General features: G+C 47.8%; 46 protein-coding genes (2 of these 46 cut by a window edge). 25 read left to right on the top strand and 21 right to left on the bottom strand.

Annotated elements, in window-relative coordinates:
- The 13 genes from hypF to BGP75_RS15295 form a co-directional block, all read right to left on the bottom strand.
- On the bottom strand, positions 1-1,445 hold the 5' portion of the coding sequence (gene hypF, locus BGP75_RS15355) for a carbamoyltransferase HypF (protein ID WP_198939375.1). Its footprint begins 1,048 nt before the window's first position; only the first 1,445 of its 2,493 coding nucleotides appear in the window; it begins with the start codon at positions 1,443-1,445; the stop codon falls past the left edge of the window.
- 16 nt (positions 1,446-1,461) lie between these two features.
- Entirely contained in the window at positions 1,462-2,184 is a 723-nt protein-coding gene (locus BGP75_RS15350) for a hypothetical protein (protein ID WP_076719708.1), read from the bottom strand.
- Complete coding sequence (locus BGP75_RS15345; RefSeq protein WP_076719707.1) at positions 2,165-3,715, bottom strand: sigma-54 dependent transcriptional regulator; 1,551 nt, start codon at positions 3,713-3,715, stop codon at positions 2,165-2,167. Before BGP75_RS15345 ends, BGP75_RS15350 begins: the two co-directional genes overlap by 20 nt.
- A gap of 1 nt (position 3,716) precedes the next feature.
- Positions 3,717-4,694 (bottom strand): hydrogenase nickel incorporation protein HypB, encoded by a 978-nt coding sequence (gene hypB / locus BGP75_RS15340; protein WP_076719706.1) that lies wholly within the window; start codon positions 4,692-4,694, stop codon positions 3,717-3,719.
- Positions 4,695-4,814: 120 nt separating this feature from the next.
- Positions 4,815-5,156: a hydrogenase maturation nickel metallochaperone HypA gene (hypA, locus tag BGP75_RS15335; protein ID WP_076719705.1), complete on the bottom strand. Its 342-nt coding sequence runs from the start codon at positions 5,154-5,156 to the stop codon at positions 4,815-4,817.
- Positions 5,149-6,441, bottom strand: a complete 1,293-nt coding sequence (locus BGP75_RS15330; RefSeq protein WP_076719704.1) for a nickel-dependent hydrogenase large subunit — start codon at positions 6,439-6,441, stop codon at positions 5,149-5,151. Before BGP75_RS15330 ends, hypA begins: the two co-directional genes overlap by 8 nt.
- Entirely contained in the window at positions 6,438-7,169 is a 732-nt protein-coding gene (hybE, locus tag BGP75_RS15325) for a [NiFe]-hydrogenase assembly chaperone HybE (RefSeq protein ID WP_076719703.1), read from the bottom strand. The genes BGP75_RS15330 and hybE overlap by 4 nt, the downstream gene beginning before the upstream one ends.
- The gene (locus BGP75_RS15320) at positions 7,169-7,399 is read right to left on the bottom strand and encodes a HypC/HybG/HupF family hydrogenase formation chaperone (RefSeq protein WP_076719702.1); all 231 of its coding nucleotides are present in this window, start codon (positions 7,397-7,399) and stop codon (positions 7,169-7,171) included. The genes hybE and BGP75_RS15320 overlap by 1 nt, the downstream gene beginning before the upstream one ends.
- Positions 7,399-7,956 carry a HyaD/HybD family hydrogenase maturation endopeptidase gene (locus tag BGP75_RS15315; protein WP_076719701.1) on the bottom strand — a complete coding sequence of 186 codons (558 nt, stop codon included), beginning with the start codon at positions 7,954-7,956 and terminating at the stop codon, positions 7,399-7,401. Before BGP75_RS15315 ends, BGP75_RS15320 begins: the two co-directional genes overlap by 1 nt.
- A 149-nt stretch (positions 7,957-8,105) precedes the next feature.
- A complete protein-coding gene (locus BGP75_RS15310) occupies positions 8,106-9,806 on the bottom strand; it encodes a nickel-dependent hydrogenase large subunit (RefSeq protein ID WP_076719700.1) in 1,701 nt (566 codons plus the stop codon).
- Between the two features lie 49 nt (positions 9,807-9,855).
- Positions 9,856-11,082: a Ni/Fe-hydrogenase cytochrome b subunit gene (gene hybB / locus BGP75_RS15305; protein WP_076719699.1), complete on the bottom strand. Its 1,227-nt coding sequence runs from the start codon at positions 11,080-11,082 to the stop codon at positions 9,856-9,858.
- Positions 11,079-12,152, bottom strand: a complete 1,074-nt coding sequence (gene hybA, locus BGP75_RS15300) for a hydrogenase 2 operon protein HybA (protein ID WP_076719698.1) — start codon at positions 12,150-12,152, stop codon at positions 11,079-11,081. Before hybA ends, hybB begins: the two co-directional genes overlap by 4 nt.
- Positions 12,153-12,169: 17 nt before the next feature.
- Positions 12,170-13,360, bottom strand: coding sequence for a hydrogenase small subunit (locus tag BGP75_RS15295; protein WP_076719697.1), 1,191 nt, complete (start codon positions 13,358-13,360; stop codon positions 12,170-12,172).
- A gap of 513 nt (positions 13,361-13,873) precedes the next feature.
- On the opposite strand from BGP75_RS15295, the gene BGP75_RS15290 reads away from it, so the two are divergent.
- The gene (locus tag BGP75_RS15290; protein WP_076719696.1) at positions 13,874-14,755 is read left to right on the top strand and encodes an MBL fold metallo-hydrolase; all 882 of its coding nucleotides are present in this window, start codon (positions 13,874-13,876) and stop codon (positions 14,753-14,755) included.
- A 162-nt stretch (positions 14,756-14,917) separates the two neighbouring features.
- On the top strand, positions 14,918-16,666 hold the full coding sequence (locus tag BGP75_RS15285) for a SulP family inorganic anion transporter (protein WP_076719801.1): 1,749 nt from the start codon (positions 14,918-14,920) through the stop codon (positions 16,664-16,666).
- A 687-nt stretch (positions 16,667-17,353) separates the two neighbouring features.
- Here the strand turns inward: BGP75_RS15285 and BGP75_RS15280 are convergent.
- Together BGP75_RS15280 and BGP75_RS15275 are read right to left on the bottom strand one after the other, a co-directional pair.
- Entirely contained in the window at positions 17,354-17,470 is a 117-nt protein-coding gene (locus BGP75_RS15280) for a hypothetical protein (RefSeq protein WP_369832131.1), read from the bottom strand.
- Positions 17,471-17,582: 112 nt separating this feature from the next.
- Positions 17,583-20,096 carry a CoA transferase gene (locus tag BGP75_RS15275; protein ID WP_076719695.1) on the bottom strand — a complete coding sequence of 838 codons (2,514 nt, stop codon included), beginning with the start codon at positions 20,094-20,096 and terminating at the stop codon, positions 17,583-17,585.
- 464 nt (positions 20,097-20,560) lie between these two features.
- Here BGP75_RS15275 and BGP75_RS15270 point away from each other — a divergent pair, with 464 nt between their 5' ends.
- The 7 genes from BGP75_RS15270 (at position 20,561) to gcvA (ending at position 29,577) form a co-directional block, all read left to right on the top strand.
- Positions 20,561-21,055 carry a universal stress protein gene (locus BGP75_RS15270; RefSeq protein ID WP_076719694.1) on the top strand — a complete coding sequence of 165 codons (495 nt, stop codon included), beginning with the start codon at positions 20,561-20,563 and terminating at the stop codon, positions 21,053-21,055.
- A complete protein-coding gene (locus tag BGP75_RS15265; protein WP_198939374.1) occupies positions 21,052-22,680 on the top strand; it encodes a BCCT family transporter in 1,629 nt (542 codons plus the stop codon). Before BGP75_RS15270 ends, BGP75_RS15265 begins: the two co-directional genes overlap by 4 nt.
- Before the next feature lie 65 nt (positions 22,681-22,745).
- Positions 22,746-23,903, top strand: coding sequence for an iron-containing alcohol dehydrogenase (locus BGP75_RS15260; protein ID WP_076719693.1), 1,158 nt, complete (start codon positions 22,746-22,748; stop codon positions 23,901-23,903).
- Positions 23,904-24,022: 119 nt separating this feature from the next.
- Entirely contained in the window at positions 24,023-25,558 is a 1,536-nt protein-coding gene (locus BGP75_RS15255) for a CoA-acylating methylmalonate-semialdehyde dehydrogenase (RefSeq protein ID WP_233152940.1), read from the top strand.
- A 454-nt stretch (positions 25,559-26,012) separates the two neighbouring features.
- Positions 26,013-27,608: a BCCT family transporter gene (locus tag BGP75_RS15250; protein WP_076719692.1), complete on the top strand. Its 1,596-nt coding sequence runs from the start codon at positions 26,013-26,015 to the stop codon at positions 27,606-27,608.
- Positions 27,609-27,863: 255 nt separating this feature from the next.
- Complete coding sequence (locus BGP75_RS15245; RefSeq protein ID WP_076719798.1) at positions 27,864-28,646, top strand: IclR family transcriptional regulator; 783 nt, start codon at positions 27,864-27,866, stop codon at positions 28,644-28,646.
- 16 nt (positions 28,647-28,662) lie between these two features.
- The gene (gene gcvA, locus BGP75_RS15240) at positions 28,663-29,577 is read left to right on the top strand and encodes a transcriptional regulator GcvA (protein WP_076719691.1); all 915 of its coding nucleotides are present in this window, start codon (positions 28,663-28,665) and stop codon (positions 29,575-29,577) included.
- Positions 29,578-29,634: 57 nt separating this feature from the next.
- On the opposite strand, the gene soxR is transcribed toward gcvA, so the two are convergent.
- Complete coding sequence (gene soxR / locus BGP75_RS15235) at positions 29,635-30,141, bottom strand: redox-sensitive transcriptional activator SoxR (RefSeq protein ID WP_143821077.1); 507 nt, start codon at positions 30,139-30,141, stop codon at positions 29,635-29,637.
- A 222-nt stretch (positions 30,142-30,363) separates the two neighbouring features.
- Here soxR and BGP75_RS15230 point away from each other — a divergent pair, with 222 nt between their 5' ends.
- From BGP75_RS15230 to BGP75_RS15215, 4 genes are all read left to right on the top strand, one after another.
- Entirely contained in the window at positions 30,364-31,602 is a 1,239-nt protein-coding gene (locus BGP75_RS15230) for a multidrug effflux MFS transporter (protein ID WP_076719797.1), read from the top strand.
- A 424-nt stretch (positions 31,603-32,026) separates the two neighbouring features.
- Entirely contained in the window at positions 32,027-33,235 is a 1,209-nt protein-coding gene (gene iadA / locus BGP75_RS15225) for a beta-aspartyl-peptidase (protein WP_233152939.1), read from the top strand.
- A 115-nt stretch (positions 33,236-33,350) separates the two neighbouring features.
- The gene (locus BGP75_RS15220) at positions 33,351-34,277 is read left to right on the top strand and encodes an ABC transporter ATP-binding protein (RefSeq protein ID WP_076719689.1); all 927 of its coding nucleotides are present in this window, start codon (positions 33,351-33,353) and stop codon (positions 34,275-34,277) included.
- Positions 34,274-35,035 carry an ABC transporter permease gene (locus BGP75_RS15215; RefSeq protein ID WP_076719688.1) on the top strand — a complete coding sequence of 254 codons (762 nt, stop codon included), beginning with the start codon at positions 34,274-34,276 and terminating at the stop codon, positions 35,033-35,035. The genes BGP75_RS15220 and BGP75_RS15215 overlap by 4 nt, the downstream gene beginning before the upstream one ends.
- 143 nt (positions 35,036-35,178) lie before the next feature.
- On the opposite strand, the gene BGP75_RS15210 is transcribed toward BGP75_RS15215, so the two are convergent.
- Positions 35,179-36,072 (bottom strand): MBL fold metallo-hydrolase, encoded by an 894-nt coding sequence (locus BGP75_RS15210; RefSeq protein WP_076719687.1) that lies wholly within the window; start codon positions 36,070-36,072, stop codon positions 35,179-35,181.
- A 208-nt stretch (positions 36,073-36,280) separates the two neighbouring features.
- On the bottom strand, positions 36,281-37,432 hold the full coding sequence (locus tag BGP75_RS15205) for a methyl-accepting chemotaxis protein (protein WP_076719686.1): 1,152 nt from the start codon (positions 37,430-37,432) through the stop codon (positions 36,281-36,283).
- 404 nt (positions 37,433-37,836) lie between these two features.
- Here BGP75_RS15205 and BGP75_RS15200 point away from each other — a divergent pair, with 404 nt between their 5' ends.
- The 3 genes from BGP75_RS15200 to BGP75_RS15190 all read left to right on the top strand — a co-directional run bounded on the left by BGP75_RS15200 (position 37,837) and on the right by BGP75_RS15190 (position 41,801).
- On the top strand, positions 37,837-39,333 hold the full coding sequence (locus BGP75_RS15200) for a sensor domain-containing diguanylate cyclase (protein WP_076719685.1): 1,497 nt from the start codon (positions 37,837-37,839) through the stop codon (positions 39,331-39,333).
- A 268-nt stretch (positions 39,334-39,601) separates the two neighbouring features.
- Positions 39,602-41,002 carry a hypothetical protein gene (locus BGP75_RS15195; protein ID WP_076719684.1) on the top strand — a complete coding sequence of 467 codons (1,401 nt, stop codon included), beginning with the start codon at positions 39,602-39,604 and terminating at the stop codon, positions 41,000-41,002.
- Positions 41,003-41,171: 169 nt separating this feature from the next.
- Complete coding sequence (locus BGP75_RS15190) at positions 41,172-41,801, top strand: hypothetical protein (RefSeq protein ID WP_076719683.1); 630 nt, start codon at positions 41,172-41,174, stop codon at positions 41,799-41,801.
- 691 nt (positions 41,802-42,492) lie between these two features.
- Here BGP75_RS15190 and BGP75_RS15185 read toward each other — a convergent pair.
- The 3 genes from BGP75_RS15185 to BGP75_RS15175 all read right to left on the bottom strand — a co-directional run bounded on the left by BGP75_RS15185 (position 42,493) and on the right by BGP75_RS15175 (position 46,327).
- A complete protein-coding gene (locus BGP75_RS15185) occupies positions 42,493-43,938 on the bottom strand; it encodes a nickel-dependent hydrogenase large subunit (protein WP_076719682.1) in 1,446 nt (481 codons plus the stop codon).
- 62 nt (positions 43,939-44,000) lie between these two features.
- A complete protein-coding gene (locus BGP75_RS15180; protein WP_233152938.1) occupies positions 44,001-45,005 on the bottom strand; it encodes a HupU protein in 1,005 nt (334 codons plus the stop codon).
- A 2-nt stretch (positions 45,006-45,007) separates the two neighbouring features.
- Positions 45,008-46,327, bottom strand: a complete 1,320-nt coding sequence (locus BGP75_RS15175; RefSeq protein ID WP_076719681.1) for a sensor histidine kinase — start codon at positions 46,325-46,327, stop codon at positions 45,008-45,010.
- Positions 46,328-46,671: 344 nt separating this feature from the next.
- Here BGP75_RS15175 and BGP75_RS15170 point away from each other — a divergent pair, with 344 nt between their 5' ends.
- The 9 genes from BGP75_RS15170 to BGP75_RS27435 all read left to right on the top strand — a co-directional run.
- Positions 46,672-47,136: a hypothetical protein gene (locus BGP75_RS15170; RefSeq protein ID WP_076719680.1), complete on the top strand. Its 465-nt coding sequence runs from the start codon at positions 46,672-46,674 to the stop codon at positions 47,134-47,136.
- A gap of 78 nt (positions 47,137-47,214) precedes the next feature.
- A complete protein-coding gene (locus tag BGP75_RS15165) occupies positions 47,215-48,723 on the top strand; it encodes a hypothetical protein (protein WP_076719679.1) in 1,509 nt (502 codons plus the stop codon).
- A 19-nt stretch (positions 48,724-48,742) separates the two neighbouring features.
- Entirely contained in the window at positions 48,743-49,360 is a 618-nt protein-coding gene (locus BGP75_RS15160) for a hypothetical protein (RefSeq protein ID WP_233152937.1), read from the top strand.
- 207 nt (positions 49,361-49,567) lie between these two features.
- Positions 49,568-49,930 carry a roadblock/LC7 domain-containing protein gene (locus tag BGP75_RS15155; protein WP_076719677.1) on the top strand — a complete coding sequence of 121 codons (363 nt, stop codon included), beginning with the start codon at positions 49,568-49,570 and terminating at the stop codon, positions 49,928-49,930.
- 158 nt (positions 49,931-50,088) lie between these two features.
- Entirely contained in the window at positions 50,089-50,913 is an 825-nt protein-coding gene (locus tag BGP75_RS15150) for a PleD family two-component system response regulator (protein WP_076719676.1), read from the top strand.
- 220 nt (positions 50,914-51,133) lie between these two features.
- The gene (locus tag BGP75_RS15145; RefSeq protein ID WP_076719675.1) at positions 51,134-51,493 is read left to right on the top strand and encodes a response regulator; all 360 of its coding nucleotides are present in this window, start codon (positions 51,134-51,136) and stop codon (positions 51,491-51,493) included.
- A 309-nt stretch (positions 51,494-51,802) separates the two neighbouring features.
- Positions 51,803-52,288 (top strand): chemotaxis protein CheW, encoded by a 486-nt coding sequence (locus tag BGP75_RS15140; RefSeq protein WP_076719674.1) that lies wholly within the window; start codon positions 51,803-51,805, stop codon positions 52,286-52,288.
- A 107-nt stretch (positions 52,289-52,395) separates the two neighbouring features.
- A complete protein-coding gene (locus tag BGP75_RS15135; protein WP_076719673.1) occupies positions 52,396-54,306 on the top strand; it encodes a methyl-accepting chemotaxis protein in 1,911 nt (636 codons plus the stop codon).
- A gap of 36 nt (positions 54,307-54,342) precedes the next feature.
- Positions 54,343-57,671, top strand: partial view of a response regulator gene (locus tag BGP75_RS27435; protein WP_233152936.1) — the 5' portion only. It continues 1,786 nt past the right edge of the window; the window shows 3,329 of its 5,115 coding nt (coding positions 1-3,329); its start codon is at positions 54,343-54,345; its stop codon lies beyond the right edge, outside the window.

Genomic DNA, 57,671 nt, shown 5'->3' with positions numbered 1-57,671 from the left:
TACTGGGAAACATACGCCAGATCTCCCTTGGTGACACAGACACTGTTCTTGTAAAAACCACCAACAGCGATGGTTTGAGGACCAGACATCGGTAGCTTTACAACTTTAGGCGCCATCCCTCGTCCACGCCGAACAACGGTTCTGGATAATCCGCCATTGCTCATTTGCAGACAATTAACCACTGAATCATCGGTGCGCATATAAATATCGCGATCATGCATCAACAAACAATCAGCAATACCGGACAATTCCTTCAGGGCCTTCTGATTGTCAGACACTAATGGACGGCCACTGGCATTCGCGCTGGTCATGACCAATCGCAATGATTGCGGCCGATGAAGCCAATCCGTTCCAGCAGGGCACCCGGCCGCTTGATGAAATAACAGATAGTGAATGGGAGCATAGGGCAGTAGCACCCCGAGCTGCTCTAACCCCGGTGCAATATCATCCAGTGGGTTGTCTGATAGCTGGCCGTCTCCTGGTTGCTCTCGATCCTGACACGCTAATAAGACCACGGGTGCCGCAGGGCTTTGCAGACACTCAACAGCGCTGGGGTTGAGTTTGACAATGGCTTTCAATGATTGCAGATTAGCTGCCATCACAGCCAGAGGCTTGCTTGAGCGGCGTTTTCTCTTACGCAATTCGCCCACGGCTTGTCGATTATCGGCATCACAAACCAGGTGGTACCCGCCAAGCCCTTTTATAGCAACAATATCGCCATTACCAATGCGCTTCAGCGTTTCAGCAATAGGGTCATCACAGGCGATTTTTTGGCCCAGACTATCGCTCAGCCAAAGAACAGGCCCACACTCTGGACAGGCATTGGGTTGTGCGTGAAATCGCCGGTCTTCTGGTGACTGGTATTCCTGTTGGCAACGATGACAAAACTCAAATGCAGCCATCGTTGTATGAGCACGATCATAGGGAAGCTTGTTAATAATGCTGTAACGGGGACCACAATGAGTACAGTTAATAAAGGGGTAGCGATAACGCCGGTTATCGGGTGAAAACAACTCCTCCAGACAATGATCGCAGGTTGCAGCATCCGCTGGAACCTGCGTCGTCACGGGCCCCTTTTTTTCACTGTTATCGATATAAAAAGGGCTGTCAAAAACGGAACCAGGAGAAGAATCAATCGATGTATCTATTGCAGAACCGGACCTGCCTATCGAATCCAGTCGCATCTCAGCATCAAGGCTATCGCAGGAAATACTGTCAATGGCAGCCAGGGGGGGCAAATTATTTTTTAGCTGATCGGCAAAATACTCTGCTGAAATCTGATCGGAAGCAAACTCAACCACAACTCCAGCGCCATCATTGAACACTCGTCCCCTAAGCCGCAACGCGCCAGCAACCTGATAGACATGCGGACGAAATCCAACGCCCTGAACCTCCCCCTGAATACGCAGCCGATAGCAGGCCATCAGATTACGCCCCCTATTCACTGGAAATAGCCTGCCATTAGAAGTAGCCTGCTAACAGGTGGCTACCAAAACCGATAGCGCTGAGAGCAACCAACGATCGCACAAAAGCAATCACCCGCTCACCCAAACGGGCCAGCGACTGATAAGCCTTCCCCATCAGACCGCCAAAGATCAGCATTGACACAATGACCCCAAGACTGAACAACAACACATAGCCCAGAGCTTCAGTTACTGATCCGAATTTACTCAGAGGAATCAGCACCAGCAACGGAGCACTGCCTGCCGTACCGTGCAACATTCCTACCAGTAAGGCTGAATGAGCCTGTTGTTGAGCAGAGCCCTGCTGTAAGGATCGATTATGACGAGTGGACTGATCTTGCCAGTGACCATGTCTTATTATTGAATAGCCACTTCCGGAAACCACTTTGTGCCAATGGAAGTTGAATTTCAGTTTGCGTCTGATGATATCCCAAAGAGTCCAACCACCGATCAGGATCAGAACCACCCCCACCAGGGATTCAGCCAATTCACTCACCCCCTCCGGAATGGCAGCACTGAAGACAAAGACCATCAGCGCAATAGCAGTTATCGCCAGACCGTGCCCGACCGCCCAGTGCCGACAAAAAAGCAGACAGCTTTTAAAACCCGGCTTTCGAGACGCCAGACCCGACACCGCCATAATATGGTCAGCATCCAGGGCATGCACAAGCCCCAGCCCAAATGCCAGTGCCAGCATTCCATTAATAGTTGTGCTGTCCATCCGGCGCCTCCAAAGGTCGTTGAATCTGATAGCGAGCAAGCTTATTGGCCAGACCAACCCGGGATAATCCCAGAGCATTAGCGGCTTTACTCTTGTTCCACTGGTAGTCATCCAGCGCCTTCTGAATCATTTGTATCTCCAAAAACTCAACCTGCTCCTTCAGAGATCCTTTGGCATCGCCATAACAGCCATTTATTTGATCCGCCAGTGTTCCATCGATCATAAAACTTGACGACCCAGGCCCTGATTCCACTCCCCCAGAACATGCTGATTGCCGAGAGACAAGCGAGGAGGTTCGCGCTTCAGCAGACGAAAGCTCCGGCGATAACAGTTCAGAGTCCAGAGCATTTTTTGAGGAAAAGACCAGCAGGCGTTGAATTTCATTCTGCATTTCCCGAACGTTACCCGGCCAGTCGTAAGCCTGTAACAGCATGTGGGTTTTCTCGGTAAAAAAAGATCCCTTTTTTCCAAAAGCAGCGGCATATTGCTGCAGCAAACTTTGAGCGATAGGTAAGATATCCATCCGCCGCTGGCGCAGGGGCATTACCTTTATATCAACAGTGGTTAACCGATAATACAGGTCAGCTCTAAAGCGCTTCTGTCGAACCTCTGCCAGCAAATCACGATTGGTAGCGGCCACCACCCGGACATTTATTCGCTTACTCTGATTCGCCCCCAGAGGCCGAACTTCACCTTCCTGCAAAACGCGCAACAATTTGACCTGAAATGCCGGAGAGACCTCGCCTATTTCATCCAGAAAAATAGTTCCGCCATCGGCTTTTTCGAACAGTCCTATATGGTCACTGGCAGCCCCGGTAAAGGCCCCCTTTTTGTGGCCAAACAACTCGCTGGAAAGCAATTCATCATGAAGCGCACCACAGTTTTCAATCACAAAGGGCTTATCTGCCCGCGGGCTGTTGTAATGGATAGCCCGGGCCAAGAGCTCTTTACCGGTTCCGGACTCTCCGCTGATCATCACCGATATATCATAGGGAGCCACTTGCCGCAGACGTGCAATAACCTCGTTCATAGGGCTGCTCTCAGCTCGAACAATGTTATCCAGTTGATATTCCTGCTGAAGTTTCTTTTTCTGTCCAAGGAGCCGATGTTTTAATGTCGAAGAGCTGAAGTTAAGCTCATTAGCCAACAACTGGTTCTGCTGCTGAAGCCGATAAAGAGAAGCCGCGTTATTCACAACCATCAACAGCTGTTCCGGGTGCCAGGGTTTTGTCAGATAATGGTAAATACCGGCCTCATTAATGGCCCGGATAATATTGTCAGAATCGGTATAGCCTGAAATGATAATTCGGGGGATCTGAGGCCATGATTCCCGGGTTTCTGCCAGAAACTCCACGCCGGTTTTTCCCGGCATTCGCTGGTCACAGAGAATCACCTGTACCGAGTGCTCGTCGAGTATCAATTCAGCAGCGCTGGCACTGCTTGCGCAGAGTACCTGGTAGTCATCATCCAGCGTACGGGTAATGGTCTCCAGGGATCGCTCTTCGTCATCAACGACCAGCACCGTTTCCATATCAGAGAATTCCCTGCTGCAAGTCAGCTTCAATCTGTTGGATACGTTCCTTTAAGGGCTGTAACTGCTGCTCTAACTGGAACACCCGCTGCTTCTCAAGCCATTGATACCACTGCTCCATCCCCTCCCCGGAAGTTGCTGAACAACGAATCACGTCAATATTGGGATTGACCTTACGGGCGTTGTTAATACAGAGTTCGACATCAAAGTCCAGATGGGGTAACAAATCCACTTTGTTTAACAGCAACAGATCTGAGGCATGAAACATATCTGGATATTTCAGCGGCTTATCCTCCCCCTCCGTCACAGATAAAATCGCTACTTTGTGGGCTTCTCCCAGATCAAAACCGGCAGGGCAAACCAGATTACCCACATTCTCAATAAACAGAACGCCTTGTCCTTCAAAACTCAGTTGATCTAACGCATGACCGACCATATGGGCGTCCAGATGACAGCCTTTACCGGTATTCACCTGAATGGCCTGAACTCCGGTCTGTCGAATCCGTTCCGCATCATTAGTGGTCTCCTGATCACCTTCAATGACGGCCAATCCGATTCGATGCCTGATATCTCCCAGAGTTCGAGTCAGCAACGTCGTTTTTCCTGACCCGGGACTGGAGACCAGGTTAAGAGCCAGGATCGCCGCCTTGGTGAACCGGGAGCGATTAACCGCCGCGTATTCATCATTTTTCGACAGAATACTCTGCTCGATCTGCACCATCCGAGTCTGGCTTAGCCCTGGCGCATGACTTCGAGCCGGACCCTGACCAAAATGCAGACGACTTTCTCCAGACTGCGAACCGGTGTGGCTATGGGCATGACTCTGACCGGAATCATGAGAATGGACATGCCCTGGCTGAGAGGCAGGCTGAGTATCAGCAGCAATCTCATTTATTCCAGTCCCTTCTGCCTCCTCCCCGTTGATCTCTATCCCTTCTATACGGGTTTGGCCATGACTACATCCACAGCTGGTACACATAATAAAGCTCCTGCCTGTTTCGCTAGTTGCTGGACGGCTCTTTGTTCTTGAGTTTTCAGTTCTCTGGTTGATTGATCTTCACGCTAAAGAAATATCAGTACCTATTACCTCTTTATGCCATCAACTGACTTCCAGTTCCTTGATCAACATCTCATTTCCACCAGTAACCTGAATTTTATAATTACCACAGAGGGGACAGGGATCGTAAAACGCTTGATGCTCAATCGATCTGGCACAATCCATACACCATCCCACCCCCGCTGCTTCGGAAATTTCCAACACAGCTCCCTCGGCCAGAGTACCGGCTGCCACAGCCTCAAAACAGAAACGCATCGCTTCAACCTCGACATTGGATAAGCGTCCGATTTCCAGACAGACTCGGGTAACCCGGGTAAAACTCTGGCTACGACTGTTTTCTTCTATCAGCTGAATCATGCCTTCAGCCAATGACATTTCATGCATCAGAATCCTCGTTCATTTTTTCCTGACTAACCGTTTTCTCAGTATTTCTCCTGATGAAGTCGTTTGTTAGCCGCCCCTCATTCTCTGCCTCAACAAGATCAACAGCAAATGGCACACAAGGATCGAATGCCAGGGCACTGAGTTCAATCGCTGACTTAAGCGTTACAACCTTTGCGCCGGTCAGCCCAGTCACCAGCTGAGACAACGCCCCTTCAGGGTGAAAGTTCCACTCTGTCGGAGCACAAATTCTATAGTCCACCACAGAACCATTTTTGACTGCGGCTACATGTAAAAGTAGCCCTCGAACGCTATTAACCCAGCTCATTCGGTAGTGCTGACCAGCAGTAAGGCTATCTTTCTTGATACTTGTGCTATCCGTGCCATTAACAGCCCGGTCAGTTTCAGCCCCTGAACAAGGGGCAGAATAAACTCCGGCAATCCCCTGAGGCTCCATAATCCTCTGGCTATCAATAAGAGTGGCCAGATACAATAGCCGGGCGCTGTACCTCACCACTAACGGATGGTCATTGAATTCGATCATCTGCTGAATAAGCGGTTGTTGCTGCATGTAAGCCAAAGGCCCCGTTTCAATCGGTTTACCCTTCAACAACGGCTGCTGACAGAAAGACCTGTCGGCCCCGCCCGTCCCGGTCAAAATAGAATGCAACAACTGCTCACCTTGGGCCTCAACGACATTGGTTGGCATTAACCGGTAGCTGGCTTTGGTTTGTTTAGCGTACGCTACAGCCTTCACTTGACGCAGACAGACAGCAAGCATGGCCTGGCTTTGATTGAGCCAGCGATTAAACTGGTCACGATCAAAACACAGCAGCTCACAGACTGAGCAGCCGAGCATTAACTTAAAGAATGCTGCAAGAGTCTGTACCAGTTCATTACAGCGATTCCAGCTCATTTCTTCGGCCGCCAGTTGGCAACTGATATAACGCCGTATAAGAGAAAAGGGTTCGGCTCCCGAGCCCAGGGCTAAAAAATGGGGTAGATCGATAGCCATTCGCCACAATAATTGTTCGATTGTCTCCAGTACAACCCGTTGCCGGGCTAAAACTGTCTGCTGCTCAATACCCAGCGCCAACATCGCAGCCGTCTTCTGAGACTGCCGACAGACCACATACAGCTGCTCCAGCCGGGACACCGCATCTTCCGGAGAACAGGAGACCAGCAACCGCTGAGACCATTGGGGTCGCTGAATGTCAATTGTCAGATCAGTAATCTCCGGAGCACAATAGGTTCCAGAAATGACTATCTTGTTCTCAAGCTTTATCATTCTGGTTTTTTCAAAGAGGCTTCAACCGCCGCTAGAATCTCTCTGGCATCGGCTACTTGCCCCGGCAACGCCTCCGGGGTCTCCCGCCTGTTAGCTTTATCCGACAGGAACTCAGGCGCTGCCGCTGCCCTCAAAAAACCCCGCCGAGAAAGGCTTTTCTCCGGTGCTTGCTCCTGAGCTAATGCCAGCCTTTCAGTTAATGGCCTTTGTTGATTGGGTAACGGATCCTGAACAGCCACCGGCTGCTGATCACCGGAGATATAAACCAGCGGTATCGCCGTCAGTTGCTTCATAACCTCTACTGCACTGTTCACAGCCTGGGTATGACTAACAAACTCCCCCATTGGGGACGCCAGGGAGCAGCATAGGTAATAGCCTAGTTCAGGCTCAAACCTTGGGGTAAATTTAATTAACCCGGACGGGAAAGCAATAGCCAGATCGTTGCCTTTATTCAGTTTTAATTCCGGCCAGTCTTCACCCTGACGCCAGAGAATCAGCAAATTGATAAACCAGGGGGTTACCATCACCCCCACCCAATGCCCTTCCCATACTCGAAATCCGACCGCTTCAACCTGAATGGCGGGATTACTGATGGGCAGCCCTTTCATATCCTTCTCGTAGACTTGCTGGTAAAGATCTTCCAGCACCTTGGAGGGATTATCCTTAAATCCAGCGCTAAAGGCCGAATGAGTATCGGAATCCAGCTCAGAACCAAGTTGGTGACTCATTAGAATTGCTCCTCAAGGGCCGCTTGCTGTAAATACTCCAAGGCTTCTTCCGCCCTTTGTGGATCAATAATTTCCGCAGCGAAGTTACCGACCTGAATCAAAAGATAGTCCCCCACCGATACCTGCTCTGCCATTAAAATAAGGCTGACATCTCGTTCTTCCCCAAAGGATTCCACCCGTGCCATAGCACCATTAACAGCAATTACCCGGGAAGGGATACCTATACACATCAGTTCCGCCCCAGTGATCTGGTTATGTAAAGTTCAGCAGAGTCAGGCCTCAGTGCATAGTTAAGGCAATCAGCAGGCTCAGCTCTTTCTGTTGCTTTCAGCCCCATGATCTTAAGTTTCGATACGACCTTAACTACCAACTGATCACGCTTGGATTTCATCGCTTTGGTCAGTTCTACACCGGTGTCCATCGAATAGGGTACAACACCAAACAGCGTAAAGTGCCTGGGTAATTCCCCGGTCAGGGTCATCACCCCTAAAAGATCGGATATCCCCAGTTGATGGGGTGAGATGCGACTACGGAACAGTGCCGGAACGTCTTCCTCTTCAAGGGTAACCAGAGTGCCGGGAGCCGCTCCGGTATTAATCGCATCGATAAGAATGACATGCTCACGATTCGCCATGATTTCCATCAGCTCCATCCCCGCCGTCCCTCCATCCACCAGCTCAACACCGTCAGGCATATGGTATTGCTGCTGCAAAGCCTCTACGGTGCGGACACCAATGCCCTCATCGGTTAACAGGATGTTGCCGACACCCAATATCAATACGCTCATCGCTGCTCCTGGTTTGTTGCTGTTCGGGCTAAAAAAAAGCTCAATAACGGAAAAGGAAAATAAAAAGACCGATAAAGTAAAAAGACCGATGGCGGTTTGTCATCCGCGAATCCCCTGAGGAAGCTGCAATAAGACATCGGTCAACCGAACTACAGTGCTTTAACCTTTACGATCTCGTTATGCTCGGTATCCATTAAGTGGATGGCACAAGCAATACAGGGATCGAAGGAATGCACTGTACGCAACACCTCCAATGGGCGGTCAGGGTCAGCGATTGGGTTACCCATCAGTGATGCTTCGTACGGACCAGGAATATCATCCTGATTGCGAGGCCCCGCATTCCAGGTGCTGGGGACCACTGCTTGATAGTTTTTAATCTTGGCATTTTCAATAACAACCCAATGAGAGAGCACACCACGAGGTGCTTCATGGAACCCTACGCCGCGAATTTCACCGGTTGGAAAATCAGGCCGATTGAATGTATCTGTGTCGCCGCGGCCAATGTTGTCCACCAGCATCTGCCACTGCAGATCCATTTCATCCAGCAAGGAAGCAGCACGGACAGCCCGGGCAGCGTGTCGACCAATAGTGGAATGAAGAGCAGAAACATCAATGTTGGTCCCGGATACCGAGCTGACGGTATCAATCACAAAGTTCAGATGCTTCAGGGTGGCTTCATGGCCATTAGCCGCCAGACAAAGAACGCTGGCCAGCGGACCGACCTGAGCAGGTTTGCCGTTAAAGGTCGGTGATTTGATCCAGGAATACTGGCCTTCATCATTAAAATCATCGTAGTTGGGATCGGTTTCCCCATCCCAGGGATGCAGGGCTTCTTCTCCCTGATACCAGGAATGCTTGGAACTCTCTTTGACGCCATCAATAAAGTACTTATCATTGAAGCCGGTAATCGGTTTCAATGTACTCAGATCACCGTTGGAAATATAACCGCCAGGCAGCGAGAACTGAGTCCCCTGAGTATCCAACGGCATTTCAGGAACGCAAAGATAATCAGTAACACCGGAGCCATAGCCCGCCCAATCCAGATAAAACGAACCGATAATGGAGACATCAACCAGATAAGCGTTATTGACAAAATCCTTCATTTTGTCCATCAGCGTCTTAATGTACATCAGACGCTCCATGTTGGTTACAGCCTGGCTATCCAGATTAATGGAATTGGTCACCCCCCCGACCGTAAGGTTCTGCACGTGAGGCGATTTACCTCCGATAATAGTCACTATGCGATTCGCTTCCCGCTGTATTTCCAACGCCTGCAGATAATGAGCCGCCGCGATAAGATTGACTTCAGGGGGAAGTTTCATCGCCTTGTGTCCCCAGTAACCATTGGCAAAGATGCCCAGTTGGCCACTGGCTACAAAGCTCTTCAATTTCTGCTGAACCGCAGTCAGCTCATGAACACTGTTGAGCTTCCAGCTGGACAGACTCTCGGCCAGTTTTGCCGCTTCTTTAGGATCCGCATCCAACGCAGAGACAACATCGACCCAATCCAACGCAGACAGATGATAGAAGTGGACAATATGATCATGCAGGGCATGGGCCGAAACCATCAGATTACGGATATACTGGGCATTCAGAGGCACTTCCAGCTGCAATGCATTTTCCACAGCCCGAACGGAAGCCAAGGCATGGACAGTGGTGCAAACACCACAGATCCGTTGGGTAAAGGCCCAGGCATCACGGGGGTCGCGACCTTTAAGGATATTCTCAATTCCACGCCACATTTGACCGGAGGACCAGGCTTTGGATACCAGCCCGTTTTCAACTTCGACATCAATTCTCAGGTGCCCTTCAATACGGGTAACAGGGTCGACAATAATGCGCTTGGCCACTGTTTTTCTCCTATAAATTTATTCTTTTAGCTATTGGTGATCAGGCGCTTCAGCTGCCAACTTCGACCGAAGCCTGCTCAGCAGGCGGTTTGTTTACCGAGGGGTCTGTCTTAATAGCAGTCTGTTTTTTTACCTCAGCATGAGCTGGCAATATCGGCAGCCACTTGACGATGAGCAGGTATCCAAGAATTTCCATGGCAACAATGCCGATGGAAACCAGCAGCTCTTCGGCAGAGGGGAAATAGACATAGCTGCTCCCGGCATTCGGGGTCCAACCGATTAAAAACGCGTTAAACCGATAGAGTGCTCCCGCGAATAACATGGATACCGCAGCAATCAACAACATGCTGCCCCGGTTTCGATGCTTACCGGAAGACAGAATCACCAGAGGCACAACAAACAAGGCCGTTTCGATAAGGAACATAAAGGACTTAAAGCTGCCGTTGAAAACAGCAGGCAGAGCGCCACGGTACAGCAAATCTCCAAAGCGCAAGATCAGGACAACCCCGAGAAGAACCTGAATAATCCGACCCAGGCCTCTCAGAAGATGAGCTTCGGAATCACGCTTCAACCCCACCGTAACAAATGAAGCCTCAAATATAACGATGGAGAACCCCATCGTCATGGCGGTAAGAATAGCGAACAATGGCATCAGATAACTCGATTGCCATAGCACGTCCACTTTGAAGCCCATGGCTATCAACAACGACCCCAAAGAGCTCTGATGCATCGTTGGTAACAACACACCAATAGCAATAATGATAAACAGGACCTTATCCAGTCTCGCTTTAGCTTTTTCCAGTTGGTAGTGTTCCAGCAAGGCGGGCATGAACTCAATAAACAACACTATGCAGTAGGCGGTGACACAGAGCCCCACCTCCAGCATCACGGAATTGAGATTCATCTGCTCAGGCAGAAACATATTGTAGAAGTTCCAGTAACGCCCCATATCGATAAAGGCGGAAATGCCCCCCAGGGTGTAACCAAACAGGCTCGCTAACAGGGCTGGACGCACCAACGGATGGTATTTTCCTTTGTTGGCGATATAGACCACCAAAGCCAGTGCATAGCCACCACAGGCAAACCCGGTGCCGACAACCACGTCATAAACCACCCAGATTCCCCAGGGATAACCATCATTGAGGTTAGTCACTGACCCTAAACCCAGGGCAAAGCGCTTCGCCAGAATCAACAATGCGATAAATGAAAGAATTGCCAGCACCAGCGTGGGTAGCGTTATAAGTTTGCGATTTAACGGTTGATGATGCCCACTCATGACCTATCCTCCGTTTTACGGGTAGATGTTCTGTCAACGCAGCCAAGCTCTGCGCCACCGTGCTCATCCTCTTTTTTATGGTCATCATCCTGCCCATCTTCATTAAGATTGCGACGAGCCATATAGAGCAGTCCCCCCAGCACTGCTGCAGGAGCCAGAAAGTTACCGTATATGGAATGCTGTACCGTCTCAGAAACTGAGGCATAGGAACGCTCCGGAATATCGGGCATACCAAGGGTCTGGTAACTGTTTCCCGCCAGCAGCAGCACCTGAGTCCCACCCCCTTCTTTCTCCCCGTATATATTCGCTTGATATTCAGGGATCAGTCCTTCCTGACCATGGGGAGAGTCAATCGAACCCAACTTGTAGACATAGGGATCACCCGGCTTTAATGCCATCCTCCGCTTGGCTTCCGCCAGCAGATCACTGCGCTTACCGTAAATATTGGCCCCCGTCGGACAGACCTCGGCACAACCTGGCAACTGACCCTTATCGATTCGTTCAACCCCTTTTTGGTTGCAGAGCTGGCATTTCTGAATCTGCCCCATAGCCTCGTCATATTCGTATTTGGGAATATTGTATGGGCAGGCTGCTACACAGTAACGACAGCCAATGCAGGCATCAGGGTCATGGCTGACGATGCCGGTCTTGGGGTCCTTCTCCATCGCACTGACCGGACAGACCGAAACACAGCCTGCATCAACGCAATGCATACAGTTGCGCTTGATAAATTCAAAGCCAGGGTTTTCAGATACATCGGTTTCAGCAGTACTGTTTGTCGAAGCGCTGTTTTCCGGTCCCTTATAGGCCTTGATAATATTCAACGTATCCGCGGATAACTCCTGAGCCATATCCCAGGGCTCTGCTTCAGTTGCCTTTTCAGGAGGCATCCCATTAATGTCTTTACAGGTTACAACGCAGGCACGACAGCCAATGCAGCGTGTGGCGTCAAACAGCATACCCACCGCTTCATCAGAAACCTCCAGATTACCTCTGGCCTCAACGGTGCCACTACTGGTTGCAATAACAGCACCGCCGCCCGCCAACTTAAGAAAATCTCGTCTATCCATCTTGATTCTCCAACGGGCTATTGTGGTTCATTGACAGTGTCTTTACCGGGGACGGCCTGCCCATCAGGGTTATTTGCAGCCATTTGATCTTTCTCAGCCTCTTTTTCAGCCTTCCCCAGCTGCTTGACAGTCATTGCTGTGGCTCCCGCAGCAGCACCGATAACCGCTCCCAGTAACCCGGCAGAAACAGCACTGGCCCCCTCTCCTGTTTCAGCATTAATCGGAGGGAATATATCTGGCGGGCTGTGAGTCGTTACCTCGGATTTTTCGTGAAGAGCTTTGGTAAACCCGACCCCTTGTTCAGTACAGCCAAAGCAGGGAGCCCCAACCCCCACAGGCCAGGCACCACCACCGACATCGCCAAATTCCTGAGTGGAGCAGTTGGCGTAGGTCTCAGGGCCTTTGCAACCGAGCTTATAAAGGCAATATCCTTTGCGATGCCCTTCGTCACCAAACTCACTGGCAAAACGACCGGCATCAAAGTGTGGCCGACGTTCACAGTTTTCATGGATGATACGACCGTAAGCAAACCTGGGACGATTCTTCTCGTCCAGCTCGGGCAGGGTTCCAAAGGTCACGTACTGCAACACTGTTGCGAGAAAGTTATAAGGATTTGGTGGACAGCCGGGAATATTAATAATGGTCTTGTCAGGCAAGATCTCATGAACGGGCTGCGCTCCGGTCGGGTTCATTCCGGCAGAGGGCACTCCTCCCCAGGAAGCACAGGAGCCAATCGCAATTATCGCGGCCGCATGCTCTGCTGTTTCCTGAACATGCTGAAGCATCGTTTTACCGGCAATTTTGCAGTAAATCCCCCCATCCTTGGTCGGAATCGAACCTTCAACAACCATGACGTACTTGCCTTTATTCTCTTCCATAGCAGCATGTCGGGCTGCTTCTGCCTGGTGCCCCGCAGCGGCACAGAGTGCTTCACTGTAATCCAGGGAAATCATATCGAGAATCAGGGTTTCCAAGGTGGGATGAGTTGAGCGGAGTAAAGATTCAGTACAACCCGTGCATTCCTGTCCACTTAACCAAATAACCGATGGACGGCGACTCTGAGAAACCGCATGGGCCATCTGCATACCTGCAGTCGAAGATAACCCCAAGGTTGCAGCAACACCGGTGCAGAATTTAAGGAAATGTCGCCGAGATAATCCCAATCTCGCCGCCAGATCCTCAAGCTGCTGCTCTGTGCTCTTGCTCATTATATCCCCCTCACCCGTTGCCCGACCTGACCGAAAGGTAATATCGTGCCTGTTATGATTGTTTTATCAAAGGGAGTCTTAGCAATAACCAGACCAATAGAAAGAGGCTATTCTTATTATAAAAATAGTATTTAATTTCAATTGGTTAAATAAATAAAAATAAGAATCAATTCCTGTTTCGATAACTATGTTTACACCGATTTACACCAGCAAAAAGAAAGTTATCACTACTTCTTAAGCGCCTTTATCGATACTCAAACCAGAATGGGGGATTGCCATAAACAGCCACTCCAGGACTCACAGTTCCAAGAGAGTTATCAAACAGGAGAGATCTCACAAACAACATAAGAATAATCTAATTTATTTTATTCTTTTTTGATATATGCATATAACCAATTTGACAATCGCGGTATTGATGATTATATTTTAATCAGCATCAACCCTGCTTTAACAGCCAGCTACGCGGTTTGATACAAATAGCCACGACAGATAACGATTCACGAGGGTTTTGTCATGAACATTCCTGAGGTTAAAGCCTTCTTCGACGAGACCAGCAACACCATCAGCTATATCGTTTCTGATCCTGTTAACAAACACTGTGCGATTATCGACTCAGTGCTTGATTATGACCCTCCCTCGGGTCGGACCAGCACCCAGACAGCAGATAAAATGATCGAATGTATAAACGCCTGCTCGCTCAAGATTGACTGGATTCTGGAAACACACGTTCATGCAGACCACCTATCAGCAGCAGCTTATTTAAAAGAGCAGCTTGGAGGTCAGATCGCCATTTCTTCTCAGGTTCCCGTTGTTCAACAAGCGTTTGGCAAACTGTTTAATATTGCGGAAGAACTCGCTGACAATGAGGGACTGTTTGACCACCTGTTCGAAAACCAAGAACAATTTCAGGTTGGCAATATTAAAGCTCGCAGCCTCCATACCCCTGGACACACACCTGCCTGCATGACTTACCTGATCGGTGACTGTGCTTTTATTGGCGACACCCTTTTTATGCCTGATTATGGGACTGCCAGAGTCGATTTTCCCGGTGGCGATGCAGCAACTCTTTTCCACTCTATTCAAAAAATATACGCGCTACCGGATCAAACCCGTCTATTTATGTGCCATGACTACAAATCGCCGAACCGCGATCACTACCTCTGGGAAACAACAGTGGAGGAACAAAAGGCCAATAATATTCACCTTAACGCCAGAACAACCGAAGCCGAGTTTGTCGCCATACGGGAATCCCGGGATCAAGAACTGACAGCCCCCCGCCTGATCCTGCCTTCTGTCCAGGTAAATATACGCGCTGGGCAGCTACCAGCAGCGGAAGATAACGGTATTCAATATTTAAAAATTCCTCTGAACAGCCTTGGAACCAAGCAGTCTTGATCACTTCCGGCCTGATCCTCATTTATAGCCTGGCATGATTATCTTTCAGACAAGGGCCAAAGCTGCCTTTCTTCATGATAAACGCTATCAAGGCGCAGCCTGATGCCTATCGATTCTTCTACCCGGCAATGGCTTGCTCGACAATTAAACCGCAACAAATTAATGATCAGTAAAGCGATCAGCAATCATTGGCTGCTCAATTACCAGTCGAAAGATGGCCCGGCCGATTTAATGGCGGCGGTAATTGTCACCATTATGCTGATTCCTCAGAGTCTGGCTTATGCCCTGCTGGCAGGATTACCGCCTCAAGCAGGATTGTACGCAAGCATTTTGCCGCTGGGAGCCTATGCCTTATTCGGCTCCAGCCGCTTTCTTGCAGTGGGCCCCGTTGCTGTCGTCTCACTAATGACCGCTGCCGCCGTCAGCCAAATAGCCATCCCCGGCACCGCAGAGTACTGGGGAGCCAGTCTGGTATTAGCAGCCGCTTCTGGACTGATATTACTCCTGATGGCTATCCTCAGACTCGGCTGGATCGCCAATTACCTGTCTCACCCGGTGATATCTGGTTTTATCACCGCATCGGCTATCCTGATCGCTGTCAGCCAACTAAAACACCTACTTGGAATCCAGGCTCAGGGACATAATCTCATCGATCTGGGAACCGATATTTTCCAGAACCTTGAAACAACCAACACTTATACACTACTGCTTGGAACAGCCTCTTTGGGTGTTCTTTTTTGGACCCGCAAGGGGCTGAAGACTTTCTTGATGACACTGCAATCACCAGCACTCTTAACAGACCTACTCACTAAAGCAGGACCTGTTCTGGTAGTCGTGACAACAACACTCGCAGTCCTGTTCGCAGACCTGGAAACCAAAGGGGTTCAGATTGTCGGTCATATCCCCCAGGGCTTACCGGCGCTAACCCTGCCAAACCTTAACCTGCAACTCTGGAAAGAATTGCTACCAGCGGCAATACTGATCAGCCTAATTGGCTTTGTGGAGTCGATATCTGTGGCACAAACACTGGCCGCCAAACGCCGGCAACGTATCACACCTGACAAGGAGTTGCTGGGATTAGGCAGCGCCAACCTGGCTTCGGCTATATCAGGAGGCTTTCCGGTCACGGGTGGTTTTTCGCGCTCGGTAGTTAACTTCGATGCAGGAGCCCGCACCCCCTTGGCCGGAATACTCACCGCTGCTGCCATAGCCTTAGCCGCAATATTACTCACCCCCTGGTTTTACCACCTGCCAAAAGCCACCCTGGCCGCCACGATTATTGTCGCCGTGGTTGCACTGATTGATCTGTCAGCTTTAAAGCGGACCTGGAATTACTCCCGTGCAGACTTTACCGCCATGGCAGCAACCATCTTGACGGTGCTGCTAGTCGGCGTTGAAGCCGGCGTGATCACTGGCGTTCTGCTATCCATCCTCCTGTTTCTAAGACAAACCAGCAAACCTCATGTGGCAGAAGTCGGACTCGTTCCGGGCACAGAGCATTTCCGGAATGTAGATCGCCATCGGGTCGAAACCCTGGAAACCGTTATAAATGTAAGAGTGGACGAATCTCTGTACTTCGCAAACACCCGCTTTCTGGAAGACCTTATTTACGACAAAGTGCTGCAACAACCGCAAACAAAGGATGTTGTACTGGTCTGTGCAGCCATCAACCATATTGACGCCAGCGCCCTTGAAAGCCTGGAAGAACTGACCCGCAGACTCTTTGATGCAGGCGTACAGCTGCACCTCTCTGAGGTCAAAGGTCCGGTTATGGACCGACTCAAACAGTCCGCGTTTCTGGATAATCTGACAGGCAAGGTGTTTTTAAGCCAGTTTCAGGCTTGGCAGGCATTAAAGCTCAAAAGTGAAAACGATAGATTGCCGGACAACATCAACTCAACCGCGGGTTGATGAGTGATAATCGACACCGGAAATACAGCTGTAATCCGACTGGAAGGAGAGATTACATAGCATTCCCGGTGCCGCTAAAATCCGTTTAAAACGTTGTGGCATGGCCCGCTGACCCTAAATAACACTTAACTTTTTTAATATTCAGTCAAAACAGGCGATTATCCTATCTACACCTCGCCATTTTCTGCTGTATCCGGGTAAAGAGCTGCAAATTCACATGAAACAGAGAAAGCCAAAAGCTCTACCTTAGGGTGATCTGATATCAGAAAACAGGATTAATCTGATTCATTCCGTATCGGGTACCGGATTGGTTCGAAGGTAACGTAGGGAAGAACTAACTATATAGATAACCAGCGAACGTGAAATCTACGCCAGACTTGAGGTCTGGCTGGTAAGGACCAGAAGGTGACTTATAGTCGCTCTCTTTATTCAGTCTAAGATGGTTATAGCCGGGGGCAATGGATTTAGTGAGCCAAAGCTGGTTGAAATCCCTAAACAGACAGTGAGTGCAACTTTGTGAAACAAAGAAAAACAACGCATAAAAATAGTCCTCAGGTTTATTTTTGTCAGCTCGGGATTTGTATTGCAGCCCCCTCCCAGTTCGCCCCAGCACTTTTCTGCGACAACCGGCAGATATAAAAAAGCCGGCATTGATTTCAACTTATTCGAACAAAGCGGCAAGTACTCTCAGTCGGCTTTGAAACTCAGATCGATCCACATAGCAGCCCCGTAAATGACGTAACCCGGTCTGGGATCAAAGCGTTCTCGGTCATGTAAAACTCGACGGTTATCAAACACCACCATATCACCGGCATTAAGTTTGAGACGAACCAGGCAGCCTTAGCACCTTCAATATAATGCAGACGGAGTCAGAGTCCGCCTGCATCTATCCGCTTGGAATGAAATTAAACCTTAACTAGCTCGGCAAGAACTCCTTACCCCAGCCCTGCCCTGCAACTTTTCGCTCAATCATCGAGCTGATTTCCGCCTCGCTGTAACCCGCATCAGCCAGAATCACTCGGGTGGAATGACCAAATCGTTCCGTTGAATCGATGGCCCTGATGGTAGCCTCAGCGGGACGAATCGCATAGTGATCAATCAGCGTAACGCAGTGACTACTGGGGTGGTCCGGGTAGACTGAGAAGGCAAAGCTACCTTTATCTATCCCTACACTACCATCTGCTTGCCGACTATATCTATCCCGCAAGTCCTCTATAGATTGAGGCGCTGCTGCCGCTACTCCGGCGCTTTGCAACATCTCCGCCCAGTAATCGGCCGGCGCTGTTTTGAAGGCAGCAGTCAGGAAACCGGCTATGTCATCCGTCGCCAAAATGCCTTTTAGGCCTTCTATCTGATTGAGCGTGCTTAGTTCAGTAGCATTTGCATCCAAAAAGATCCAACCCTGCCCGGTTTGGTAAAAATGGGATAGTTCATGGTTGCCCAAAGCCTCCCGTCCCGAAGGTTCGTTAAAAGGGGCACGACCTTGATAGTCAAAGGCAAAGGGTATCTGAGCCAGGTTAGTCACCGCAGATAAGGAGGTCCGGGCTCGGGTCGCTTCACCGGTCTTTTGCTTGTGGTATAGGGATACCGCCATTCCCAGACCTGCGGCAAATCCGCAGTTAACGTCCAGCGTACCTAAATGAGCATGCTCTTCGGGCGTTTTCTGTCCGCCAAAGCGGCTCATGATTCCGCTGTTTGCCTGGATAATATCATCGTATCCGATGTAGTCGGTTTTTGGACCACCCAGCGGCCCGCCCAAACAATCCAGACGGCAGAACAATACTCCAGGATTAATGGCTTGCAGGCTTTCATGATCCAGACCTAAAGGTTTTATCTGCCGCTCAGGGGCATTAATTACCACCATATCAACGGATCGAACCAGTCGCTTGAAGACTTCTCTTCCTTCATCGGTTGTAATATCCACCAGAGCACTTTTCTTACCCATATTGGTTAAGAAGGTAAAAAGTGTGCCGATCAGAGGATCATAAAAAGGTGTCACCGGATCCAGTTTGATCACTTCGGCGCCAAACCGCCCAAGAAAAGCTGTCGAATGAGGACCGGCAATCACATTGGTCAGATCCAAAACTCGCAGCCCATCTAACCACCCGTTACCAGTGATCGGATGAATATCTGCACCAACCGGGCGCGTGACTTTGTCCTGCTCAGCCACCTCAGTCAGCTCTGCCAGCGCCTGATCGTAGCTCACCTCTTTTCTGGGACGAGGTGACAGCATCGATTCTGTCAATCCTTCTAACCAGGCAATGGGCCCTGGCTGCTTCATGATGCCAAACTCAGGATCTTTTACCTCAACAATCAATCCAGCGGCATTGGTATGCTCATCATTGACCCACTCCTGGGTTGTTCGATGGGGTGCCCCGGGTATCTGGCCTTCACCAAATGCGACACCCCACTCGGTCGACGTCTTCGCCAGGAATGCTTTTTTCATTTTTGCAGAGATAATATCCGCCCATTTTTTTGGCAGCGGATAGACACCAATAGAGGTCTCTCCCTCCCATTCTGCGATAGGTTGATGCAGGTCGACGACATCCGGTAATCCCTCAGCGAGCAGTTCGTCATAAATTCCCAATAGCTGCAAGGCGCGCTTGGCATGATTGCGATGTGAAGGACAAACACAATAGAACATCCGTCCATCGGCACACTCATAAGTGCGATAAAAAGGGTCCAGATATTCCTGCAATTGCTGGTAACTCAAATCCATCGGGATATCGTTGGTTTTTCGATGTTCAATCTCATGCTCACGCATGGTTTTATAACGATCAGGCAGCCCTTCAATTACATAGGAATTGTATGAAAGCCCTTCCATCAGAGCGGAGGCTACCGGAACTTCGATACTGTCCCCTCGTCCGGTTTTTTCCCGCTCGGTAAGGGCAAACACCACAGAACTGGCTGCCAGAGAGGTTGCATAGGATGAACCAAGCGGCAAGGGTGAAAAGCTGGGATTCAATCCCATCAACACCCGATTAAATCCCATATCGGTAAAGGCGCCACAGGTCGCGGCGACCACCGCTTCAGTGGCTTTCCATTCCCGGCGTAATTCATCATTGCTGGCAAACCCCGGAACAGAAAGGGTGATCAATTCAGGTCGCTCTAGCCGCAATTCAGAAAAATCCACCCCCAGACGCTTCATCACCCCCGGACGAAAGCTTTCTATCACCACATCCGCCTTGGTTATTAGAGCCAGAGCCTGAGACAGGCCTGACTCAGTTTTCAGATCCAGGCGAATGCTGCTCTTATTTCGATTCAGGATGGCATTGGCCGGATGATCCCAAAGGGGACCTTCCGGGGGGTCTATATGCACGACGGTTGCACCAAGATCGGCCAGTGTCATAGCAACGGCCGGACCTGCAATCTGTTGACCGAAGTCGACAACACGAACACCGGCCAAAGGCAATTGATTGTTATTTTTCATTGCAATAAATCCTACTTAAAGCTGTTCCAGCAAACAGCAAATGATGAGCGTTGAAAACGGTTCACCCGAAGGCGTGCTCATTCAGAGTACGTACCAGTTATCCACAGTACTGACCTATCATGAACACCTCTTTTTCGAACAGTTTCTGCGGCGGATAGTAGAAATGAAAACATCGCTGAACCAGCAATAAAAAAAGGCCCTGAGGGTGTGTTTTATTTATACCTTTATAAACTCAACAACCTCACGAATCCTGCAATTGCTAGCTAATTGATATTTCAGAAGAAATTAAAATACTGATCGACCTATAAATAAAATAAGGTCATAGACTGGAATTTTATTGTTTCTTTTCCGATTATTTTTATATAACAATCCATTTCGTATCATTTTAAGGTATTTTATCAATACCCTTCGCTGTAGCAGTCTCCAAGAAAGACTAAGAGCAACCCTTATCGAAGAGTTGAAGCATGAATAATAAGTACAAAAATATACTCATCCCGGTGGATCTGGCCCACGAGAGCTCCTGGCGCAGCGCATTGCCTATGGCGGTTGAACAGGCTCGGAATAACGATGCCAGATTGCATGTTGTAACCGTTGTTCCCAACGCCGATATTCCTGCAATTGCGGCGCATCTTCCCAGTGGCATTGATCGCCACATAAAAGAAGAAGGAAAGGGAAACCTCAAGGCGCTGGTAGAGCGTCTTGTACCCGACAATATCATTACCAGCGTCACCGTTGGTCAGGGTCGAATTTATAAGGAAGTTCTTCGAATCGCCAGAGAGGCAGACGCAGACCTGATTGTGATGGCATCCCATCGACCTGAATTAACCGATTATTTGATTGGCGCCAATGCTTCCCATGTCATGCGACATGCTCAGTGTTCAGTACTGGTGGTGCGCGAAAAAGTCCAAGAAAAAACGCGAGAAAGAACAGCTAGAAATCAGCAGGGGGTGGCATCATGAGAACGCATAGACAGGCAATGCCTGAGAGCGGCTTATTTACAGGCACCAACCCGATCATGGCTATCGGGTCAGGATTACTGGTCATGGCATTTGTGCTATTCACCATCGTAGATCCAAAGTATGCCAACTCGATCTATTCAGCCGCCAAAGCCTTTATCGCTTCTGACCTGGCCTGGTATTACATCGGCCTGATCAGTTTTTTTCTGTTTTTCTCCATATGGCTGATCTTTAGCCGCTACGGCGATATCCGTCTCGGGAAGGATACGGATAAACCTGAATTCAGTAACTTCTCCTGGTTTTCAATGCTGTTTGGAGCGGGTATTGGCATTGGAATCCTGTTCTGGAGTATTGCTGAACCCATTTACCATTTTCAGAGCAATCCTCTGATTACCGAAGCGCAGCAATTGACAGTCGAGGCGGCTCAAGTCGCTATGCGAATCTCCATCTTCCATTGGGGGCTACATGGCTGGGCACTGTTTGCCGTGATCGGCTTGGCGTTAGCGTATTTTGCTTACCGCAAAGGCTTACCTCTCTCCATTCGTTCTTGCCTTTATCCCATCTTTGGTGATCGTATCTACGGTCCTATTGGTCATGCAGCCGATCTGCTCGCGGTGTTTGGTACTGTGTTCGGTATCGCCACTTCTCTGGGTCTGGGTGCTCAGCAGATGAACGCAGGTCTGGGCTACCTGCTGGGTTTTGAAGTCTCAACCAACAACCAGATCATATTAATTGCCGTGCTCTCAATCATCGCCACGGCATCGGTACTGACCGGTTTGAATAAGGGTATTCGTATCCTTAGCGAATTGAATATGCACCTCACTCTGATCATTCTGGGACTATTTGTTGTTTTTGGTCCGACCGCTTATGTGCTGGGAGCCTTTGTTACCAACACCGGTGATTACCTGTTTCATGCGGTTGAACTGGGTCTTTGGGTCGATCCCGATCCCAAGGGTCAATGGCAGGGCTGGTGGACCATTTTCTATTGGGGCTGGTGGATAGCCTGGGCTCCTTTCTGTGGGATTTTTATCGCACGCATTTCCAAGGGACGCACGATCCGTGAGTTTGTGCTGGGTGTACTCGTCGCACCGACACTTCTGGCTGCTTTCTGGATCTCAATCTTCGGTAATACTGCCATGTTTATCGAACTGTTCGGCGGCGGAGGAGTGACCGCTGCTGTTAACGCAGACACGACTATGGCGCTGTTCAAAACCATCGAACTGATGGGTATCGGACAACTGATGACCGTCCTGATGTCCGGGCTTTGCACCATTATGCTGGTGACCTACTTCGTCACCTCAGCAGACTCCGCGACCCTGGTAATCTGCACCCTGATCTCAATGGGTGAAGAGCATCCGCCGGCTCGTTTACGGGTATTCTGGGGAATAGCGGTTGGGGCAGTAGCAGGGGTTTTGTTGTATGCCGGTGGTCTTAAGGCCCTGCAGACCGCCTCGATTGTTGCCGCACTCCCCTTCTCAATCATCGTGATCCTGGCCACTTATGGGCTCTACAAATCCCTGCGTGAAGAGACCTTACCCGGTAAACAGACGTTGTCAGCCAAAAGCAGCACAGCCAAAGAAATCGGCGCAGCAGAACAGTCGGCTGCTTCCATAGCCAGTAACGTTTAAAAACAGCTTCTCGCCAGCGCTTAATCAGTTAGCACTGATGATCCGAATAGATAATAGGAGACAACATGTCTACTCAAGTGATTCTTCCCCGCATTATGCAAGTAGGTGCTGGCGCAAGCCAGGAGATACCCAACATTCTGACCAGCCTCGGCTGCAAGCGCCCGTTGATTATTACCGACAAGATGATGGTTAAACTGGGGTATATCAGTCGAGTCCAAGAGGCCCTTGCAAGCCATGCCATTGCGGCTGAAGTCTTTGATGATACTGTTCCAGAGCCCACAGTCAGCTCGATTCAAGCCGGTGTTGATAAGGCCCGCAATGGTGATTATGACTGCCTGATAGCGTTGGGCGGCGGCAGCCCCATAGACAGCGCCAAGGCCATTTCTATTCTCGCCAAACAGGGTGGCGAGATGCAGGATTATAAGTTTCCTCGGGCTGTGATTGAGTCAGGTTTACCGATTATTGCGGTGCCCACCACAGCAGGAACCGGCTCTGAAGTAACAAGGGTTACCATCATCACCGATGAAAAAACCGACGAAAAAATGCTCTGCATGGGCATTGGCTTTATGCCTGTGGCAGCTCTGGTGGATTATGATCTGACCCTGAGTCTGCCATCACGCACCACGGCGGATACCGGGATCGATGCCTTAACTCACGCCATGGAAGCCTATATCAGTAAGAAGGCCAATCCCTATAGCGATAGTCAGGCATTATCAGCGATGCGGTTGATCAGTCCGAATTTACGCAGGGTTTATAAAGACGGTTCTGACAACCAAGCTCGCGAAGCAATGATGCTGGGTTCCACTCTTGCCGGTGTAGCCTTCTCCAATGCATCGGTGGCATTGGTTCATGGTATGAGCCGTCCTATTGGAGCCGCTTTCCATGTCCCCCATGGTCTCTCTAATGCAATGTTACTGCCCAGCGTGACTGAGTTTTCTATTCCCGATGCTCCTGAACGTTATGCCGACTGCGCACGCGCAATGGGTATAGCCAATGAAAAAGACAGCACTGACGTTGCCAACGACAAGCTGCTGAATGAACTCCATGCCCTAAATGACGAACTTCAGGTTCCCACTCCAGAACAGTTCGGCATTAAGCGAGAAGATTTCTTTAATTTGCTGCCAACCATGGCTGAACAGGCTCTGGCGTCAGGATCTCCCAATAACAACCCTCGTGCCCCCAGCACCGAAGAAATTATCAATATCTACAAAAAGCTCTGGTGAGCCAGTAGAGATTATTCATCTATGTCATATCTGCAACTGTTAATTATTTCGTATGACCAACTGGCAATTGCCTATTTGTAACGCAACAGTCGTTACTCGTTTGAATTTGAGGATAATGTATGAGCACCGATGCTATGGCCAGCACTGCTATAACCACTGACAAAACAACCCCAGTAGGACATCTGATCAATGGTAAAGTCATCATTGAGGGGAGTCGCAGCCAGGACGTATTCAATCCGGCCACGGGGGAGGCCAGTAAGCAGGTTGATCTGGCCAGCCGACGGACCGTCGAAGAAGCCATTACCGCCGCCCAGGCCGCGTACCCGGCATGGCGAAATACTCCCCCCATCAAGCGTGCACGTGTGATGTTCCGCTTTAAGGAATTATTAGAAAAAAACGCTGATCGCATTTGCGAAATGATAGGTGAAGAACACGGTAAAATTAATCATGATGCTCAAGGAGAGCTGCAGCGCGGCATCGAGAATGTGGAATACGCTTGCGCTGCACCGGAACTGTTAAAGGGCGAACATAGTAAGAACGTTGGACCTAACATTGACTCCTGGAGTGAGTTTCAGCCACTGGGAGTGGTAGCCGGGATTACCCCTTTTAACTTTCCCGCCATGGTGCCCCTGTGGATGTATCCCATGGCCCTGGTCTGTGGTAATTGCTTTATCCTCAAACCGTCCGAAAGAGACCCCAGCTCAACCCTCTTTATCGCTCAGCTTCTACAAGAAGCAGGGTTACCGGACGGCGTAATGAATGTTGTCAACGGTGATAAGGAAGCCGTTGATACGTTACTGGATGACGACCGGATTCAGGCTGTTAGTTTTGTTGGATCAACTCCCATCGCTGAATATATTTACACGACTGCCAACGCTAACGGAAAACGCTGCCAGGCACTTGGAGGTGCTAAAAACCACGCCATCCTGATGCCGGATGCAGATATGGATAATGCTGTTAATCAGTTGCTGGGAGCGGCTTTCGGTTCTTCTGGAGAACGTTGCATGGCACTATCGGTAGCGGTAGCAGTAGGTGATGCCACCGCAGACGCCCTGGTATCCAAAATGCAATCGGCAATGGCTAACCTGAAAGTCGGTGCTCATACCGATAACAGCAACGATTTTGGTCCGGTAATCACTCGACAACACCAGAATAAAGTCGTCGGGTATATCAACAGCGCCGAAGAGCAAGGGGCCGAGATTATAGTCGATGGCCGTAACCCTCAGGTTAGCGGCTATGAAAATGGTTTCTTTGTCGGTGGCACGCTTATAGATAAAGTCACTCCTGAGATGCAAAGCTACCAAGAAGAGATCTTTGGCCCGGTCTTACAAATCATCCGTGTAGAAACTATGCAGGAAGCCATGGATCTGATTAATGATCATGAATATGGCAACGGTACCTGTATCTTTACCCGTGACGGAGAAGCTGCTCGCTATTTCTCCGACAATATCAAAGTGGGCATGGTCGGAATTAACGTTCCCCTCCCCGTCCCCGTCGCATTCCACAGCTTTGGCGGGTGGAAGCGTTCCTTGTTTGGCGATCTTCACGCCTACGGTCCCGATGCCGTGCGCTTTTACACCAAACGTAAAACCGTTACCCAACGCTGGCCTTCCGCTGGAATTCGAGAAGGGGCTCTGTTTTCCATGCCGACATAAATAATGCTATGGCGAGATAAGGAATTTGCTAACCATAGGGAAAAGACTTGATACAAGCAGACCTGCAATTACATAGTTGCAGGTCCTTTTTACCCACGAGCTTTGCTTCAAAAAATATCTTTCGCCCGTAGTCTGCGACCCTAAAACAGCCATAAAGATGATTGCTCGCCTTTTTTACTGAAACACATCTAATCCCCCCACCAATGATTACCTGATAGTCACTGCTACTGAAAAAAAAATAGCAACTGTGTGAAACTATTAGCAGCAGGCACCGATGTCGAACTGTTCAATTTATTATCCATCAATCCACGATCTTCGCGACCACAAATCGTCCAGGGAGACAGTACTTTGCTACACTTCAACTACTTCTGTGGTCTGACTTGCTGAATACTGTTCCACCAAAGAGAGCTTCTGGCAGGCCATTACTCCAAACAACGATAGCTAGGGAAGGGATATGAGTGAAGACGATGTGCAAACTGACTACAAAATCGGTCAGGATAATATTACGCCGTTCGGCCTCGACATACACAACCCGGTTTTTCTGATTTCAGGGATGTCGATCGTCGTATTCGTGCTGGTCACATTAATGTTTCAGCAGGGAGCATCAGAATTTTTCAGTTGGCTGCGCCCCGCGATTACTAGCAATTTTTCCTGGTTCTTTCTCTCAGCAGGAAACATTTTCGTCGTCTTCGCATTAGTGGTCTGTGTGACCAGACTGGGTAAGGTGCGCCTCGGCGGCCAGGATGCAACACCCGATTATAGCTACGTTGGCTGGTTTTCAATGCTATTTGCTGCGGGCATGGGGATAGGTCTGATGTTTTTTGGAGTATCCGAGCCTATGTCCCACTTTGCCTCCTCCATGGGCGGCATATCGATGGAAAACGGGGCTCGCACTGACTGGGCACCACTGGCAGGAGCTGCCGGTGATATCAATGCGGCAAAAGATCTCGCCATGGCGGCGACTATTTATCACTGGGGCCTGCACCCTTGGGCGATGTACGCTGTAGTGGCACTGGCACTCGCCTTCTTCTCCTACAACCATAAGCTACCACTAACCCTGAGATCAGCTTTTTATCCTCTGCTGGGAGAACGCGTCTGGGGCTGGCCTGGTCATACAATCGATATAATCGCGGTATTCGCTACCTTATTTGGACTGGCAACGTCGCTTGGGTTTGGCACCCAGCAAGCCCTGGCAGGGTTTAGTTTCCTATACGACTGGGGTACCGGAAACGTTGCCGTAGTGCTGCTTATCACGGCTATCACCCTGATCGCCATCGTATCTGTGGTGCGCGGCCTGGACGGTGGGGTTAAGATCCTCTCTGAAATTAATATGGGACTGGCTCTGGTGCTGTTGCTGTTCATACTGCTGGTCGGACCAACCGGTGACATCATGTCAACCATGTTTTCCGGAGCCTATGCCTATGCCACCGAATTTATCCCGTTGTCGATGCCCTTCGGACGCGAGGATGCAAATTTTTCCCAGGGTTGGACTTCGTTCTATTGGGCCTGGTGGGTTTCCTGGTCACCTTTTGTCGGTATGTTTATAGCTCGTGTTTCACGCGGACGCACTGTACGCGAATTCATCATCTGCGTGATTCTGGTGCCAACCGCGCTTTGCATACTCTGGATGTCTACCTTTGGTGGTACGGCTGTAAGCCAGGTGATCGCTGACGCTTCCGCTCCCGTTGCCGCCGCAGCACAGGAAATCAAGCTATTTCATATGCTCAGCGACTTCCCTCTCTCCAGTCTGTTGTCACTGGTCGGAATCGTACTGGTACTGGTGTTCTTCGTCACGTCTTCCGACTCCGGTTCATTGGTGATAGACACCATTACCGCCGGGGGTAAAACCAACGCGCCGGTATCACAACGAATCTTCTGGTGCAGCTTCGAGGGATTGGTGGCTGCGGTGTTACTATTGATCGGTGGCTCAGAAGCGCTCAGCGCATTGCAGGCGATGGCTGTTTCAACCGGCTTACCTTTTACTCTGGTATTACTCGCCATGTGTGTGAGTTTGTGGATAGGCTTATCGAACGCCAGCAAGGCAATATAGCTTTCATAGAACGGTTATTGCTATTTTGATAAGAGTGCGTTTATAGCGTCCTCAGCCATGATGGCTGAGGACGGATATCCACAAACGAACTCGTCCCTCCTGTTTAACAACTCAAAACTTGGCCAGATAGAGAAGCTGGACTCGATAAACCAAAAGAATGTAGCAGCCTCTTACCTGGAGATCTTGTAGCTTCTATACCACACCGATAATATGCAGCTGTTACTGTTGTTAAGTCAGTTTTCAGAGGAAAGAGGAATGTCGGTATCATCTAGAGAAAAAGGCTCCTCTATCACGCGAGTACTGGAAATTATCGAAGCGGTATCCAAAGCAGAACGGCCTATGTCTCCAGCTGATCTCGCCTACCAGCTCGACATCCCAAAACCCAGTATTCATCGCCTTCTGAGCCAACTTGAAAAAGACAGTTATCTTCAAACCAATATGCGTGGTTTGATCGTTCCCGGTGATCGTATGCACGGCATCGCTTTGGGAGTGCTTTACAGTGGTCGATTTAAAGCACTAAGACAGGCGATCCTTACCCGACTCACCAATGAAATTGGTGAAACCTGTGGTATTGCGATTCCTAATGGCACCGAGATGATTTATTACGACCGTGTTCAAACTGACTGGCCCTTGCAAGTACATCTGCCGGTAGGCAGTCGCACCCCCACTTGGTGTACTTCCAGCGGTAAACTTTATCTCAGCTCTCTGCCCAAGGAGCGACGCCAACGGATCATTAAAAATCTACCTCTGCGGCAATATACCCGCAATACGCTGACTGACCCTGACTCTTTGGAAGCAGCGCTTATAAGAACTAAATCTGAAGATATGGGTATCGACAACGAAGAATTTGTCGATGGTATGATCGCCTGTGCAGTTCCTGTAAAAGATAACAGTGGAAAGCTGTTCGCCTGTTTGTTCACCCACGCGCCACTCATTCGAAAGAACCTGAAAGAATTACTGTCATTTACTCCCCTGTTACGAGAAGCTGCCGAAGAGCTGAGCAGATTGATCGATGACACAGAAACTGAAATAAGCTGATCTGGAGCGCAGACCGATGAAAAAACGGCTCCCCCCTCTCAATTGGCTAAGATCCTTCGAAGTATCGGCCCGACACCTTAACTTTACTCAGGCTGCGACAGAACTAAACCTCACTCAAGCGGCCATCAGTCAACAAGTTAAAGGACTGGAGTCGCAACTCGGAGTTGCCCTCTTCAAGCGCTTACCTCGAGGGTTGGAGTTAACCGAAGCAGGTCAAGCCTATATGCCTGCTGTTCATGAATCCATTGAACGGCTGGCCGCTGCGACAGATGAAATTTTTGGCCACGGTCGCTCTAAACTTCTGACAGTAAGAGTAAACCTGGTTTTCTTTACAACCTGGCTGGCCCCCAGAATTGCCCGTTTTCGAAAACGTCATCCTGATGTGGGTCTGCGTTTTACCAGTAATATCTGGGTGGAAGAAAAAGACAAGGATGCCGATATGGAGATCCGCTATGGCAAAGGTTCCTGGCCGGGGTTTAAGTCAGATCGCCTGACCTGGGACGAATTGTTTCCCGTATGTAGCCCCACTCTCAGCGATCACGCGCCTTTACCGGACACTCCTGAAGAATTGATTAATCATACCCTGTTACATGTTATCGGCTATGAAGAAGGTTGGGGGTACTGGCTCAACCAGACCGGTTACCAACACCTGGATGCCTCTCAGGGAATACAGTTTGACACACTGATTACTGCCTTGGAAATGGCTTCATTGGGGAATGGTTTTGCGCTGGGGCGAACCTCCCTGGTATCAGAAATGATTGCCAACGGACGTTTGGTCGCTCCCTTTGAGCAACGGGTAGCTACCGCTGAAGCCTTCTATCTGGCCTATCCAGCGCACCAGTATATGCAACCCCATGCAGAGGCATTCCAGGCGTGGATTATTGAGGAAGCTGAACACGAGCGCGATCAAGCAGAGAACGGAACTCAATAATCATCTTGAGAGTTAACGCCCTGATTGTCTCAAAAAGGAGTTCAAAGCAGGTACAGGTCAATCGGTAGATAGATCTTCAGGATCCGATTCATTCCAATCCTTTTTGAACTCAGCGACATCCTTAGGGTCCAGCAGTCGCGGCCCCGCCCCCTTTTCAGCCAATTTATCACTGGGGTTAATCATTTCGCAGTGTTTGACCGACAAACAACCACAACCGATGCAATAGGAAAGCCTGTCCCGCAGCATTATCAGGCGTTCTATGCGATCATCCAATTCGCTCTTCCATTTTGTGGAGAGCTTTTCCCAATCGTCTGAAGTCACCTTGTTGCTATCAGGGATGGTCGCCAGTGCTGTGGCAATTTCTTTTAGAGGAATTCCGGCATTCTGTGCAGCTTTGATTACTGCAATTTTACGAAGAACCTCACGTCCGTAGCGTCGATGGTTACCATTATTGCGCCACGATTTTATCAGCCCTTTGGATTCATAAAAGTGAATGGCAGACACCGCAACTCCACTTCGAGCAGAGACCTCTCCTACTGATAATTCGGTTTTCTTTTCATTCATCCTGGTACCTTTTATCTCTACCGATGGTCTCAGCTCTTCTATCCCTACTAACTTATTACCACTTTTTATCGCCCCTTAGCGTTGATAATCCTTGACCTCAAGTTAACTTGAGATATTAGACTTGCTTGCAATCATTCTCAAGGACGTTCTAATAAAGGAAAATCGAGATCTCAACTTGGAGACCTCATGGCCTTTCCAGAGCAAAACTTAACAGAGGTACAAATGAATCATCCGGATTCCAAAATAGATAACAGAGAATTCATTTGCCTGATGGCTATATTAATGTCGCTGTTGGCGCTATCCATAGATGCGATGCTTCCTGCTCTGGGGCAAATAGGAACAAGCCTTGAGCTTGAAAACCCGAATGATGGTCAGTTGGTCATTACTACGGTATTTCTGGGTATGGCAATGGGACTTATGCTTTACGGTCCTTTATCAGATTCTTATGGTAGAAAATCTGCTCTTTATCTCGGTTTGTGCATTTTTCTGGTCGGAAATCTGATTTCACTTTTTTCAACAGACTTCACCTTTATGTTAATTGGAAGGATTTTCCAAGGATTCGGAGCCGCCGCCTGTCGAGTGGTGACATTAGCCATGATCAGAGACAAGTTCGAAGGACCGGAAATGGGGAGAGTCATGTCATTAATTATGGTGTTTTTTATTCTGGTGCCGGCACTGGCCCCCACTCTGGGACAAGCCGTTCTTTTCTTTGCTGATTGGAGAGCCATCTTCGCAGTTATTTCAATGGTGGGCTTAGTGAGTCTCTTATGGCTGTTCTTTCGTCAACCCGAAACCTTGCCCGGAGATAAACGTCTCGGATTTTCAGTCACCGTTATTACTATGGGTATTGCTGAAACATTAAGGCATCCGGTCACGCGGGTCTATATGATTGCTGCCGGAGTGATTTTTGGCTCCTTTGTTGGATACCTAAGTTCGGCACAACAGATTCTGCAGATTCAATACCAACTGGGTGACTCCTTTTCCCTTTACTTTGGCGGTTTAGCCCTGGCTATCGGGCTTTCCTCTTTCGCCAATTCAAAATTAGTAATGAAATTTTCAATGGAGCGGCTTTGCTTATTCTCATTGGCTGCCTTTTCCATTATCTCTTTTGCATTTCTGCTCTATACTCGAATGTCCTCAGGGCATCCGCCATTGATCCCATTTATCAGCTATCTGGCAATGGTCTTCTTTTGTTTTGGGATTCTGTTTGGAAACCTCAACACTCTTGCGGTACAACCTTTAGGTCACATTGCGGGGGTGGCAACTTCTGTCATCAGCTCGATACAAACTCTGTTATCTATCGTAGTAGGCGGAGTAATCGGACAAAGCTACAACGGTACAGTTCAACCATTGGTACTCGGTTTTTTAGTGTGTGGATTATCTTCACTAGCTATTTTGCTTCTGGTTCAAAAAAGAGCACAGAATTCCGAAACACTGCAACGTAGTGATGCTCATTCATAATGGTTTGCCAACAGAAAGACCATGGCCTGTTCGCTCAAACCTCAACAGATCACTGCTAATAAAATTTGACAGCGAAGGTTTCTGAGCGCACATTGTCGATTGAAGCGTATCGCCACCAGCCTGCCAGGGGGGCGCTGGCGAGAAGAATCACTCCCTGAGCAACTGGAGGTGATCATATGTCTGAACGACTTATCGAGCGAACTTCTGGGGTAGTTTGTTGACGCCAGGCTATTGCCTGAGTTTGCTCCATGACGGAAAGCCTCGCAGCCTTGCTACGAGGCTTTTTTAATCGCTGTGATTTACCGAATACCGGTTGTCAAATGGAAGCACCCGTTTATAGCCCCTCCCCCGGTCCGTTCGAATGCAGTAGTGAAAAGAATAAGTTGCCAATAAAACAATGATGAAAATGTAGAGGTTATCAGTCGTGGGCCAATCATTAGATCAGGATAATGTTACCGGCATGATCTCATTACTAAAAAACGTAAAGCTATACAGTCCTGAATACCTGGGCGTAAAGGATGTGTTGATCGCCGGAGGCAAAATCGCAGCAATTCTTGATAGAAACGATAATGATCAAGGGATCATTCCCAGTGACTGGAATATTGAGGTTATCAACTTTCAAGGGGCCGCGCTAACTCCCGGATTTATCGACAGTCATGCGCATATTACTGGCGGGGGTGGTGAGTGTGGCTTTTCCACTCAGGTGCCCCCTGTGCCTATCTCAGAATTTACCGGCGCGGGCGTAACAACCGTGGTGGGATTGTTGGGAACAGATGATACCACCCGCAATACCGGTAATCTGCTGGCCCGGGTTTATGGGCTCAGGGAGGAAGGTATGTCGGCCTATTGCTGGACCGGCGGCTACCACTACCCACTGACAACGCTGACCGAAAGTGCAAAGGCTGACATTGTCTATCTGGAGCCGGTGATTGGAATCGGAGAATTTGCCATAAGCGACCACCGCTCGAGCCAGCCAACTTATGAGGAAGTCATTCGACTCGCCAGCGAAGCCCATGTTGCAGGCCTGATAACCGGTAAAGCCGGTATCATTCACTTCCACCTGGGAGAGGGTGAACGCCGATTGGAATTGCTTGAGCGAGCCCTGTCAGAAACGGAAATTCCTGCCAGAGTCTTCAACCCCACTCATGTTAATCGAAATAAAGAGTTGTTTAAGGACAGTTGCCAGCTGTTAAGCCATGGAGGCTATATTGATATTACGGCGTTTCCTAAAGGAACGACCGAGTCAGGGTTTGAAGCAGCAGAAGCCATAGAGCTTGCGGTTAATCAGGGCCTGGCAGTGGAACGGATAACCGTCAGTTCAGATGGCGGAGGTTGCCTCCCCTGCTTCGATCATCAAGGTGAACTTCAGCGTATGGACTTTGGTCGTGCCAGCACCCTAGTAGAAACCTTACAAGTCGCTTTGCAGGCCGGATTAAAGCTAGAAACCCTGTTACCCATGTTTACCAGTAATGTGGCAAGTCTTTTAAAACTTAAATCAAAGGGAAAAATCGCTCCTGGCCTGGATGCCGATTTGCTGGTATTAAATGATAACTATGAAATTACTGATGTAATGGTTAAGGGAACATGGCATAAGCGACAAGGCCAGTCGGTGATCGTTGGAACTTTTGAATAAATGCTGAGTTATTTAAGCGATTACTCGTACTTTTAATCAAGCATCAATATTTTCAATCTATTATAAGTACCCTTAACCCCTCATTGAAGCCATCGAATAATCGATAGGAGACCCAGTGCAATCGATCATTTCCATTAAGGGCCTAAGCAAGACTTACAGTGGTAACTTTACTGCGTTAAATAATATCAATCTGGAAATCCAGCGCGGTGAGATCTTCGCTCTGCTAGGCCCCAACGGTGCTGGCAAAACGACATTGATCAGCATTATCTGCGGCATTGTTAACCCCAGCCAGGGTGATGTAATGGCTGACGGTCATGACATCGCCACTGATTATCGTGAGGCCCGGAGCAAAATAGGCTTAGTGCCGCAAGAGCTCTCCACGGATGCCTTTGAGAGTGTCTGGGCAACGGTCACCTTCAGCCGCGGGCTGTTCGGCAAAGCACCTGATCCGGCCTACATTGAAAAACTGCTGCGCCAGCTGTCACTGTGGGATAAAAGAGACTCCAAAATCATGGCATTGTCTGGTGGTATGAAGCGGCGGGTAATGATTGCCAAAGCTCTTTCTCACGAGCCACAGATTCTGTTCCTTGACGAACCAACTGCCGGAGTCGATGTCGAGCTGCGGCGAGATATGTGGGAAATGGTACGGGAGCTGCGCAGCAGTGGTGTCACCATTATCCTGACCACCCACTATATCGAAGAAGCAGAAGATATGGCTGATCGTATCGGTGTGATCAACGGCGGTGAACTGGTATTGGTAGAAGAGAAGTCAGCTCTGATGGCCAAGCTCGGCAAAAAGCAGCTCAGACTGCAACTGCAGACTCCTCTCACAGAGCTACCCTCCGAGCTGGATCGTTACCAACTGGAACGAGGAGAGGATGCAAGCACGTTGATTTATACCTTCGACACTCAACAGGAGCATACTGGTATTGCAGAACTATTGCGTAGTCTCGATCAGCAAGGGTTAGACGTCAAAGACCTGCACTCCAGTGAAAGCTCTCTTGAAGAGATATTCGTCAATCTGGTAAGGGAGCGAGCATGAATATTTATGGTATCCGGGCAATCTACAAATTTGAGATGGCCCGAGCCTGGCGGACTCTGATGCAGAGTATCGCCTCGCCGGTGTTGTCCACTTCACTGTACTTTATTGTCTTTGGAACTGCGATAGGCTCACGGATGGGGGAGATTGATGGGATCAGCTACGGTGCCTTTATTATTCCCGGTCTGGTTATGCTTTCGCTACTCAGTGAGAGCATTTCCAACGCTTCTTTTGGCATATTCTTTCCAAAATTTTCCGGCACTATCTACGAGGTGCTGTCAGCGCCGGTATCCCCCTTTGAAATCGTCGCCGGTTACGTCGGCGCAGCGGCAACCAAATCGATTCTACTTGGATTATTGATACTGGCCACGGCTCGAATTTTTGTTGACTATTCGATTGTCCATCCTTTGTGGATGCTGGCGTTTCTGGTACTCACCGCAGTCACTTTCAGTCTGTTCGGATTCATGATCGGTATCTGGGCGGACGACTTCCAAAAACTGCAGGTCATCCCGCTGATGGTTATTACTCCACTAACCTTTCTCGGCGGCGCCTTTTATTCCATTAATATGCTCCCCGAACCCTGGCAGACCCTGACTCTGTTTAATCCGGTGGTGTACCTGATCAGCGGTTTTCGCTGGGCATTTTATGGCGTTGCCGATGTTAACGTCGCTATAAGCCTGGGTATGACCGTTGTATTCCTGCTGATCTGTTTGGCGGGTATCAGCTGGATATTTCGCACCGGTTACAGGATTAAGCCTTAACATTCGAGATAATTCAGGAGCAACTCTACCCCTTCTTTTTAGAGTGTTGTCCGGAACTTTCGACGGGGGAGTAACAGCACAGGCTGCTATTTCCCCAAACTCCAGTTATCCAGAGAGTCACTCAGTATCTGCAGTGCCAACAGTTAGAGACTCTGGTAAACAATCCCTATCCAGCTTTCTGTAGAAAGAAAGCCGTCAGTCCATTCATTCCATTGGTCAGACAACCCTTCTTTTTGGGCCTGCTCCTGACTCATCCCCTTATCTTTCATCGCCTTAACTTCGGCAGCAGTGCCCACTAACATTTCATGAAAAGCTCGCAAATCTGACTTGCTGGACAATGGTCCGTGACCCGGAATTATCTTAGTCTGATCATCCACACGATGAAGTACAGCCTCGATATTGGCTGCCATTTTCAGTACGTTGCCACCCGAGCTTATATCAACAAACGGGAAGAACCCGGAAAAGAAATGATCTCCCATATGCACCACATTGGCATTCTTGAAATATACGATGGAATCACCATCCGTATGGCCATTAGGATAATGAACGACGTTTATTTCCTCGCCATTAATATACAGCGTCATCGCCTGTTGATAGGTGATTGAAGGTAATGCTGCTTCTGGGTATGGCTCTGAGACCATGTTAAACAATTTGATTTCCTGGCGGGTTAACAAGCGAGTACGAACATTATCATGGGCAACAATTTGCGCATGATCACCTAAAGCCAGATTCCCCTGCGTATGATCCCCATGCCAATGCGTGTTGATAATGTAAGTCAGTTTATCCAGGCCACCATAATTAGATAATTCAGCCTTAAGCGCATCAGACATGGCTTTAAAATCGTCATCGATTAGCAGTATCCCCTGCTTACCGGATAATACAGCCAGATTTCCTCCTCGACCTTGCAACATCGAAATATTATCCGTGAGCGGCAAAGCCTTAAATGATGGAGATTCATCATGACTGGTGGCTTGGGCCGCAAAAGCCGCTATAACCAGCAATAATGAATGGGTGATCTGAAAGACCTTTTTGAACATAAGAATATCCCTTTTCAACGTTTTGATTTGAGCGAGTGCAACCTGTGAAATCCATTGCTGATTGAACCATTACGCCTGAAGTTGAGCAATGCTGAAATCATCGATGCTCTTGATCTGCGGCATGGATTGGAATCAACCTGTTACCGATCATTGTTACACTCTGCCGCTTTAACCAACCAGATGCTTTGAACTAATGGGTCAGCGGCTATTACAGGGTGAACTCTTCAAGCTTGGAGTTCATCTTTTCCTCAAGTGTCTTTTGTCTGTGGATAAGTTCAACAACTCGTGCAATGGTAGACTGATCGCTGTTGGTATTCTGATTAAAGCGGGTAACAATTGCGTTGGTCTCGGTATTTTTCTGCAATAACTGCCGAGAAATGTCTGCGGTCATTTCCATTAATTCAGCAGCATCCCTGGCCTGGATGGTTGCCTGCGAAATACTCTCAACAGTGCCTTCCATCGTATTGATGACTCCACTGAGCAATTCAGTCTGGCTCTTCATTTGCTGAGTGGCATCATCTGTCGAATGAGTGATGCTGCTAATAATCTGATGAATTTCTTCCAGACTTTGCTGGGTCCGGACAGCCAGGCTACGCACCTCGTCGGCTACCACGGCAAAACCGCGCCCCTGATCACCTGCTCGTGCGGCTTCTATCGCAGCATTTAATGCCAATAAGTTAGTCTGTTCAGCAATACTGCCCACCACCGTCAGCACGCTACGAATCTGTTCCGCATTACTGGACAGTTCACCCAGTCGGTTGGCCAACTCATTATTATGACTGGAGTATTCTCCAAGGCGCTTCTCAAGATCCGTAATATCCTGCTGTGAGCTGCCAAGCACCTCTCCCACACACAGGATTTTTTCCTGAGTTTCCCTGGCGTTATCCACCAGACTTTCCGATAACTGATTGACTTCAGAAAGCTCTTGAGTTGCCTGAAGTATCAACTCATCACTTTCCAAAATACGGGTACTAAAACTATCCATTATCTGCTGTATTTCACCGGTAGCACTAAGACTGGAATCTGCAACCTGTGAAGCTTCCAAAAGAGCCTGGCGAATATTATTGCGAAAATCGTCAATCACCAGCATCACTTCTGCCAGTTCAGTATTGAAATTAACATTGACCTCGGGGTCATGAGACAGATCTTTTGCAGAAAAATGCTTCATGTAATCAGATACTTGACGAAGCGTGTCGACTCCCCAACGTTTCTCATCCAAATCATGAATCAGGACAACCGCAGCAACAACTAACTGGATCACTGTTGACCAGATATTGTCTGTCAGCAACAAGGCATTACCGATCAAAAGAACAATGCCTACCCAATGAATACTGCGCATACGTACAAAAAGTGACTTCATTCAGGAAACCTACTTAATCAGCAGTTAATGGGGCCTTACATCCTTCTCAGTGAAATGGCAGGAGGTCTTTCTACCTCAACCTGATTACTTAAAATCAATCAAATCAGAACCGAGAAAGAGTATTATTGGCTAAGTTAGAAAGTAGCACTATATTTCATAGTTGTCTGTTTTTAATATAGATAACATAGAAATTCAGATTAAATTAGGGAATACTCAACTACACTTTCAGATTGTTAACGTTCCATCAAGACAATATATCCAACTGATAGAATCGCTTTGTTAATAAATGTCCAGAGTAACCCTGCACAGATCAATCCAACAGACTCGTAACAAAAACCCAGTAGTACCGAAGATAACTCTTAATCCCGTCCAGCCCTGTTATTGCTGCGGACAGAGGGCAATAGATGCAGTCACAGAAATTACGTCAGGCAATTCTAGAGCGACTAAGCCAACGAACCCTGCTATTAGGCATTCTTCTTTCATTGGCGGTGCTGGTGAGTTCTGCTTTGTATCTTTACGAAAAGCGCCAATCCATCCTCGCCGAAGAAATCCAGAACGCAAATCGATTTAACAGCCTTCTTCTTGAGCAGACCGCTCGTATTTACGATAGCGTTGATCTTCTGCTACGAGCGACTGTCACCAAACTCGAAGATGGAAGGTTTCTGGCGAATAATACCGAGCGAGGGCTCTATGAACTACTCAACTCCTACATTACGGGGATGCCACACATCAAGGCACTCTCTGTCCTCGATTCTACCGGAAACCCTCTGGCGACAACATTTCGTTACCCTACCTCCCGGCCCAATTTTTCAGAAAGGGGCTATTTCCGTACCCTGAAGAATGACCCCAGCCTGGGGATGTATATAGATGTTCCGGTGAGGCGCAGAAGTAACGAGAATCAATGGCTACTGAATGTTGCCAGGCGACTGCCCGCGCACGATGGTAGCTTTGGTGGGGTGGTAGTTGTCTCATTGGTACCGGAATATTTCAGCTCATTCTACGATTCGTTAAAGTTGGAAGAAGGAAGCTATGTCAGCCTACTGCGCGAGGACTCCACCCTATTGATGCGTCACCCGGCTAAAGACGAGAGTATCGGAAAAGTCTTTGGGCGAAACCCTGCAATCCAACCATTTCTGAAGCAACGACTGCCACAAACCTCGTTGCGTATGTACAGTCATATATCAAAGACAAATGTGCTTGTGAACTGCCGTTTTGCCAAAATACACCCCATCTATGTCTGTGCCAGCACAATGGAAAATAGCCTTCTGGGAGATTGGAAGCGAGATTTAATCAGCATTGGGGCCATATCCTCTCTCATCTGCGTTATCATCATGACCCTATTTATTCTGCTATCTAAACAGCTCCAAAGTCGTGAGGCCATGGCGGCAGAGCTGGTACAAAAAAACCGAGATCTCGACCTTTTATCCAAGACAGACCACCTGACTGGTATCGCAAACCGAAATTTTATAGAAACCAGAATTAAGGAACTGATTAGTAATTCCAAGCGATATGAACGCCCCTTTTCGGTGATACTAATTGATATTGACCACTTCAAGAGTATTAACGATACCTATGGGCACAGTGTTGGAGATCGTGTACTTATAGAGTTCAGCAATACTCTGAGTAAACGTATTCGTGATACCGACTTAGCTGGACGCTGGGGCGGAGAAGAGTTTCTGATCATCTGCAACGAGTCTGATAGTAATGGAGCAACTCAGCTGGCAGAAGAACTGCGAAGCGTTATCGAAAACAATAACTTCGGCCTTCAGGCCCCAGTAACATCCAGTTTTGGTGTCAGCCAATACAGGCAAAATGAGAGGTCCGAAGAGCTGTTTAGGCGAGTGGATGAATTACTCTATACAGCCAAAGACAGTGGCCGAAATAGAGTTGTTTCAGGATAAAGGGATAAAGCACTCGAACAAATCATGCCACTCAGATACCAGGCCAGAACCGCAGCCTGCTGGTGGCCCTGTCCCGGATCACCAACTAAATCCCCACCTGCGATCACTCGACAGGCTCTAATACTAAAATAGCGCTAATACTAAGTAGCGTTTTTAGCAGCGCTTTTTGGGGCAGGCGATACAGCCCGATGATTAAGTTAATATTCAGGTACTTGCAATTACTCTTACCCGAATGAGTCAATCAAACACAGACACGATAGGACACAGAATGGGCCGGGCTTTACTTTCACTACTGATTATTTTCACTCTGCTTGCTTCAGGTTGCGCTCATCGACGATTTATTAATGCCGGTGATGACTACCTGTCACTAGGTAAATACCAACAGGCGATAGATCAGTATCAACAAGCCTCCTATGAAAAGCCCGGGGACGCAAAGACACAAGAAAAGCTATATCAGGCTAAAGCATTGTTTGATGATTGGTTAGATGACGTTGCTGAAGCAGCAAGGCAAGCAGAACAGAATCAACTTTTTGGAAAAGCACAATTACTCTACGCCAAACTGGCTGAACATCGACAAAAGCTCAAAAACCGGAAAATAGCATCTCAGCTACGCCAACAGAATATTGATGATTTCGGATTACGAATCAAGCTGGACATCAGCCAACCACAGCTATATCCCTCATTGGGTCAACAATTTAACAACATTAACCTCATTGACAAGTATGACGACAAACGTGGCAACGAAGTCTATCTGAGCTTTTCATTGGCAAAAATCAACTTTATTACTCAGAAATACGTCAAGATTGAAAGCAAACAATATATTGACTCATATAACAGAATTCTGAATCCAGAATATCGAGATATCCAACAGGATATCCTTGATTTACGAGAAGAGACAAAAAACTTACGAGGTAAGCTGGAAAGACAGGAGCAACGAAAAACAGAGCAACAACAGCAACTATTACTCTTAGAAAAGGACTGGAAGATAGCTCTGCTCACAAACCAGAATCAAACAGAGAACACCTCTTCTTACTACAGCAAAAGAAAGATATTGTCCGAGATTAAAAACAAATCACTCAAATTACAGCAAGAGATATCAGACGCTGGGAGCAGAATATCCAGACGTAAACGGGATATAGCAGAGAATGAGAGAGAGCTTGATGATTTATTTTATGACTTGCATGATATTCCTGAATTAGTTGATATTCCTGTTTATGCAGATTATCAATACCCCGTTGAAACAGTCACTCAAATTGCAAAATCACACCTGGAAATCACTATTTGCAAAGGAGCTGATTCAAAATTTTACCGTCAGCAGGACGTTCAGATAAAAAACATCGACAAGAGTCATCCATCACACAGCTTGATAGCTCTTAAGGCAGACCCTCTATTATTGAAAAATGACTCGGAACTAACAAAAATGCTGAACAAAAAAGTACAAGAGGAAATCATATACGTGATAAACAATGAGATTAATCAATATCAACAAACACTGATAACACAAGCCCACAACGAATATGATCCCAGGTTACAACTAGATCAATGGTTAATCGCCGGAATCATCAGCAAACAAGGCTTACCGGGGCATATTCGCAACATAGTGCGCCATCAATTATCAGAGGAGCTTGGTCAAGGAGGTGTGTTTAATATTAATGATCTTCTAAACTAAAGTCAGTTGACTGGAAGTCAAAAGGGCCTGATACCTTATCCTCCTTTGAACGGAATAGCTATTATACAATGAGAAGAACTATGATATGCCGAATACAAAACGATAAAGTGCAGATACTGGAAAATACTGCTTACTGGTTTTTAGTTACCTATTTTATGGAATAGCTTTCGTGTTTGCGTCAATTTTTCTGTATGTGTATTGGAATGACTTTCCTGAAGGCTCCACATGGGCCAAAATCATAATTGGCAGTGCATTTATCTTGGCCTCTGCAGCTTGCTTTCGACATTTAATACAAGATTTTAACCGCGTTCGAAAAGATGGTGGCTTCTTGACATGCGAATTAGGCCAGCACGGGATACAAATTGCGAAGCAACCCTATGCAAAAACTGAGTACTATCCTTGGGAACTTGTAGAAGAGATATGTACTTGTGAGGTTATTAAAACAATAGGCAGCGACACTATTCTTACCTGGAATAACATCAAGATAAACGGTGATGGCGATGGTGGAGCAACACCTAATCTTAGCACTACGATAGAAGATAGAATCAGAACATCTCACAGAGCATTAATTGTTTTTATAAAATCAAACGCAAACAAAAAAAATAAAAACTTTTTCTATAGACTTAAAAATAGAATCATGAGGTCACCAACAGGGAGGTACTACACCTACACTTCCTTTCCAAGCCCAGGAAATGAAGTTAGAGATAAGATTAATTTTTTGTTAAAAGATAAAGTATTAGTAAATAGCTACAACGAGGTAAACTTTGACTATCACTTAGAAAAAGAGTCGTACCATTAGTCTATGTTTTATATCCAGAACCTGATTAACAATATGAAAACTGTTAAACTGAATTAGCTCAGGCTAGATCGGAAATATCAATCTTGTAAAAGAGAGAGTTACCCGTATAAATCCCCATAGATTTTCCTTTTAGTCCCTGTAAGTAATTAACCGCTTATGTTCATTGTTCTCTTTTGTAATATTAAATTTGTCAGAAACACTATAGCAAAGCTATCGCAGTCAACACTATCTCCCAGTTTTGATCCTGATAGATTGTGTTTAGCCATAGCTAGGTTGTGACGCTTCTAGTTTGATGGAAACTATTTCTGCCTATTCTATAGTTCATGTTCATAACTAAAGGTAATATTCCTTCATCATTCTGATGACAACGTATTCCGTGAACTCAACTCCCTTGCCCAGTCATCTCGTAACTACTGGACGGTTCGTTAAAACTATCGGATTAATTAGCTCAACTCTATGCAAACAAAGGTAAGCGGAGTTAGATTAATAGATTTCTGACGGGACATTGAACACCAGATACCAAATGCTTTTATTTTGAGGTGTTTTACATATTTAGTTGGTCTGAGATCCTGGCAAACCTGTACAAAAATGCAAAGAGACCTTAGATTTCACCGCCAACGTTCCAGCATTTTCATAGAGGATTTTGAAACAACTTTATCCAGTTAATATATTGATTTTAAATACTTATTATTTAATGCACCGTGCAAACCATACAGGGATCGAACGACCTGATAATATGCTGCATCATCAGTTTCCCTTGAGGACTGTCATACTCCAGTCCTTTTAGCGCATATTCCAATGGCCCTGGCTGGCCCTGATTGTCTCGCGGGGAGAAGTTCCAGCTGGTGGGGGCGATCAACTGGTAGTTTGAGATAATGCCATTTTCCACAGAAAGCCAGTGGCCTAAGGCCCCCCTTGCCGCTTCAGAAAGCCCGACTCCCTGCCCTTTTTTGGGTAGTTTAGTTTGGTTGCAAAAGGCTTCAGCGGGTTTTATCTGGCCTATCCAGTTTTCTATTTGAATAACCAGTTTGGCTAGTTCCATTAATCGGAGGACAATTCGGTTATGGATGTTACTTCCGCTAGCATTCACAAGTTCAGAAGCCAACGCATCTTTGGCCAGAAACTGTCGTGCGATGGAGCCGGTTTCGATGGCTTTCCCCTCATAACGGGGGGCTTTACACCAGGTGTACGCATCCTGCTTTTCTGCATAGGGTTCAGTCAGTCCTTCTGAAGGGTGCTGTTGGTCACCGATTAACCAGGCTGAATCAAGGTGCTCGCTGATCTGTTTGGTGTCCACTGATTTTCGCTGATTATCAATATACGTTCCTCCGGAATAAACTTCCGTACCAGCCACATTAAATGCAGGGTAAGCTAAAAAATGATTGTAGCTGCTCCCTGCTTTTTGCAGATCCAGAGACTCGGAAATTGCTAAAAACAAAGCAAAGTCTGAACGCTCTTCAGCATGTTCCTGCTGCCAGCGATTGAGTGCATTTACCGAATCCAGAGCACCAATATTTTCCAAGCGATCGCCAAACAGAACTGACTCAAGAAAAGCACGAAAACCAGTAACGATACCCTTCAATTTCAGCTGTTCGGATAGCGTAACGGTTTTGCTGACACCTCCCGGTTGAAACACCAGACTATGAGGCCACTTACCGGCCAGAATTCCCATAATGTGAAGAAACTCAGCTCTTGCTTTCAACATTGCAGAGTGACGCTCCCCCTGAATGGCGGTAAAGCGCTGCGCTGCCAGCTTTGACCAGGACTCAGCGTTGTAGGCTGAATCACTGAAATCCGGCATAAAGAATAGATAAAAATGGGTCAACAGATCAGTTACCACTTCGGTTGCCAGGATTATATTGGTCACTCGCTCACCATTAGCTGGCATCTGCACCTGAGCTAGATCAGCAATCGCTCTGGCAGAGGCCACGGACTGGGAAACGGAGCAGATCCCGCAAATTCTGGGGGTGATAGCCAGAGCATCCATTGGGTTCTTCCCCGTCAACAGGTTCTCAAAACCACGGTAGAGTGTTGACTTGACATAAGCCGCCTCAATTCGCCCCTGGGATAGTTCCAACTGAACTTCCAGCTCCCCTTCTACCCGATTAACGGGACCTAGCGTGATTTTTCGAACCATTTTCTTCGATCGCTTTTTATTATGATTAAAGGCTTAAAGTGTGGTGAACTGCCTTAGGGAACCTATCTTTTCTTTTTGTAAATTTGCGGGACTATTTTCAGTTTTTCACTGGTTGCGTTTTCTTTCAAACGCTTTGGTGTTGCAGCCTTTGAAAGTGAAGACAAGGCGATAAACCAGGCTTTGGGCATATCCGTAGGTAAACCGACAGGTATGCCTGCTACCTTGGGGGTTTCGTAGAATGGGTGGCCCGGTTCCTCAAATTCTGGAGCCGTACAATTAATACAGGGATATCCGGCTTTGGGACAGGAGCCGTGACCATTCCATAGACGGATATTGCAGTCAGCATGGGCCTGGGTAGCCTGACAGCCAAGATTTTCCATCAGGCAACCGGATTGGGCAGGCTTTTCAGCACTGGCTTTGTATTCGTAAAACTCATTACGCGGACAACCATGGTGCACCAGATGTTCGGTATAAAACCGAGGACGGTTAAATTCATCCAGTTGGGCAGTATCCAGCAGATTCAAGGCAATGGCTTGCAGGCTATGCAAGACCCACTCAGGATGGGTGGGACAGCCAGAGATATTAATCACCGGCATCGCCATACCACTACGAAAGTCACTCCCCAGAAAACCGCCAGCCTGTTCACCCAGGTATTGCAACCCTTTAGCCTCTGCGGGGTTATTATTGCTGCGATTGAAGCCCCCAAAAGCGGAGCAGCTTCCGACCGCAACCACATGAGCCGCCTTCCCTGCCAAAAGCTCAATGACTTCCATCATCGGTTGATCGCTGCCAGATAGCAGGTGAAAGCGTCCGGTTCCATCGGGACCTGTCATCACCGCCCCTTCAAGACAGAGTATATCAAGCGGGGTCTTACCGTTTGAGATCTGTTCTATCCATTCCAGCAAACCAGGATTGTTATTACCGGACAGGGACGCATGCCATAACAGATTAATCCCATAGGATTCCAACGCTTCAAACAGCGTCGGTTGTTCCGCAGCCAAAAGCGACATGGTACAGCCACCACAACCACCCGACTGTAACCACAACAGATTAAGTGTTTTGCTCACAGCTATTGCCTCCCGCCATTCAAGGGTAGTTGCAAAGTAAATACCGCTCCGTTGCCTGCTGGATGGTTAGCAGCGGTTAATTGCCCCCCATGATCCCGAACAAAGCTGTAACTCAGAGACAGTCCGAGCCCTGTTCCTTTGCCTGTCTCCTTAGTAGTTATAAAGGGCTCAAACACCTGTGGCAGAATTGATTCATCAATACCTGGACCATTATCCTGAATCGTCACCGTAACATTCTTGTCATCACTTGTTACGTTAATCCAGAGTTCCGGTTTGGCGTCATTTTCAATAGCATCAAGGGAATTCTGTACAAGATTCATCAGCACCTGATGAATTCGCCCAGGGTGACCAACAACTTCCAGAGCATTCGGCATATTACAATGAGTCTGCAATGGGTGCTCTTTTACCACCCAGCGCAGGGTGGTGTTTATAATATGAATTAAATCAAAAGGTCGGAATTCCTGAGTTTGGCCCGAAGAGAACTGGCGTAAGTCCATCACTATATCGCGAACCCGCTCTACTCCCTCCATCGTGCCATCCAGCAAGGAAGGCAAATCCCTGAGAATCTTTTCAATTTTCAATGTTTGTCGACTATCAATCACAGACTGGGGCAATTCGGTCTGTTGGATCTGTGCCAGAAACTCCGTCAATCGTTTACAGTAATCGGCCAGGGCATGGGTATTTCCATAAATAAAACTGATCGGGTTATTCAGCTCATGGGCCACACCGGCAACCAATCGACCCAACGAAGCCATCTTCTCAGAATTAACCAATTGTTCCTGTGTCAGCTTAAGCTCTCTATGGCTTTGCTCGAGCCTCACATAGGCACGACGTAACTCACCGACTTCACGACCAATCAACACCATCCCCTGGACCTGCTGATTGCTGTCCAACAAACGGCTGCAATTAATCACCAACGGCAACTCTTCGACAGGATGGCAGAGAGTCACTTCCTTCTGACTGAACTCCTTATGCTGTTTAATAAGAGACAACACTGGCTGATCTTCCACAGCAAACAGGCTGTAGATGTCCAAACCGCTGATCTGATCGGCATCCAGGCCCGTTACCTGCTCCAGAGAACTATTGTGCTGAATGACCTTACCGGACAGATCCGTTACCAACAGTACTTCCGTCATTGCCCGCTGAACGCTTGAAATCAGTTGATTAACTTCCTCAAGTTCACGGTTCTTCTGTTCCAGCTCGACCTGATAGCTAATCAGATTGGAGTAAACCTGTTCCATTTGCTGGATCACTTCCACCCAAGCCGCCTCAGTCATCTGCTTGGCATCTAATTCAGTGACAGGTGGAGCTTCCGATGACATAGATGTTTTCCTGAAAGCAAGAAGTCTGATGAGGTGAAACCGATCAGCTTCTGATGGGTCCAACGGGACAAAAAGACAGGTGTTTACCAAGGCTAGTCCGAAAGTGGTAGCAATAACGATCCGGACAATCTATGGAAGCACTTTAGCAACCACTTGCAACTCTCTCACAGTACTGATGAAACCTAGTCTCCCGATTATCTAACGAGTTTCATCAGCCATCAATAATAAACCTCATCCTTTTTGACTTTTTATTACTTATTACTATTTTTATATGTCTTTTTTATGCTAATGTTGACCGAAAATTAGAATAATAAAATAACAATCTGCGCTTGAAGGAGGAATCAATGGAGGGCACCAGTACGTCTGTAAGCAGCAATGACTTACCTATTACTATCAACGAGTTCGCAGTAGACCGAATCCAGGCTGCCTTCGAGGCGCAGGAACAAAACTCACTGATCTACTCCGGTCGTTTCAACGAACAAAATTTATATCACGTGACCCGTATGGTGGCGACTTCGCCGAACTGCCTGCTATCTCACGTACGACGAATATTTCTGTCGATAGACTGCAAGAATCGTCTCGCAGTTATCGGGGCATTCGTCGATCTGTTCCTAGTGCTCAAGGGCCGGGGAAAGATGCTGTTTGAGCGTCTGCTGAAGCTTGCTGTTTCGGTTCTGGGAAGCCGACTAATGAGTACATTAGAACGGACCTTTCTCAGCGATGATATACAGCGAGTAATGAGATTGCCCCTTGGTCACTCAGTGCTGGTTAATGGTCGAGCTGGTACTATTTTCCATATCCAGCACTGACCTGAAAACCAGGAAATACAAGACGGAACGAACTAACTCAGATGGAACGAAATAACTGATTTGGATGGATACTCTCGCGTGATAGGAAGCCCCCTGCGGATTGCTTTAGTTGGATTTAGTGGCTCTGCCCTTGCCTCGCTGGAGCTGTTTCTGAACCGCCAGAAACAACAATATGAAGTCACGACAGACAGTGTTGCTGATGCTCTCATCTACAACGCCGATCAGCCGGTGTCGCTCGAAAAACAGCAGCTGGAATATCGTAAAAAATATGATAAACCGGGGATCGTGGTGTCAATCAAAGACATCTCCTGGCCCGGAACGGTTGCACTGAAAAAACCCTATTCAATGGCATCGCTTGACTCTGCCTTACAAGCGCTGGTCAGCCAAATGTCTATTGGTAGTGATTCACCCTACTATGCTGATGAGAAAACCCAGCAAAGCCTGGAAGATGTAGTTGCGGCCTATCGCCGCAGTATCCAGCGAGGCAGTGGTGAATACAACGATGAGCTAACGCAAATCAAGCTCCAAACCACTCGACGCAAAACATTCCAGGAAAAACTCCTCGCACGCAAGCACACAGCCGAACAGAACATTAAGCAGTTCAAACTCGGTATGTCTGATGAGCTTCACACCATCTCGCCAGGCGAGGAAAAGACAGATGAAGAAATTCTGACGACACTGGAGCTGCTGCCTGAAGATGAGACCTCAGAGACCGATAATATCGCAGCTAACGTCTCTGAAGACACTTTCGCGACAGCAAGTACACAACAGCCTGATGGGGACTCGTCAGCCAGCCCTGAAGATATTATGACAACCACTGAGGCTCTGATTGCTGAGCAGTCTCATGGAAAAGATCAAGACTCCTTAGAGTCGCTACCAACTATCACCGCCGTCGAACCTGAAGAGGTGACAATCAGCCTGCTCCCGGCAACCGAGCAACAGATCGAAGACTGCTGCGGGCATGCTGCCGATGTGAATCTCAACAATCCAAGCCTGCGTCGACGTTTATATTTCAACTCTGAAGGCCAACTGCTTGCGCTGGTGTCGGCTGCGATTCAGAGATCTCATGCAGAGAACAGCTCCGTGGCGGTGATAGGCCTATCCAACAAGCATCTGGAATATCACCCGGACTACGGTCAGTTCTACTCAAATATTGATTTTGATGTGCTGCTGCAAATGACCCAGGTGCGCTTTCGCTTTGGTGAATTACAGCTGCAGCATGTGAGTGATAAAGACAGAGTACTGCACGAAACAGATTTCGTTCATTATCCAGCCAATCAGTTACTCTGGAAAATCGCCTGCTGGAGTTCCCGGGGCCGTTTAATTGATGGTGTCGATCTGGACACTCGCTATCAATTGCTCCAGGCCCCTGATAGAAGCGTTTTGATTGGATTGCCCTTTACTGAAGAAATGATTGAACTATGGCAAAAGGAACCGCTGACTGCGCAGCAAGTCATGGACCAGCTACAGGCTCCTCAGCGCTATGTGTTTCCTTTTATGACTGCGGCCTGGGTACTAGGCTGGTTACGAAAGCCAAAACCAGAGACAAATGAATACCCCTCATCAATAATCAGCGCGCTAAGTTAGGAATGACTGGAGATTTATAGTGGCACTTGAATTCATAAAAATCAGCTCTAGTGGGGCCTACTACGCTACCCTAAGTGATGAACCGGACGACGCTCGCGCCCTGTTGCTGCAACTGCTACACGCCGATGCCAGCTACCCTTATTCTGATCAGCTAATCATGGATCTTACGGGAGAAAGCCAAGCCGTTTCCGAGCGCTTATTCCAATCGCTGCTTGACCGGGGGCTGGTTGAATTGGTGCCCAAGCCCATCGTTCTCGTCAACCAGTCTCTGGAACGGACACTACCGGATTTGCTGCCTCGCCTGAGTTCTCAAGGCAAGGTCATATTGGCAGACGATCAAGGCTTCTGTCTTGGTAATGTCGGTTATGAAGAGGAGCACGCAGAGCAACTGGCTGCTTTATCAGCCGATATCATGTCTTTGCATCTACGGCACAAACATTTGCTTAACCAGGAACTCAACTTAATGGGTGAGTCCTGGGCGTTGGTTGATCCTCTCGGGCAGAGTCAACTGGGTGTTTGGGTTTTCCAGTTTTCAAAGAAACGCTTTGTACTGCTACTGGAGGGAATACCCAAATTAAATGACTCCGCTTTTGTATATCTGATCGGAGCACTTGCACGGCGTTACTTAGAAGACTAGGTGACTAATGACAAGCTACGTTAAAAGATTTTAATACAAACGGTTTATACCGATTAATACAAGAATAAATAGAACCGGAACAGACTTTAAGCTCACATATACCTAAAGCCTGATCTCTGACAAAGACGCCGTGAAACAGCTGCCTTAGAATCAAAGAGGCATCGAGGCAAAACTGGCAAAAAGACAATAAAAGGAAGAGAAAAGATTATGCGCTCAGAACTGCTAACTTCTATCCTAAGCGATCTAAATGGCTCCTCTGCTGACATTGAAGCCTCCGCAATTATTTCTACTGAAGGATTGATGATCGCCAGCCTACTCGCAGTGAACATGGACGAAGAACGCGTGGGAGCCATGAGTGCCGCCATGCTCTCTTTGGGCGAACGCACCGCCAGCGAACTGGAAAGAGGCGAGCTGGAGCAAGTACTGGTTAAAGGCAAGCAAGGGTATATCCTGATGTCTCACGCTAACAGTGATTCAGTCTTAACAGTCATTGTTAAACCTTCTGCACGACTGGGTCTTATATTTCTTGATGTAAACCGGGCCGCTGAGGCTATCAGCAAAATACTTTAGGATCTTAGGCGACTGTAAACTTTTAGTAGAGTGATAAGCTTTTAATAGTAAAACAATTAAAAATAAGAGCATTTGTATTGCTCCATGTCACTCTAACTGAAGGTAGGAAATGGTAGATTACACTCCTAATCCAGACAGTATTTGGAGCAGGTTCTCATATGAAAATAGCAGCCTATGGATTTGCAGAGGATCAAGGTAAGAAGCTCGGTAGAATTTTAAAACTATCGCGTACGAATCCCTACTGTCTGGTCGATTTTGATCCAAACAGTCTTCCGGATTTGCTGTTGGTCTTTGGGGAGGAACAGTTCCAACAGCCCCCCATTGCGGAGCTCCCTCCAAGCTTCCAGTCACGCCTTATCCTCGTAGGTAAAAAGAAACCAACCACTACTGACCGGCCACATATTGGCTATCCACTGATATCTTCCCGCGTATTAAGCGCACTGGATCGACTCACCTCAGCCAATGAGGAGTTTTTTCAACAGGAAACAACGGCTGAAATAAAAGAGCAGGATAATCAGTACGAAAAATACGTCGAGCAAGCCGTTCAGCAGCAAAACCAACCGCAAGCAGAAGAAAGTGCAAAATCAACGGGCTATCGCGTATTGGTGGTTGACGATAGCGTGCCTATGCAAAAAGCACTGGCGATCGAACTGAAGTCTCAGTTCGATCAGATAGAGATAGAATTTGCCGACGAGGGTCTTCAGGCACTGGATATGGTCCAGCAGAATCACTACGATTTTATCTTTTTGGACATAATGATGCCCGGCATTGACGGCTTCGAAACCTGTACACGTATGCGCAAGATAGAAGGGCTAAAGAAATTGCCCATCATTATGCTGTCGTCCAAAACCTCGCCATTGGACGAAGTGAAAGGGATAATGTCCGGCTCTTCCACTTACCTGACGAAACCCATTGATTCAGCAGAGTTTCAGAAAGTCATGGGCCGTATAACTAAATGGATAGATAACTTTGCCAGTGAATGAGGTAGATTATCTCTTGGCTCAATCATACTCGATGTTAAATATTCCTGTTTATCAATTGAAGAAACATGATATTTAATATACGACTGAAAAAACGGAAGATATTAACTGATATAGACAGCTTCCAATAAAAATCACCCCAAACAGGAACCTGCAGTAGATAGTTTCGACATAGATAAAAGGCTACATAGACATCCATATATCGATAGATGGTAAGAATATAATGAAGAAAATTTTAGTAGTGGAAGATGATCCGGTACAACAGCAGCGCATGTGTGACATCCTTAAGAATCTTGACGTGCTGCTTTCTGTTGCTGATAACGGCAGCAGCGCCGTTGAAAAAGCCCAGGCTGAACAACCAGATCTGATTCTGATGGATATAATCATGCCTGGTGTTGATGGCTACGCAGCCTGTCGCAGTATTACTACCGGAGAAACCACTAAGCAGATACCTGTGATTATCGTTTCGAGCAAAAATCAGGAGGCGGATAAAGTCTGGGCGCAATTGCAAGGAGCACAAGCTCTGGTAGGAAAACCCTATACGGAAGAAGAAATTCTGACTCAGGTTAAGGCTTTTTTATAGTTAAGGTATTTTTATAGCTCAGGTAGTCGTTCAGGCCAGCCATTTACAGCTAGCCAGCACTCTGCGGCAACGATCACTCAGAGTCGGTGCAAGCAGAGTTGGCAATAGCTGGGTTACTGAACCATGAATGACCGAACCAGAGTCAAACAAGATTTGGCTCTGGTTCACTGAGTTAAAACATGGGCTTACTGATGCGAATCAGTATTCGTCCTTACAGACCTCGGTCTTAAGGCGATATCGGTCATAAGATCGTATCGAACTTAAGGCAATACAGAATAACCACATAATAAAAAAGCAAGGAGCTCTCTTTTGGAACCACTACCTCTACCCGAGGAGATAACAGATCTGGTTGAAATTCGACACGGTTTCGAGGTTGGAGAGCACCGCTTTCTCATCCTTAAGGAAACCTTCTCGGAACTCACTACCCGCACTGAAATCTGTGCGATTCCCGATGCTCCTCGCTCATTTCTGGGATTTATCAATCACCGGGGCGAAACGGTACCGGTATTTAGTATACAGCGCCTTTTAGAACCGGATACTGATGCCGTCGGTCGCTGGATTCTGTTGATTGATCAAGGTTCCAAAACGGTTGGCATCCTTCTGGACAGTTACCCCCGAGGTCTTAGCGAGATTGAAGACGCTAACAATGCCTCCCCTGTTGAAGACAAGATAGTGGCACAATTTTGTGGCGATGCGTTCCAGCATCAGGGCGAGTTGTGGCGAGAATTTGACCATCATCGTTTCTGCGAATATGCAAAAAGGGAGTTTTCAGCTCCCAGGTTAAACAGTGGCTAATCAACTCCGACATAAGAAAATCGGCGCTCTCGGGCCGCTAAAAACAGCATTTACTCAGACATACCCTTATTACATAACGATTGTCATCCCAACGGAGGCTGCAGATCATGAGTCAAAGGTCTGAACTTTGGAACGTACGCACAACCACCAAGCTGACAATATCAGCTTTATTCATCCTGATTACTGCAGGTTTCATGGCATTCCTCTACGCAGAGCTGTTGAAGATTGGCGAGGACACTCAGGAGCGTAATAACAACTTAAACAGCCTGACCACCCACATCAACACGGTTCGAAGTAATATTCAGTGGGTGTTCTTCTACGAAAATGATCTTTTGTTAGAACAGGCTCAGGAAGATATAAACAGTTCAACCTACCTCTACAAAAAGAGAATCAACCTCAGTAACCGTAAGAACCGTTTAACAGATGCAAATACTGCACTGGTCAAACTGGAACAGTTTCTTCGCAGCGAAGAGGATAAACAGCTGACTGCAAGTTTACGCCAGGCACTTTCGGAACGCTTGCTCCGCCTGGAGGAAGAAGAAAAACGCAACAATGCCAAAGAAGAAGAAAAGCGCAATGCATCAACGGAAGAGACCTTAGCTAACGAAGATGGTCTGGAAATATTCCCGATGATTCTCGAAGAGGAATTACCCGCTGTCAGTGCAGACACCACTCTATTTGCGGTTGAAGTTAAATTGAGAGATTTGGAGAAACTCCGACTCGCCTATGCTGAAGCCGATAAGATAGAAGCGAATAACGCCATTGAAGAAAACGGCATATTGTTCCGAAATGCCATTGCCCTGTCACTGGCCGCACTCGTTGTTACTGCAGTCATCTTTAACAATGGTATCTTACACCCGGTTGAAACCTTGATGAAAACGATCAGACGAGTTCGAGAGGGTGACGCCGATGCTCGCACCGGTCTGAGAAGTAAGAACGAACTAGGCCAGCTGGGAATGGTTCTTGATGAGCTATTAGACGAAAAGAACACAGCTCTTCAGGAGAAAGAAGCTGAAAGTAACGCTCTTAACTCATCGGTAATTACCCTGATCCAAAACGTATTCCAGCTAAGTCAACGGGATCTGAGTATCCGGGTTCCAGTAGCAGAAGACATTACCGGTGCGGTATCGGACTCCATCAATCAGCTGGCAACCTCCATTGAAACCACTCTGAAGGATGTAATCAACGTATCTCAGCAGGTCGATAATGCCTCTTCACAGATTCGTTCCCAGACTGAAAAAGTACGTACTCACACCACCAGTGAACAAGAGGAAATAACTGAAACGCTTAAAGAACTTGAGTCGGTTATTAACGCCATGCAGCTCATCGCGCAGCTGGCCACTGTATCTCATACCACTTCCAAGCAGGCGATCAGCACATCAGAAACCGCTATGACCTCGGTATCCGAAACAATTAACAGTATCAACAATATTCGTCAGACTATTCACGAGGCTGAAAAGAGGATCAAGCGTCTCGGAGAACGTTCTCAGGAAATCGGTGGTATCGTTGGCTTGATCAACAATATTTCCGAGCGAACCCATATTCTGTCCCTTAACGCCAGTATGCACGCCGCATCAGCGGGTGAAGCAGGCCGAGGTCTGACGGTGGTTGTAGACGAGGTACAGCGACTGGCTGAAAACTCCCGTGAAGCAACCGCTGAAATCGAAACCCTGGTTAATAATATCCAGCTGGAAACCAGTGATACGATTCAGGTTATGAATACGGTAATCTCGGAAGTTGTCAACGGAACCCGCCTTGCGGAAGAAGCGGGTGAACGAATGGATGAAACCCGAACAGCTACAAACACCCTGGTAAAATCGGTAGTCCGGATAGCCAAGAGTGCCGTCAGCCAGGCAAAAGTCGCCAAGCAGTTGCACATACGTGCAACAAGTATCGAACAGTCCACCAGCATCACCAGCTCAGAAATGCTGCAACAGACAGAGCTATCCGAACAACTGGTAGGAGCAGCCCAAGAGCTGCAACAATCGGTCAGTGTATTTAAGCTGACCGGTTCTTGATCAAGCCTGAGATCTAACCGGTGATAGGAAAAAAACATGCAGTTAGATGAAATCAGTGCGCTGACAGAGATCGGCGACCTTCTGGACCTGGCAAGGCAGTCCGATGGCTGCTCAGAAAGCACCGTGACTGCTATAGTCGAAGCGCTGCACGCTATGGCCGATCGCTACAGCGATGCTGAATATCAGGGTGTATCAGATGCTCTGGTTCTTTTGGCAGAGCTGGTCGATCCGTTGCAGCACGATAAAACACCTACACAAGGTGAGTTGCTTGCGAACACTGCACAGGGACTTAGGTTATTGGTTCACAGCCCTGCATCTGCTGTAGATCCTTTGTTGAACTGCCTTAAAGATCACCGCTGGCCTCAACCATTGGAAAAAGAAGATCAGGAATTTGTCGCCCAGGTTCTAACCTCAGACTTGGACCAGCTAGCCAGTGTTTCGAAAGATACAACGGCTTCGCCGGCTGCAACAATAGCTCCCGAAACGAAAGGACCCGCGATTATCACTCCGATAGTCGAACAACCAGAGGCTGTCTCCGATGACACGGCTCAGTTAACGGTTCAACCTTTGTCCCAACAAGACACTGCTTTGTTATCTTTGTCTACGGACCTTCTAGCTATCCTGGATTATCACCAATCCACCAAACCAGCAGATGATCTCGGTGGTGAAAAACTAATCATAAAAATCCATCAGCTTGCCGATAACTGTAGCGAGATGGAAATGTCCGGGGTTGCCGACCTTTTCACCCTGTACGCGGAATTTATTCAACAACTGGGTGAAGAAGCCTTTACTCTCAGCAGCGGGATAGTTCAACAACTGCATCAGGCAATATCGGTGCTGATACAAACACCATCGATGCAGACCGTGGATTCAGTAACCCGCATAATGGCCAGCGAGCAGTGGCCAGATCCGCTACCAGCAGAGGATATTAGCTTTCTTCAAACTCTTCTAAATGAAGACAGTAAGCGGTTAGCGGCAGTATTGACGCAACAGCAACAAGTTGATCAGACAACAAAACCGACAACCGAAGCTGCTGAGCAATCCAGCGAAGCAGCATCGGTAGATCCGGTTGATATTGAAAGCATCCTTATTGATGTTGACGGTTCCGAATTTGAACTGGAGCTTGAGGATACAGAATTCGCCGATGAGCCTGAAATTAATAATGATGACGAAATAAGTAGTCTCTCAGAAATTGATGATATCGATATTGAAGATCCAGAAATCTATAGTGAGGAAATTGACGAAGTAGACCTGGATATCATTGAAATTGATGCTGAAGACTTTGAGATTGAAGAATCTGAAAATGAAGAACCTGGTATCGAAGAGCCCCACATGCAAACGCTCGACAGCGTTGAATTGGATACTAATGAGGCTGACAGCATCCACTCCGAATCGGAAGATAGCACCCATCTGGATACTGTTGTTTCAGATAATATTGAGGCCATAGCGGCAGAAGCCGAAGAGCAGGCTGCTGTCGAGCCTGATCTTTCAGAGATTTCAAATACTTCCCCGTCCCCCGAACAGGCAGAACAGGCAGAACAGGCAGAACAGGCAGAACAGCTTGCAGTTTACACGCAAATGCACCAGACCCTGGAATATCATCAGGGAGTCTGGCGAGGAACCAACGCGGATGGCGAACCACTGATAGAAAACATACACCAGCTGTCCGAAGCCTGTAGCGAAGCTGGGTTCACCGGTTTCTCCGATCTCTTTGCACTCTACGCAGAATTGATTCAGGAAACCGAAGACGACGAGCATTCTGTTCATAGTGACGTCACCAAGCAACTCCATCAGCACGTATCAACACTGGTTAGCAGTCCCTCGCAAGAAGCGATTGAACACGTCATTGCAGTTATGAGCAGTGAACAATGGTCGGAACCATTACCGGCTGAAGATATAGAATTTTTGCAGCCGCTACTGGTGGAAGATATAGAGCAGCTCGAACCCGTTGTTCAACAATCTCAAATGTCTCAGCCGCAAACATCTGCCATAGTCAACCAAAACACCGATGAAACAGAAGAAGAAATTGAGATCCCAGCGGATGTATTTGAAGAAGAACCTGAACAAGAAGTAGATTTCGCTGAACCTGAACCTAAACCTGAAGCGGCTAGCCGTTCCGCTGAAGCTATTGAAAAACAAGATTTTCTTCAGGTGAATTTCAACTTACTGGCTGAAAACCACCCCGCTGTGGATTCGGCGGTAATATCAATGCTGACCGAGTCATTGACGGCATTACAGGATCAATGGCAAACAGCAGATAATACCGTATCCCCTGCTTTACTGGATGATACCGGTACTCAGCTCGCCGCTTTGGCACGGGCCTTGGACACCGTCGGTTTACTTGGCGCACGCTTTGTAGCCGAGGGGTTAATCACCAATATCAATTGGCTTACAGACCCACGACAATCTGCTGAAATTCTTGAAGACAATAGACCTGTAACAGCGAATATAGGGTCCTCCCTGACAGCCCTTAGACTTTATCTGTCTGAAATGACTGATAAGACTCATCGTGATGCACTGATTGATTATTGCACAGAGCTTCCCTGCGGCCTCAATGTGGAACAGGCCGCTTTTCTCAGTGGCCTGTTAGCACTGGCTTCCATTCAGGATTCCAGTGCGGTCGAAAGAAGAACTGCAACTGAGGATGAGGTATCACTGACTAGCGAGAAAGACATTGACCCTGAGTTGATGTCCATGCTTTATACGGAACTTCCTGAGTTATCAGAAGAATTTGCCCTGTTGCTGCAAACTGTTTCAGATAGTGGTGATACTGACTCACTGCGCGATGCACAACGTGCCGCGCATACGATCAAAGGGTTAGCCAACATGGCTGGCATACGTGGGCTTGCAAACCTCACCCACTATCTGGAGGATATTTTAGAACTCCTGACAGAGGCTCAAACCTTACCCGGCGAACGCTTAAGTTCAGATCTACTTGATGCTGGCGACTGTCTATCCGCCATGTGTGATTCAGTGACCGACAACGAACCCGCTCCTGAGTCAGCCCTATCTTGCCTTCAGAGCATCCTGGACTGGCATTATCTGGCCAAAACTGAAGGCATTGACGCGATTACCCACAAAGGGGATGAAAGCAACGATAGTGACGAAAGCATAAAAAGTGACGATGATGTCCAGCCCTCAGCTTTAGTGACAGCGCAGGAAAATGCTGAAGTACCTGAAACGATAACAGCGCCAATCAGCACCACAGCTGAAATAAATAAACCTGCTGTCGAGAGCATTGATTCGTCAAAGCCTGAACAACAAGATACGCAAGCCAGGCAAAAAGCAGCTGAAACTCCAGAGAAAGCCGCAGAGTCCCAGCAGCAGCCCACACTTTCAGTACCGCTCAATCTGCTCGACAACCT

The organism is Motiliproteus sp. MSK22-1, assembly GCF_001968815.1.
In the GTDB taxonomy this organism is placed as follows: domain Bacteria; phylum Pseudomonadota; class Gammaproteobacteria; order Pseudomonadales; family Balneatricaceae; genus Motiliproteus.
The sequence above is the reverse complement of the archived record's forward strand: the minus strand, read 5'-3'. Positions and strand labels throughout refer to the sequence as shown.

Coding starts and splice junctions, on each gene's coding strand:
- BGP75_RS15185 (WP_076719682.1), bottom strand. CDS start 43,938: ATGGTTCGAAAAATCACGCTAGGTCCCGTTAATCGGGTAGAAGGGGAG.
- BGP75_RS15210 (WP_076719687.1), bottom strand. CDS start 36,072: ATGTTCAAAAAGGTCTTTCAGATCACCCATTCATTATTGCTGGTTATA.
- BGP75_RS15205 (WP_076719686.1), bottom strand. CDS start 37,432: ATGAAGTCACTTTTTGTACGTATGCGCAGTATTCATTGGGTAGGCATT.
- BGP75_RS15345 (WP_076719707.1), bottom strand. CDS start 3,715: ATGGAAACGGTGCTGGTCGTTGATGACGAAGAGCGATCCCTGGAGACC.
- BGP75_RS15280 (WP_369832131.1), bottom strand. CDS start 17,470: ATGGTGGTGTTTGATAACCGTCGAGTTTTACATGACCGAGAACGCTTT.
- BGP75_RS15170 (WP_076719680.1), top strand. CDS start 46,672: ATGGAGGGCACCAGTACGTCTGTAAGCAGCAATGACTTACCTATTACT.
- BGP75_RS15150 (WP_076719676.1), top strand. CDS start 50,089: ATGAAAATAGCAGCCTATGGATTTGCAGAGGATCAAGGTAAGAAGCTC.
- BGP75_RS15260 (WP_076719693.1), top strand. CDS start 22,746: ATGTCTACTCAAGTGATTCTTCCCCGCATTATGCAAGTAGGTGCTGGC.
- soxR (WP_143821077.1), bottom strand. CDS start 30,141: ATGAATGAAAAGAAAACCGAATTATCAGTAGGAGAGGTCTCTGCTCGA.
- BGP75_RS15265 (WP_198939374.1), top strand. CDS start 21,052: ATGAGAACGCATAGACAGGCAATGCCTGAGAGCGGCTTATTTACAGGC.
- BGP75_RS15230 (WP_076719797.1), top strand. CDS start 30,364: ATGAATCATCCGGATTCCAAAATAGATAACAGAGAATTCATTTGCCTG.
- BGP75_RS15245 (WP_076719798.1), top strand. CDS start 27,864: ATGTCGGTATCATCTAGAGAAAAAGGCTCCTCTATCACGCGAGTACTG.
- hybE (WP_076719703.1), bottom strand. CDS start 7,169: ATGAGTCACCAACTTGGTTCTGAGCTGGATTCCGATACTCATTCGGCC.
- BGP75_RS15215 (WP_076719688.1), top strand. CDS start 34,274: ATGAATATTTATGGTATCCGGGCAATCTACAAATTTGAGATGGCCCGA.
- BGP75_RS15285 (WP_076719801.1), top strand. CDS start 14,918: ATGATCAGTAAAGCGATCAGCAATCATTGGCTGCTCAATTACCAGTCG.
- BGP75_RS15250 (WP_076719692.1), top strand. CDS start 26,013: ATGAGTGAAGACGATGTGCAAACTGACTACAAAATCGGTCAGGATAAT.
- gcvA (WP_076719691.1), top strand. CDS start 28,663: ATGAAAAAACGGCTCCCCCCTCTCAATTGGCTAAGATCCTTCGAAGTA.
- BGP75_RS15330 (WP_076719704.1), bottom strand. CDS start 6,441: ATGATAAAGCTTGAGAACAAGATAGTCATTTCTGGAACCTATTGTGCT.
- BGP75_RS15200 (WP_076719685.1), top strand. CDS start 37,837: ATGCAGTCACAGAAATTACGTCAGGCAATTCTAGAGCGACTAAGCCAA.
- BGP75_RS15195 (WP_076719684.1), top strand. CDS start 39,602: ATGGGCCGGGCTTTACTTTCACTACTGATTATTTTCACTCTGCTTGCT.
- hypB (WP_076719706.1), bottom strand. CDS start 4,694: ATGTGTACCAGCTGTGGATGTAGTCATGGCCAAACCCGTATAGAAGGG.
- hypA (WP_076719705.1), bottom strand. CDS start 5,156: ATGCATGAAATGTCATTGGCTGAAGGCATGATTCAGCTGATAGAAGAA.
- hybB (WP_076719699.1), bottom strand. CDS start 11,082: ATGAGTGGGCATCATCAACCGTTAAATCGCAAACTTATAACGCTACCC.
- BGP75_RS15255 (WP_233152940.1), top strand. CDS start 24,023: ATGAGCACCGATGCTATGGCCAGCACTGCTATAACCACTGACAAAACA.
- BGP75_RS15295 (WP_076719697.1), bottom strand. CDS start 13,360: ATGAGCAAGAGCACAGAGCAGCAGCTTGAGGATCTGGCGGCGAGATTG.
- BGP75_RS15350 (WP_076719708.1), bottom strand. CDS start 2,184: ATGGACAGCACAACTATTAATGGAATGCTGGCACTGGCATTTGGGCTG.
- BGP75_RS15270 (WP_076719694.1), top strand. CDS start 20,561: ATGAATAATAAGTACAAAAATATACTCATCCCGGTGGATCTGGCCCAC.
- BGP75_RS15135 (WP_076719673.1), top strand. CDS start 52,396: ATGAGTCAAAGGTCTGAACTTTGGAACGTACGCACAACCACCAAGCTG.
- BGP75_RS15145 (WP_076719675.1), top strand. CDS start 51,134: ATGAAGAAAATTTTAGTAGTGGAAGATGATCCGGTACAACAGCAGCGC.
- BGP75_RS15320 (WP_076719702.1), bottom strand. CDS start 7,399: ATGTGTATAGGTATCCCTTCCCGGGTAATTGCTGTTAATGGTGCTATG.
- hybA (WP_076719698.1), bottom strand. CDS start 12,152: ATGGATAGACGAGATTTTCTTAAGTTGGCGGGCGGCGGTGCTGTTATT.
- BGP75_RS15315 (WP_076719701.1), bottom strand. CDS start 7,956: ATGAGCGTATTGATATTGGGTGTCGGCAACATCCTGTTAACCGATGAG.
- BGP75_RS15175 (WP_076719681.1), bottom strand. CDS start 46,327: ATGTCATCGGAAGCTCCACCTGTCACTGAATTAGATGCCAAGCAGATG.
- BGP75_RS15275 (WP_076719695.1), bottom strand. CDS start 20,096: ATGAAAAATAACAATCAATTGCCTTTGGCCGGTGTTCGTGTTGTCGAC.
- BGP75_RS15290 (WP_076719696.1), top strand. CDS start 13,874: ATGAACATTCCTGAGGTTAAAGCCTTCTTCGACGAGACCAGCAACACC.
- BGP75_RS15155 (WP_076719677.1), top strand. CDS start 49,568: ATGCGCTCAGAACTGCTAACTTCTATCCTAAGCGATCTAAATGGCTCC.